Consider the following 55,560-nt stretch of genomic DNA (forward strand, 5'->3'; position numbering starts at 1 on the left):
GGGGGGGGGGGGGGGGGGGGGGGGGGGGGGGGGGGGGGGTGGGGGTGTGCGGGGGGGGGGGGGGGGGGGGGGGGGGGGCCCCCCCCCCCCCCCCCCTCTCCCGTACCCCGGGCCCCTGGCCTCCCGCTGCCCGTCCCTCCCGGTCCCTTCCCTGTTCCCGTCCCTCCCCGTCCCTTCCCTGTTCCTGTCCCGTCCCCTCGCGTCCCCTCCCGTGCGTCCCGGTGGGCGCGCGTCCCGGGAGTGTCCCGAGTGGGCGATGGGACCTACGCATTCGCCGGTCGGCATGGTCAGGATTCCGCTGGGCCGCAAACGGCAGCGGCCGGAACAGGCCCCTCGCGCACCACCCATCCGAACACAGGAGTCACGACATGCGTCGCATCCGCAGCACCACCCTCACCGCAGGCGCCCTCGCCCTCGCCGGTCTCGCCGCCACCTGCGTGGCGCTCGCCCCGGCGGCGTCCGCCTCGGCCCAGGCGTGCACGGTCACCACCCTCACCACCGGTGAGTACGAGTCGCAGGGCACCATCGTCACCAAGGCTTCCAGTGGCTGCGGTGACCTGAACCTGACCTACTCGTACAACGCCGGCAGCCGCACCTACGACCACTACGCCGGCCGTTACAAGAAGTCGTCCGGCTGGGTGACCGGCTCGAAGCGGTACGTCCAGGCGTCCGACGGCTACCACAGCGTCAACGACTCGACCTACTGGCTCATCACCGGCCTCTCCGCCGGCACCCAGTTCAGCGTCTCCAGCCTGCTCGACGGCGGCGACACGGTCCAGATCACCCACTGACCCGCTCCCCGGCGGATCGGCAGTACGCCGCGGGGCCACCGGCATGGTGCCCCGCGGCGCCCGGACAACCGAGAGGCACGAGACGCTGTGAAGAAGAGGCCGATCACCGCGGCGGTCTTGGGCGCCGTCATCGCGGCGGCCGCCCTGACGGGCTGCGGGGGCGCCGCGCCCGGCCTCTCCGCGGCGTCCCTCCCCACGGCGTCGGGCCCCGTACGGCCGCCGACGGTGGCGCGGGGCCTGCCGGCGGAGCGGGACCTGACGGCGATGGTGCTGCCCGCGACCGGTACGGACAGCAGGCTGACCCAGGGGCTCGACGGCTTCGCCCAACTGGTGGGCCACGTCCGGCTCCAGGAGTGCGCGGAGCGGGCGGGCGTGCGGCCCCCCGAGGTGCCGCCCCCCGCGTACATCGGCTGGTCCGACCTGCCCGACCTGGGCTTCATCGGGCGGCACGGCCTCACGATGAGCGTGCCCGCCCTGCCGTCGGCCTCCCCGAGCGGCCGGGCGGCGGGCCGGACGGACCGGGCCGCGCAGCAGCGCTGCGAGACGGAGGGCCGCGCCGCGGCCAAGGAGTTCAAGGACCTGTACTCGCCGCTCCAGTCGCTGTGGTGGCCGGAGGTCTCAGCGGTCCGGGACGACCCGCGGGCCCGCGAGGCCCTGCGGACCCTGCCCGGCTGCCTCACGCGGTACGGCGTCGAGGTCAAGGACGAGGACGGCTTCTTCGCCCTCGTCGACCGCACCGTCCAGGGCATCGAGGACGGGGCGGAGGCCGCCCGCGCCGACCGGGGCCTCGGGGCGGCCTACGCCGCCTGCATGGCCCCGGTGGAGGCTGTCCGGGAACCCCTGCGCACCGCCCGCCGCACCGCCTTCGAGGCGGCGCACCGCGACGAACTCCGCGCGCTGGAACGCGGCCTGCTGCCGCGCATCCGGGAACTGGAGCACCGGCACGGCCTGACCTTCGGGCACCCGGTCCCCTGAGCACCGTCACGAGGACGTCCACGGGAACGCGCCAGGCACACCCCGCGCACGTGACCCGCGACCCGCGCCCGTCCCCGCACCCCGCCCCCGTCCCCGTCCCCGTAACCCATCGCAACCGAGCCCGACATGATTCGACACGAGAGGGATCACACCATGCTCCGATCGTCCGGTCTGCGCAAGAAGAGCGCCCGGATCGCCCTGTTCCTCGCCCTGACCACGGCCCTGTTCGTCCAGACGGGCACCCCGGCCCAGGCGTTCGCGGGAGCGGCGTACCACCTGCAGAGCTCGGGCAACCGAGGCAGCGACGTCGTCGCCCTCCAGTACCTGCTGGGCGCGCACGGCCAGTCCGTGGCCGCCGACGGGGTCTTCGGCTCCGGCACGGCGACCGCAGTCAAGGCCTTCCAGAGCTCCCAGGGCCTGACGGCGGACGGCATCGTCGGCCCGAACACCTGGGGCAAGCTCGTCGCCACGGTGCGCCAGGGCGACAACGGATCGGCCGTGAAGGCCCTGCAGTACCTGCTCAACGCCAAGCGTTCGGCGGGCCTGACGGTCGACGGCGACTTCGGCCCGGCTACCGTCACCGCGGTGAAGACCTTCCAGAGCCACGCGGGCCTGTCCGCCGACGGAGTCGTCGGCCCCGACACCTGGCGCAACCTGGTCTGGCACTACGAGCTGGTGAACTTCACCAACATCTGCGACCAGAACCCGGACGGCAACGCGACCGCGAACTGGGCCACCGCCGCGGCCGTCGGCCAGCTGGAGGCCGCAGCCGCGTCGTTCGCCTCGACCGGCCAGGGCAAGGTGCCGATGGGCGACGCGGGCTTCGAGCACGGCGGCGACATCCCGGGCCACGCCAGCCACGAGGTCGGGCTCGACATCGACATCTGGCCGATCCGCACCGATTCTGCGCAGTGCTCGGCGGGCCGGATCACCTGGCAGTCCGGCACCTACGACCGGGCGGCGACCCGCCAGCTCGTGCAGGCGATCCGCGCGGCGGCCCCCGGGCACATCGACGTCATCTACTTCAACGACCCGACGCTGATCTCCGAGGGTCTGACCACGCAGTACCCGAACCACGACAACCACCTGCACGTCCGCTACCGCTGACGCGGGCCGGCGCAGCACGCGAAGGAGGGACAGGCGCAGACGCTGCCCGGCGCTGGTCGCCGCGGTCATCGCCGCGATGGTGGCCGTCCTGCTCGGGCCGAACACCGCCTCGGCCGCCACCTGGCCCGTCATCGCCAACGGCGACAGCGGGGCCCAGGTGACGACGATCCAGCACCTGCTCAACCACCGCGGGTACGCGACCGCGGCCGACGGCCGGTTCGGTCCCGCGACCGAGGCGAAGGTCTCGGCGTTCCAGAGCGCCAACGGGCTCACGGCCGACGGCTCGGTGGGCCCGCTGACCTGGCCCAAGCTGGTCGCCACGGTACAGAGCGGCAGCACCGGCAACGCGGCCGAAGCGGCCCAGACCCAGCCAGCAACTACAGCGACGTCGGCGAGCGCGAGGTCTGGCTCTCCACGGCCATGCTCAACGGCATGCTGAAGCTGGCCACGGAGCGGGGCTACACCTTCCTGGTCACCGAGATCGCGGGCGGCGACCACTCGTCGAACTCGAACCACTGCAAGGGCATCGCGTTCGACGCGGACAACATGTCCGTCAGCAACGCCACCTTCGTCAGCGCCTGCCGTGCGTACGGCGCGACGGAAGCCCTGGACGAGGGCAACCACGTCCACTGCGCCTGGCAGTAGCCCGAAAGCAAGAGAAGCGGGCGACGCCCACCCCGGGCGTCGGCCGCACCGCTCTACTCGCCGTCCGGCCCGTCGGCGTCCGACCGCCGCTTCAGGTCCTCGACCTCGGCGTCCAGTTCCCCGGCGCTCAGCCGCTCCACCGAGGCGCCGTGGCGGGCGGCGGGCTCGGGGTGGCGTTCGTGGAGGTGGAGGACGAGCATGGCGCCGCCGTCGGGGACCCGGGCGCGCAAGGTGATCAGCCCCTGCAGCGACGCCAAATGGTCAGATCTTGGACTTGAATGTGGTCTCGCCGTCCACGCCCGTAGCGGAGTCATCTCGCCCGGGCCGACTCCCGCCCTCGGCGAGTACCCCTCCGCCCAACCGCGTCGCTGAACGCCGACACCCCCCTGACCACTTCCACACCTGTGCCTGCCTGCGCACGGTCGAGCGTCGTCAATTTCACCATGCTGCGCATATGCAAAGCCTGCCTGCCCGATCTTGGACTGATCTATCGTCAGAAAAGTCAGCATGAACTCAGCATCAGTACCGCGCGGGGCCGCCCTTCCAGGTCATGAACAGCCAAGATCCACAACTCGTCTCACTGGCTCTGACCTGCAAAGACCCCGTTCAGCAGCTTGCCTGCCAATCTCACCAGGAGGTATCCGTGAGGATGTTGATCAACGTTCCGGAGACGGTCGTCGCGGACGCGCTGCGGGGGATGGCCGCCGCCCATCCCGAGCTGACCGTGGACGTGGAGCGGCGGATCGTCCTGCGGCGGGACGCGCCCGTGGCCGGGAAGGTCGCGCTGGTGTCCGGGGGCGGCTCCGGGCACGAGCCGTTGCACGGAGGGTTCGTGGGGCCGGGGATGCTCGCGGCGGCGTGCCCCGGGGAGGTCTTCACGTCGCCCGTGCCCGATCAGATGGTGCGGGCCGCGGCGGCCGTCGACAGCGGTGCCGGGGTGCTGTTCGTCGTCAAGAACTACACCGGCGACGTGCTCAACTTCGAGATGGCGGCGGAGCTCGCCGAGGACGAGGGCATCCAGGTCGCGAAGGTCCTGGTCGACGACGACGTGGCGGTGACGGACAGTCTGTACACGGCGGGCCGGCGCGGGACCGGGGGCACGCTGTTCGTGGAGAAGATCGCGGGGGCCGCCGCCGAGGAGGGCGCTCCGCTGGAGCGGGTGGAGGCGATCGCCCGCCGGGTCGACGAGCGCTCGCGGTCCTTCGGGGTCGCACTGAGCGCGTGCACCACCCCTGGCAAGGGCAGCCCCACCTTCGATCTCCCCGACGGCGAGCTAGAGTTGGGCGTCGGCATCCACGGCGAGCCGGGGCGTGAGCGGCGCCCCATGATGACCTCGCGGGAGATCGCGGACTACGCCGTCGACGCGGTCGTCGAGGACCTGCGACCGTCCGGGCCGGTGCTCGCGCTGGTCAACGGGATGGGCGGGACGCCGCTGCTCGAACTGTACGGATTCAACGCCGAGGTGCAGCGGGTACTGGCCGAGCGCCACATCCCGGTGGCCCGGACGCTCGTCGGGAACTACGTGACCTCGCTCGACATGGCCGGCTGCTCGGTGACCCTCTGCCAGGTGGACGAGGAGCTGCTGCGCCTGTGGGACGCGCCGGTGCAGACGCCCGCGCTCCGCTGGGGCCGGTGACGGGACGGGTGGGAGCGGGTAGGGCGAGGGAATGGGAGTGGGAGTGGGAGACGGTATGAGTGAGACGTTCGGTGCGGAGTTTCTGGTGCGGTGGCTGGAGGCCGTGGCCGGGGCCGTGGACCGTGAGGCCGATCGGCTCACCGAACTGGACTCGGCGATCGGCGACGCCGACCACGGTGTCAATCTGAAGCGCGGGTTCACGGCCGTGGCGGAGCTGCTGGCGAAGGAGCCGCCCGCGACGCCCGGCGCGGTGCTCGTCGCCGCCGGACGGCAGCTGATCTCCACGGTGGGCGGGGCCTCGGGGCCGCTGTACGGGACGCTGCTGCGCCGTACGGGCAAGGCGCTGGGCGAGGACGAGCGCGTCGGCAGGGAGCAGCTGGCGGAGGCGTTCGGCGTCGGTGTGGCCGCCGTGTCCCAGCTGGGCGGCGCGCAGGTGGGGGACAAGACGATGCTGGACGCGCTCGTCCCGGCCGTGGAGGGGCTGCGGAGCTCGTTCGCGGCGGCGCGCGCGGCGGCCGAGGAGGGCGCCCTCGCGACCGTACCCCTCCAGGCCCGCAAGGGGAGGGCCAGCTATCTCGGCGAGCGGTCGATCGGGCACCAGGATCCGGGGGCGACATCGTCGGCGCTGCTCTTCGCGGAGCTCGCCGGGACGGCCCGGTCGGAGGGGGCGGCATGAGCGCGGCGGCGGCGCCGGTCGGCATCGTGCTGGTCTCGCACAGCGCGGATGTGGCGGCCTCGGTGGCGGCACTGGCGCAGGGCCTCGCGGGCGGCGGCGCGACCACGCCGATCCAGCCGGCGGGCGGGCTCCCCGACGGCGGCCTGGGGACGAGCGCCGAGCTGATCTGCGAGGCGGCGAAGGCCGTCGACGGCGGCGCCGGGGTGGCGCTCCTGGTCGACCTGGGCAGCGCGGTCCTGACCGTGAAGGCGCTGCTCGACGAGGGCGACGAGCTGCCGGAGCGTGCCCGGCTGGTCGACGCGCCGTTCGTCGAGGGCGCGGTCGCGGCCCTGGTGACGGCGAGTGCGGGCGGGGATCTCGACGCGGTGGCCGCGGCGGCCTCGGAGGCGTACGCCTATCGCAAGCGGTGAGGGGGGTCTCGGCCGGGTCGACTTGATAGGCAAGTGAACAGTTGCCTATCCTGGGGTGGTGGCCGACGACCTTTTCAAAGCCCTGGCCGACCCCACCCGCCGCACGATCCTCGACGAGCTCGCGGAGAAGTCCGGACAGACACTGTTCGAGATCTGCTCGCGGCTGAGCATGAAGCATCAGCTCGGCATCTCGCGCCAGGGGGTCTCCCAGCACCTGACGGTGCTGGAGGCCGCCGGGCTCGTCGAGACCAGGCGGGAGGGCCGCTACAAGTTCCACGACCTGAACACGGCCCCCCTGCGGCACATCACCGAGCGGTGGCCCGTGCCCGACACCCCAGGACCGGAGAAGAGCACCCCATGAAGATCCATCTGACCAGCGTCTTCGTCGACGACCAGGCCAAGGCCGAGCGTTTCTACACCGAGATCCTCGGCTTCGTGAAGAAGCACGACGTCCCGCTGGGCGAGACGGACCGGTGGCTGACGGTCGTCTCGCCCGACGAGCCCGCCGGCACCGAACTCCTCCTGGAGCCCGCCGGCCACCCGGCCGTCAAGCCCTACCGCGACACGCTCGTCCAGGACGGCATCCCGCTGGCCCAGTTCGCGGTCGACGACGTGCGGGCGGAGTACGAGCGCCTGACCGGCCTCGGCGTCCGCTTCACCCAGGAGCCCCTGGAGATGGGCCCCGTCACCACCGCCGTCTTCGACGACACCTGCGGCAACCTCATCCAGATCGCGACGAAGCCGCAGTAGTCCCAGCGGCCGGCCCTCCCGGGCGTCACCCTCCTGGACGTCAGTCGAGGTCGGGGCCGGCGTCGAAGCTGGAGTCGAGGTCGGCGTCGAGGTCGGCGTCGAGGTCGGCGTCGAGCACGGCGTCGACCTCGATCTCGACGAGCCATTCGGGGTCGATGAAACGCGAGACCTCGACGAAGGTCGTGACCGGCCGCACCTCCGCGAACCGCTCGCCGTGGGCGCGCGCGGCCTCCTTCCAGCGGGTCACGTCGGTGAGCATGATCCGCGTCCGCACGACGTCCTCCGCCGACGCCCCCGCGGCCTTCAGCGCCGCCTCGGCGATATCCAGACACCTGACGGTCTGCCCGTACACGTCGCCGGGCGCGACGGTGGCCCCGTCGTCCCCGATGGGCGCCGTCCCCGCGACCGCCACGTGCGCGCCCTTGCGCACGGCCCGGGAGAACCCGATCTGCGGTTCGAGCGGTGAGCCGGAACTGACCGTCTGTCGGACATTCCCCATCGGTCCGTACCCCTTCGCGTTGTGATGCACCTGATCAACGCACTAGTGTCGCAGGGCCTTGGTGTACGGGAAACCGGTGAAGTACCGGTGCGGCCCTCGCCACTGTGATCGGGAGTTCCGGCTCCACACCCGAGGGAGACGCCCCCGGGCAAGCCACTGCACCGCTGCGGGCGACCGCCGCGGCGTGGGAAGGCGGAGTCGGGACGTATGACCGTCAGCCAGGAGACCGGCCAGGGTGCGTTGTCCATCCACGAGGTGCTGGAGAGGGTCTCCCGACCATGCATATAGCCGAGGGGTATCTGCCCCCCGCTCACGCCGCCGCCTGGGGCGTCGCGGCCGCTCCGTTCATCGTCCACGGGGTCCGCGCGCTCACCCGCGAGGTGCGGTCCAACCCCGAGTCCACCCTGCTGCTCGGCGCCGCCGGCGCCTTCACGTTCGTCCTGTCCGCGCTCAAGCTCCCTTCCGTGACGGGCAGTTGCTCGCATCCGACGGGTACGGGCCTGGGCGCGATCCTCTTCCGGCCGCCGATCATGGCGGTCCTCGGGACGATCACTCTGCTCTTCCAGGCCTTGCTGCTCGCCCACGGCGGGCTCACCACGCTGGGCGCCAACGCCTTCTCGATGGCGATCGTCGGGCCCTGGGCGGGGTACGGGACCTATCTGCTGGTGCGCCGGTTCGGCGCGCCGCTGATGGTCGCCGTCTTCTTCGGCGCGTTCGTCGCCGATCTGTCGACGTACTGCGTCACGAGCGTGCAGCTCGCGCTGGCCTTCCCCGACCAGGGCAGCGGCGTGCTGGGCGCCCTGGCCAAGTTCGGTTCCATCTTCGCCGTGACGCAGATTCCGCTCGCGGTGAGCGAGGGCCTGCTCACCGTGCTCGTGATGCGGCTGCTCACGCAGTCCAGCAAGGGCGAGTTGACCCGGCTGGGCGTGCTGGGCAGGCCCGGCGCCGAACGACCCGAGGAGGCGACCGCGCGATGAGCGTCACCATGAGCCGGAACACGAAGATCAACGCGCTGCTGCTGCTCGTCGTCGCCGCGCTCGCGGTGCTGCCGCTCGCGCTGGGGCTCGGCGACCACAAGGAGGAGCCGTTCACCGGGGCGGACGCGGAGGCGGAGACCGCGATCACGGAGCTCCAGCCGGAGTACGAACCGTGGTTCAGCCCCCTGTACGAACCGCCGTCCGGGGAGATCGAGTCGGCGCTGTTCGCCCTCCAGGCCGCGCTCGGCGCCGGTGTCCTCGCGTACTACTTCGGCGTACGGCGCGGTCGCCGGCAGGGCGAGGCCCGCGCCCTGGCGGCGCAGACCGAGGGAACGGCGGCACAGCCTGCGGAGGCAGGAGTGGAGGCGCGGCCCGGGGAGTCGGCAGCACCCGGGGAGGCGGCGGCGCCCGGGGAGGCTGCAGCCGTATCGGCGGCCGGCTCCGGCTCCGGCGCCGTCGAAGGCAAGGGCGCGTAGCCGCCCATGCTGCCGATCGACGCGGCGGCGCACAGCAGTCGCTGGCGCCGCCGCCATCCCGCCGAGAAGGCCCTGCTCGGCTTCGGGCTCACACTCTGCGCGGTGTGTCTGCCGCCGTGGCCGGGCGCGGTGCTCGTCGCGGCGGCCACGCTCGCGGTCCTGCTCGGACCGGCCGGCGTGGCGGGCCGCCAGCTGTGGCGGGCGTTCCGTGTGCCGCTCGGGTTCTGCGTCACGGGCGCGGTGCCGCTCCTCTTCGAGGTGGGTGGGGCGCGGGGGTTCGTCGCCCTCGCGCCCGGCGGGCCCGTCCACGCGGGCGAGCTGCTGCTGCGGACCGCTTCGGCCTCGCTGGGCGTGCTGCTCTTCGCGTTCACGACGCCCGTCTCCGACGTGCTCCCCCGGCTGGTCCGGGCAGGGGTGCCGGCTCCCGTGGTGGACGTGGCGCTCGTGATGTACCGGATCATCTTCCTGCTCCTCGACTCGCTGTCGAAGATCCGCCAGGCGCAGGCGGCCCGGCTCGGGCACACCACCCGGGCGGCGACCTGGCGCTCGCTCGCCGGGCTCGGCGCCACCTCGTTCGTGCGCGCCTTCGACCGGGCGCAGCGTCTGCAGTCGGGGCTCGCCGGACGCGGCTACGACGGGACCCTGCGGGTCCTGGTCCCCGCCGCCGCGGTGTCCCGCCGGTTCCTGGCGGCGGCGGCCGGCCTGCTCTGCGGACTCGTCGCCCTCACCCTCGTACTCGAAAGGTTCCTGCCGTGACGTCTCCGACGGCCCCGCCGACGACCCCTACGCCCCCCGTCGTGGAGTTGGTGAAGGCGGGTTTCGCCTACGAGGACGGGCCGCCGGTCCTGTCGGGTGTGGACTTCGCGGTGCCGGAGGGGCGGTCGATCGCGCTCCTCGGGCGCAACGGCAGCGGCAAGACGACGCTGCTGCGGCTGCTCAGCGGGGGGCTGCGGCGCGGGAGCGGGTCGCTGCTCCTGGACGGGGCGGAGGTGACGTACGACCGGAAGGGGCTGACCCGACTGCGGACGACCGTGCAGCTGGTGGTGCAGGACCCGGACGACCAGCTGTTCGCAGCCTCGGTCGGCCAGGACGTGTCCTTCGGGCCGATGAACCTGGGGCTGCCGGAGGAGGAGGTACGACTCCGGGTGCGCGAGGCACTGGAGGCGCTGGACATCGTTGCCCTGGAGGACCGGCCGACGCATCTGCTGTCGTACGGGCAGCGGAAGCGGGCGGCGATCGCGGGCGCCGTGGCGATGCGGCCGCGGGTGCTGATCATGGACGAGCCGACGGCCGGGCTCGATCCGCACGGTCAGGAGCGGCTCCTCGACGCCCTCGGGCGGCTGCGCGCGGCCGGTACGACGGTGGTGATGGCCACGCACGACGTGGACCTCGCGCTGCGCTGGGCGGACGAGGCCGCGGTGCTCTCCCCCGCCGGTCTGCGGACCGGTCCTGTCGCCGAGCTCCTCGGGGACGACGCCCTGCTCGACGCGGCGCGGCTGCGGCGGCCCTGGGGCACGTCCGTGGCCCGGCTGCTGCGCGCCCACGGGCTGCTCGCCCCGGGCACTCCCGAGCCCCGCACGCCGGAGGAGCTGGACGCCTGGGCGGCTGCCCCGTCGCTTGCTACTGAGTAGTAGACATCACGTCCCGATTCTTCTGCAACTAGTTGCACAACGGGGAGGGGTCCCCTAGAACTGAGGTCGACTGATCCTGCGCGAGGAGGCGCCCCCATGACCGCGACCCCCACCCCCACCCCGTACCCGCATCTGCTGAGCCCGCTCGACCTCGGGTTCACGACCCTGCCCAACCGGGTGATCATGGGGTCGATGCACGTCGGCCTGGAAGAGACGGAGCACGGCTTCGAGCGCATGGCCGCCTTCTACGCGGAGCGCGCCCGCGGCGGCGTCGGCCTCATCGTCACCGGCGGCATCGCGCCCAACGAGGCCGGCCGCCCCTGGGACGGCGGGGCCAAGCTCACCACCGCCGAGGAGGTCGCCGAGCACCGGCTGATCACCGACGCCGTGCACGGCGAGGGCGGCCGGATCGCGATGCAGATCCTGCACTTCGGCCGGTACGCGTACCACCCCGCCCTCGTCGCGCCCAGCGCGATCCAGGCGCCGATCAGCCCCTTCGTACCGAACGAGCTGACCGACGCCGAGGTCGAGCAGACCGTCGAGGACTACGCGCGCTGCGCCGAGCTCGCGAAGGAGGCGGGCTACGACGGCGTCGAGGTCATGGGCTCCGAGGGCTACCTCATCAACGAGTTCATCGCCGCTGCCACCAACCGGCGCACCGACCGGTGGGGCGGTTCGTACGAGAACCGCGTCCGCTTCCCGCTGGAGATCGTCCGCCGGATCCGCGAGCGGGTCGGCCCGGACTTCATCCTCGTCTACCGCCTCTCCATGCTGGACCTCGTCCCCGGCGGCTCCACCCTGGAGGAGGTCGTCCGGCTCGCCAAGGAGATCGAGGCGGCCGGCGCGACCATCATCAACACCGGCATCGGCTGGCACGAGGCGCGCATCCCCACCATCGCCACCTCCGTGCCGCGCGGCGCGTACACCTGGGTGACGAAGAAGCTCATGGGCGCGGTCTCCGTCCCGCTCGTCACCAGCAACCGCATCAACACCCCGGAGGTCGCCGAGGAGATCCTCGCCGACGGCCGGGCCGACCTGGTCTCGCTGGCCCGCCCCTTCCTCGCCGACCCCGCCTTCGTCGCGAAGGCCCAGGACGGCCGCGCCGACACGATCAACACCTGCATCGGCTGCAACCAGGCCTGCCTGGACCACACCTTCAACCTGAAGATCACCTCCTGCCTGGTCAATCCGCGCGCCTGCCACGAGACCGAGCTCGTCCTCTCCCCCACCCGCCGCGCCAAGCGCGTCGCGGTGGTCGGCGCGGGCCCCGCCGGGCTCGCCTGCGCGGTGTCGGCGGCCGAGCGCGGCCACGCCGTCACCCTCTTCGACGCCGCCGCCGAGATCGGCGGCCAGCTCAACATCGCCAAGCGCGTGCCGGGCAAGGAGGAGTTCGACGAGACCCTGCGCTACTTCCGCGTGCAGCTCGCCGAGCGCGGCGTCGAGGTCCGCCTCAACACCCGCGTCGCGGCGGGCGACCTCGACGGGTACGACGAGGTCGTCGTCGCCACCGGCGTCTCCCCGCGCACCCCCGCGATCGCGGGCGTGGACCACCCGAGCGTCGTCAGCTACCTGGACGTGCTGCGGGACGGCGCGCCGGTCGGCGAGCGGGTGGCGATCATCGGCGCGGGCGGCATCGGCTTCGACGTCGCCGAGTTCCTCACGGACGGCGGGGAGGGCGCGAGCCAGGACCCCGAGACGTACTTCCGCCAGTGGGGCGTGGACACGTCGTACGAGAACCGGGGCGGCCTGCGCGCCCCCGAGCGCACCGCGCCGCCGCGCCAGGTGCACCTGCTCCAGCGCAAGAGCACCAAGGTCGGCGCGGGCCTCGGCAAGACGACCGGGTGGATCCACCGCACCGAGCTCAAGCACCGGGGCGTCGCCATGGTGGCGGGCGTGTCGTACGAGCGGATCGACGACGAGGGCCTGCACGTCACGATCGACGGCGAGGCCCAGCTCCTGCCGGTCGACACGATCGTGCTCTGCGCCGGCCAGGACCCGCGGCGGGACCTGTACGAGGAGCTGGTCGCGGCGGGCCGTGCGGCGCACCTGATCGGCGGCGCGGACGTCGCCGCCGAGCTGGACGCCAAGCGGGCGATCGACCAGGGCACGCGGCTCGCCGCCGCGCTCTGACCACCGCGCCGGGTTGCAGCGCTGTGGTCTCCGCGCTCTGACCACAGCACTCTGGCCTGCGCTCGGTGACCACAGCGTTGTGGTCCGCGCTCGGTGACCACAGCGCTGTGACCACCGCTCCGTGATCATCGACTGCCGACCCGCGTGGCCGGCCGAATCTAGGATGCGAGCATGTCCCTCCCGCACGCGATCCTCACCGCGTTGCTCGAAAAGCCGTCCTCCGGCCTCGAACTGACGCGCCGCTTCGACAAGTCGATCGGCTACTTCTGGTCGGCCACGCACCAGCAGATCTACCGCGAGCTGGGCAGGCTGGAGGAGGCGGGGCACATCCGCGCCCTGCCCGCTCCGGTGCCCGCGCGCGGGCAGAAGAAGGAGTACGAGGTGCTGCCCGCGGGCCGGGCGGAGCTGGCCGACTGGGTCGCCAGGTCCGAGGACCCGAAGCCGATGCGGTCCGCGCTGCTGCTGCGGATGCGGGCCGCCGCGATCGTCGGGGCCGAGGGCCTCCGGGCCGAGCTGGAGCGCCATCTCGCCCTGCACCGGGAACAGTTGGCGGAGTACCTCGCGATCGAGGGGCGGGACTTCCCTGCGGAACGGCGCCGCACCGAGCCGGACCGGCTACGCCATCTCGTCCTGCGCGGCGGGGTGGACCTGGAGCGGTTCTGGGTGGAGTGGCTGACGGCGGCACTGGCGGAGCTGGGGCCGGAGGGCTGAGCCCGTCCCTCGACCGTCCGGGCCCCGCGCCCCGCTCCACCGTGGATACTGGTCAGTTGTCACTCCACGCAACGAAAGGGCGGGTATGGCCGACGACTTGGGGCACCGCGCTACACGTCACGCCGTGGTCATCGGGGGAAGTCTGGCCGGCCTTCTGGCCGCACGGGTCCTCGCGGAGCACGCGGAGAGAGTGACGGTCGTCGAACGCGACCGTATCCCGGAGGGCCCCGAGGCCCGGCCGGGCGTACCGCAGGGCCGGCACCTCCACGTCCTCATCGCGGGCGGGCAGCGCGCCCTGGACGAGCTCCTTCCGGGGTTCATGGCGGAGCTCGGGGAGCTCGGCGCGCCCCGGGTGGGCGCGCCCTCGGACATGGTCCAGTGGCAGGGTGGCCGCTGGTTCCGCCGGATGCCGGCGGCCACCCACTACTCGACGGGCCCGCGCCCGCAGCTGGAGTGGCTGGTGCGGCAGCGGGTGCTCGCCGACCCGCGCATCGAGCTGATCGAGGGCCACGAGACGGTTGGCCTGATAGGCGACTCGTCACGCGTACGCGGCATACGGCTGCGCGAGCGCGGCGCGGGCACCGAGAAGGAGCCCCGCGTCCTGGAGGCCGATCTGGTCGTGGACGCCTCCGGGCGGTCCACGAAGGCGGCGGACTGGCTGGCGGGCATCGGCGCCGAGGCCCCGCACGAGGAGACCCTCGACACGGGCCTCGCGTACAGCACGAGGGTGTACCGGTCGACGGCCGGCACCCCGGACACCGACGCCCTCGGCTACTTCATCGTGCCCAATCCCTCCCAGACGTACAGCGGTGTGATCCTTCCCCTCGGCGACGGGCGGCACCTGGTGACCCTGTCGGGGCTGCGCGGTGACGAACCGCCCACGGAGGAGGGGGCGTTCGAGGAGTACGCCAAACGGCTCCCGCACCCGGTGGTCAGCGACTGGCTGGCGGCGGCGGAGCCGGTGTCCCCGGTGTACGGCTTCCGGAAGACCGCCAACATCCGGCGCCGGTACGACCGTCCGGGGCGCCGCCCGGCCGGCTTCCTCGCCACCGGTGACGCCCTCTGCACCTTCAACCCCATCTACGGGCAGGGCATGGCGGTCGCCGCGCTGTCCGCCGTCGCCCTGCGCCGGGCGCTCGCCGACCCGAAGCGCACCGCGACCACGCGGCGGGTGCAGCGCGCGATGCTCGACGCCTCGCGGCAGGCCTGGGACATCTCGGCCGGCGCCGACAAGAAGATGCCGGGCGCCACCGGGGACGCGGCGCGCCCGGCACCGATGGACAAGGTGCTCGGCTGGTACCTGCACCGGGTGGAGGAGCGGGCCGCGGGCGACCCGGCGGTCGACACTCCCTTCCGCGGCGCAATCACCCTGGCCACCCCGCTGACGTCGCTCTTCGCCCCGGCCGTGGCGAAGGCCGTGCTCTTCGGGCCGGTGCACGCGACACCGGCCGAGCCGCCGCTGCGTCGGGACGCTTAGGAAGCGGCGGTTCCGGGCGGCGGGCCCGGAGAGAGGTTCCGGGCGGCGGTTCCGGGTACCGGACGGTTCAGGCGCCCGGGGCCGCTGTCACCATCCCGGCCGCGATGGCCGCGCCGAGCGCCGCGTAGTCGTCGGCGTTCTGGCCCGCGTAGGCGAGGGAGAAGTCGGCGACGGCGCGGTCGAAGACGTCCGAGCTGCCGAGGTAGCCCGCGATGGCCATCCGGTCGCCGGAGCGGGCGTGGGCGCGGGCCAGGGCCGTGCCGCAGAGCCGCGCGTAGTCCCTGAGGGTGGACGGGGACATGGTCTCCACCTCGGCCGAGCCCTTCATGTCGCGCAACTGGCGCCAGTAGAAGTGGCGTTGCTCGGGGCCGGTCATCCAGCCGAGGAAGATGTCGCTGGCGGCCTGGGTGAGGCGCTGCCCGCAGACGACGCGGCGGCCCTGGTGGGCGTAGGGCGTCGGCGGCAGGTAGGGCTCCAGGACGGAGCGTTCGGCCTCCTTGATCTGGAGGATGAGCGGGTCGCCGTCGTCGCGGCCTTCGAGCAGGATGATGAAGCAGCGGGTGCCGACGCTGCCGACCCCGACGACCTTGCGGGCCGCGTCGACGAAGCGGAACCGGTCGAGGAGGAGGCGCCGCTCCTCGGAGAGGGAGCTGCGGTAGTCACTGAAGATCTTGCCGAGGCTGACGCGGTCGACGTCCGTGGTCCGCACCAGGAGCGGCGGGTCCTCGATGATGTGCCGCGCACCGGACGCGTCGGTCTCGGTGAGCTTGGCGAGGGCCTGGAGGCTGGTGCGGCGGCGGGCCTTGGCGAGCCGGCCGGCGACGCGGGCGCGGTCGTCGCGGCGGACGAGGGGAAGCAGGTCGTCGGCGGCCACCCGCTGGTACCAGACGGCGAGTTCGCCGAGCTCCGCGAGGCGGCTCATGGTCGTGCGGTACGCCTCCGCGGCCACGAGCGCGGCCCGGTGGGCCTTGGGCTTCGTGCTGCCGTTCTGGAGGGCGGCGACGGCGACGCTGGCGGCGAGCCGCTTCACGTCCCACTCGAAGGGCCCGGGGAGCGTCTCGTCGAAGTCGTTCACGTCGAAGAGGAGCGTCCGTTCGGGTGAGGCGTACACCCCGAAGTTGAGCAGGTGGGCGTCGCCGCAGAGCTGGACGGTGAGACCCGTGTGGCGCTGGGCGCCGAGGTCGGCCGCCATGACCGCGGCGGCGCCGCGCAGGAAGGCGAAGGGGGAGACCGCCATGCGGCCGTAGCGGAGGGGGGCCAGGTCGGGCAGCCGGCCCTCGGACTGGCGCTCCAGGACGGTCAGCGGGTCGGGGCGCTGGGAGGAGGGGATCCAGCGGCCGTGGGAGGAGCGGGGAACGCCCTTGCGGGCCGCCCGGCCCTTCGCCGCGCGCTCCGAAGGTGTCGTCATCCGGCCTCACCCGCCTCTTCCGCCGTTGCGGCCCGGTGCCCGCCGCCTGGACCCCATTACAAGGCGCGGCGCGCGTTTCGGCCACTCTGGCGGGCCGCCCTAGCGAAATGGTTTAGACCAATGATAGGTATTGATCACCCATACGACCCATGCGGTCACGCTGTGCTGAGAGAGGGTTGATCATGGCCGAGCCCGATACCGAGGTGGCGGAAGTGCCGCTCTATCTCCGGGTCGCCGCCGCGCTGCGCGAGGATCTCGCCAACCGGCACATCTCCCCCGGGAGCCGGCTCCCTTCCGAACGGTGCCTGTCCCAGCGCTACCACGTCAACCGGCAGACCGTCCGCAGCGCCCTCCAGCTCCTGCGGGACGAGCGCCTCGTGGTCACCGACCGGCGCGGCACGTTCGCCGCGGCGGCGGCGGACGCCGACCCCGCCGCCCCCGTACTGACGGCCCGCCGGCCGACCTTCCCCGGCGGGCCGCGCGTGAGCGAGGCCCTGGTGCGGGCCTCGCTCGCCTGGGAGCCACCGCCCACACCGCTCACCTCCCGGCTGCTGCTCGCCCCCGGCGAGCCGACGCTCGTCCACCGCCATCTGGTGCTCGGGCCCCAGGGGGCCGCGCTCCAGCGGGCCGTGTCGTGGTTCTCCCGGCCGGCGCTCGCCGAGATTCCCCAACTCGCCCGCTACCGGCGGATCAAGGACAGCCATCACCAGCCCGACCTGCGGCTGCTGTACCACTGGATGCACCAGGCGGGGCTGCGGATCACCCATCGGGAGTCGATCGGTGTCCCGCCCGGTCCGGCCGCGACGACGGCCGCCGGCGGAGCGGCCCGGCTGGTCGTCCACCGGACGGTGAGCGACCAGCACGGACACGCTCTGGAGATCACGGACATCGACTTCTCGGCGCAATCGACCGCCTGGACCTACGAGTTCAGCGCCTGACCCGCTCCCTACGGAGTCGTGATCAGCGGCCTCGGCGGGGTCCGCATGCCGCTGCCGATGTGGAAGCTCGGGTGCGGGGGCTGGTTGTAGGCGGTGTTCTGCCAGGCCAGCCCCGTGCGGTACATGGTGTCGTGCAGCAGGGTCGTGATCCGGGTCCCCGTCTCGTACGGCGTCGAGTAGATCCGCAGCGCGGTGTTGTCGCTCGTGCGCCACACGACCTCCTCCCGCCAGTCGCCGAGGATGTCCCCGGAGAGCGCGGGCGTCGCCTTGGTGGTGTTGTTCGACGCCACCGAGGCGCCGGTGAGGAGCCGGGTCTCGCCGTCGGGGCCGTACTTGTCGATCCGGGTCCCGTCGAGGAGTTCCCGGGTGGTGTCGCCGTCCCACCAGCTCAGGAAGTTGGCGGAGGAGGGCTCGCGGCCCTTGGTGGCCCCTGCCTCGTCCCGTACCGACGTGTCGGACGAGGACCACACCTCTGCTCCGTCGTTCCCGGCCCAGATGTCGCCGGCGACCCCGCGGCCGTTGTCGCAGCAGGCCGCGAGCTGCCAGCGGACGGTGCCGTTCGCCGGGTCGATGTACAGCTCGGCCGGCTGGGAGGACGACTCGGAGACCTTGAAGTACTCCAGGCCCGGCGTGCCCGGGTCGAGGTCGCCGAGGTGCTGGGCGTCGCCGTGGCCCGTCCTCGTGGTCCACAGGCCGCTGCCGTCGTCGTCCACGGCCATGGCGCCGTAGACGATCTCGTCCTTGCCGTCACCGTCCACGTCGCCCACGGAGAGGCTGTGCGAGCCCTGGCCGTCGTACCCCTTCCCGGTGTTCGTGGAACTCGACGAGTCGAAGGTCCACCGGCGGGTGAAGGCGCCGTCGCGCCAGTCCCAGGCGGCGATCACGCTCCGCGTGTAGTAGCCGCGCGCCATGATCAGTGAGGGGCGGGCGCCGTCGAGGTACGCGGTGGCCGCGAGGAAGCGGTCGACGCGGTTGCCGTAGGCGTCGCCCCAGGACGAGACGGTGCCGCGTGCGGGGACGTAGGCGGTGGTGCCCAGGGCGGCGCCCGTCCGCCCGTCGAACATCGTCAGGTACTCGGCGCCCGCCAGGACGTACCCGCTGCTGTTGCGGTGGTCGGCCGAGGCGCTGCCGATCACCGTGCCGCGTCCGTCGACGGTCCCGTCGGCGGTCTTCATGGCCACCTCGGCCCTGCCGTCGCCGTCGTAGTCGTAGACCTGGAACTGGGTGTAGTGCGCGCCGGAGCGGATGTTGCGGCCGAGGTCGATCCGCCACAGCCGGGTGCCGTCGAGCGTGACGCCGTCCACGACGGTGTTGCCGGTGTATCCGGACTGCGAGTTGTCCTTGGCGTTCGTCGGCTGCCACTTGAGGACGAAGTCCAGGTCGCCGTCGCCGTCGAGGTCGCCGACGGAGGCGTCGTTGGCCTCGTAGGTGTACGCCACCCCGTCGGGGGTCGTGCCGCCGGCCGGCGGGGTGATCGGCACGTCCTTGTAGCCGGCGCGGAACTGCACGGCGTGCACGGAGTCCGCCTGCTCGACGCCGCCGACGACCGCGCGGACCGTGTAGTCGGCCGTGCTCGGCGCGCCGGAGTGGAAGAAGTTCGTGGACGCCGTGACGGGCGCGGGGTTCACCTTGGTGCCGGCCCGGTAGACGTTGAAGGCGACGGAGTCCGGGTCGGTGCCCAGCCAGCGCCAGCTGACGAGGTTCCCGGTGTCGGTGTGGACGCTCACCACGCCCCGGTCGAGCCGTTCGGCCTGCCGCGCAGTGGCGGCGGACGCGGTCCCGGTGGTCGCGGTGAGCGCGGCACAGGTCATGACGCCCGCCGCGAGCGCGGCGGTCAAGCGGTGGGCGGCGAGGGACGGTTGCCGGTACTGCACGAGTCCTCCTGCGGGGGGAAGAGAGCCGTTGCGTACCTACCGGTCGCCGCCGCGCCGGGATCGGTTGCCCGGACCGTACGACTCAGTCGGCGTCGCGCGGGTCGAAGGACTCGGTGTCGACGATCAGGCGCCGGGGGAAGGCGCGGGCGACCGACTCCCAGGGGGTGAACTTGAAGTTCGTGCTCTCGCGTTCGCCGTCGGCGGGCGCGGCCTCCCCGTCGTGGGTGACGAGGACGCCCCGGGGGAAGTTCCGGCCGAGCGGGACGTTGACCACGGTGCTGCCGTCGGAGTGCTGCACCCCGTCGGTGGCGGCGCCGTCGCCGATCGCGAACGAGCCGAGGTAGGAGTTGTCACCCTCACGGTCGTAGGCGGCGAAGGTGTTGTCGCCCTGGCTGGAGGCGAGGACATAGCCCGCGCCGTCGCCGGCGTGGTAGACGGTGACGCCCTCGGCGTCGGCGCTCAGGTGCTCGCCGCCGAAACCGGGGTCGTGGGCGGTGTCGAGGACGCACTCCTCCTCGGCGGTGTCGTACGTCCACGGGGTGCCGTACTCACGGACCCTGTCGAGGAGTTCGGGTGCCTCGAACCGGGCGTCGTCGAGCTCGACGCGCCAGAGGCCGACGGCCTCCTGGGCCGCGTACAGGACGTGCTCCTCCTGGTCGACGGCCATGCCCTCGACCTGCGGGCGCTCGCCGGGGTCGGCGCAGGGCCGCCAGGAGGTGCCGTCGGGGAGGGTGAAGGAGGCGGGCAGGTCGAGGGTGTCCTCGGTGCGGTAGCCGACCCGGCCGCCGCGGTCCTCCAGTTCGAGCAGGCGCAGGCTCGTCTCCTCGCGCCGCGAGACCACGACGTACGCCTCGTCGTCGTCGCTGTACGCGGCGAGACCGTACGCGGTGTGCTGCTCGTCCACCTCGGGCTCGCTGCCGGCGAAGACCGGCGCCACGTCGGCGGCGGTCACGTCGCGCAGCGGCGGGCGGCCCGCGGCGACGGCGGCGGCGTCGATGGCGTAGGCCCGGACGCGGTCGCGGCCCCGGTCGCTGACCAGGGCCAGGTCGGTCTTCCGGCCGGCGAGTTCGAAGCCGTAGACGATGTCGACGTTGTTGAACCGGCCGGGTGCGGCGTCCTCACCGGGGGCCTGCGGCGCGGCGATGTGCTGGAGCCGGCGGCCGTCGAGGCCGTAGACGTCGAGCCCGGCCTCCTTGAGCGTGCCGATCACGATGCTGCGGCCGGGACGCGTGGGGTCGACCCAGACGGCGGGGTCGTCGGCGTTCGCGTTGCCGCCCGCCTCGTCGTCGTACACGGCGGGCGTCTCGACGCGCGCGGTGACGGCGACCGGGACGGGCTGGGTGGTCGCGGAGGCCGCGGTGACCACCGCGAGGGCGGCGGCGGCGAGAGCGGTCAGAGCGGAAGCGCTCACAGTACTCCTCGGTAGCGTTGGCGGACGGGCGAGACGCTACGGACGGAGGGTGGAGCACCGGGGACGTCGGCGTGAACACCGGATGCACCGTGAACCCCCGGCGTGTGTGCGGGGGTTCACGGTGTCGAGGCGGATCCGGGGAGCGGCAGGGCGGCTAGACGATGCCCTCCGAGATGTCCGCCTCCTCGCGGGCGGTTCCGTACGCCGTCGGGGTGCCGTACGAGCGGCGGGCGACGTACCACCAGACGCTGGCCAGGACGAGGACGACGGCGAGCGCGATCACGGCGTAGTTCATGGAGTCGACCGTCACGGGGGACTTCTGCGGCAGGCAGAACAGGACGGTCACCACGGCCACCCACACGACGGCGGTCCAGCCGATCGGCTTGCTCCACCGGCCGAGGCTCCACGGTCCGGGGGTGAAGCGGTTCCCGGCGCGCAGGCGGAGGTAGATCGGGATGGCGTAGGCGGGCGTGATGCCGATGACGTTGATCGCGGTGACCGCGCCGTAGGCGGTGGCCGAGTACAGCGAGGGGACGGCGAGCAGCGCCGCCACGGCGACGGCGAGCCAGACGGCCGGGACCGGGGTCTGGGTGCGACCGCTGACCTTCCGCCAGATCGCCGAGCCGGGAAGGGCGTTGTCGCGACTGAAGGCGAAGACCATGCGGCTCGCGGCGGCGACCTCGGCGTTGCCGCAGAAGAGCTGCGCGACGATCACGACGAGCAGGAGGGCGGTGGCGCCGCCGGAGCCGAGGGCGTCCAGGAGGATCTGGGCGGGCGGGACTCCGGTGGCGCTGTTCTGCGTGGCGGCGTAGTCCTGGATGGCGAAGCTCAGTCCGGCGAGGAGCGCGAAGCCGGCGATCCAGGAGACCCAGATGGCCCGCACGATGCCCTTGGCGGCGGTGACCGAGGCGTTCGAGGTCTCCTCGGAGAGGTGGGCCGAGGCGTCGTAGCCCGAGAAGGTGTACTGGGCGAGGAGCAGGCCGATCGCGGCGACGTAGAAGGGGTTGGCCCAGCCGGTGTCGTTGACGAACTCGGTGAAGACGAAGTCGACGGACTGGTGGCGGTCGGGGACGAACGCGAGCGCGCCGACGATGAGCGCGACACCCGCGAGGTGCCACCAGACGCTGACCGAGTTGAGGACGCTGACCAGGCGGACGCCGAAGAGGTTGAGGGCGGCGTGCAGCAGCAGGATCGCGAGGAAGATGAGGAAGGTGGAGCCCGCCGTGGGTTCGAAGCCCCACTGGAGGTTGAGGAAGGCCCCGGTGAAGAGCGCGGCTCCGTAGTCGATGCCGGCGATGGCGCCGAGCAGACCGAGGAGGTTCAGCCAGCCGGTGTACCAGCCCCAGCGCCGTCCGCCGAGCCGGTCCGCCATGTAGTAGAGGGCGCCGGAGGTGGGGTAGGCGCTGGTCACCTCGGCGAGGGCGAGGCCGACGCAGAGGACGAAGAGGCCGACGCCCGCCCAGCCCCAGAGCATGACGGCGGGTCCGCCCGTGCCCATCCCGAAGCCGTAGAGGGTCATGCAGCCGGAGAGGACCGAGATGACGGAGAAGCTGATCGCGAAGTTGCCGAAGCCTCCCATGCGGCGGGCCAGGACCGGCTGGTAGCCGAGCTCTCTGAGCCGCGCCTCCTCGTCCTGGGCGGGGGGTGGCTTGCGTATCGCGTCGGACTGGGCCGTGGTGCGGGACATGGGTACCTCCGGGGACGGGCGGTGAGCGGGGGGAAGGAGCGGGGTCGTGCGTACGGGGGCGCCGCGGGCGGGGCGTCAACCGGTGAGACAGCGGGACCGGGCGCGCAGGAAGACGTCCTCCGCGTGGGCCCGGTCGTCCGGCCGGTCGGTGCGGTAGGCCCACGGCAGCGTCGCGTAGTACGGGCCGAGTGCCTTGAAGACCCGGGCCGCGTCGTCGAAGCGGAGGGCTCCGTAGAGGGCGTGCGCCAGGTAGTTGAGGTCGAGCAGGGAGGCCTCTTCGGTGGCACAGAAGAAGAACCAGGTGTCCAGGGCGCGCTCGGCGTCGCGGACGGCGTCCTCGGCGACCCAGTGCAGGTCGAGGGCGCGCTCGTGGCCGCGCTCGCGCCGGTAGCGCTCGACGCGCACGTAGAGCGGGAGGGCGTGCAGGGCGGAGCCGACGGGGGCGGACGTGGCGGCCCACTGGGCGTAGTTGACGGCCTCGGAGAGCGGTCCGGGGCTGCGGGCGTAGACGAACTGGAGCATGCGGTGGTGCGCTTCGCGGTTGTACGGGTCGCGTTTCTCCGCCTCGGCGAGCAGGCCCCAGGGGCCGGGGGCCAGCATGGGCGCCGGCGGGGAGAGCCGGTGCTCCGCCATGCGCTGGCGTCCGTCGAGGGCGGCGAGCGCGAGGAGGCCGACCCAGGGCACGGGGTCGGCGGGGGCCAGTTCGGCGGCCTCGCGGCAGCCGGTCCAGGCCTCCTGCCAGAGTTCGCGGGTGCGGGCGTGGCCGGCGCGGTGGGCGCGGACGGCCCGCTCCACGGCGACACGGCTGTGCATCACGGTGGCGGCGATGCTCCCGGGCTGTTCGGTGCGCCAGGTGTGGACGACGTCGGTGCCCGCGGCGACGGCGGCGAGCACCTGGGTGCGCCGGGTCCAGCCGTCCCAGCCCGACGTCTCGTCGAGCAGCCGGGCCATGGCCACCCAGCGGCCGGTGCGCAGGTCCTGGACGGCACCCCGCAGGGCGTGGTCGTGTCCCGCGGGGTGGTAGACGGGACGGAAGCCCTGAGCGGCCATCAGGGGGTGGGGCCTGGTGTGGGGCCTGGCGTGGATCCTGGTGTGGGCGACATGGTTCCTCGGTGGATGGAGGGGGGTGGTCAGTCCCCCGACGGCCTTCCTGCCGTTGATCGGCGATCACTATAGAGGGCACTGGACTCGACCAGTCCACTCTTCTGGGCGACAGTAACTATTAAGCCAGCGACTGAATTTGACTTGCTGTCAGGAAGGCAGGTTCGACCTGACGGTGTCGGCCGCCGATGCTTGACGCCGGGCCCGGACAGCGGCACCCTGACCCTTTTCGGTGATCGGACGATCACCCTCCGATCCTGCGACGGGAGCAGCGCAATGACGGGCGGCCCGGTACTCGCCGTCGACCAGGGCACCTCGGGCACGAAGGCGCTCGTCCTCTGCCCGGAGCGCGGGGTGATCGGCACGGGCACGGCCCCGGTCCGGCCCCGGTACCTCCCGGGCGGTCTGGTCGAGGTCGACCCGCGTGAGCTGTACGACTCCGTCGTCGCGGCCGGCCGGGCGGCACTGGCCGAGGCGGGCACCCCGGTCACGGCCGTGGGTCTCGCCAACCAGGGCGAGACCGTCCTCGCCTGGGACCCCGCCACCGGCGAGCCCCTCACGGACGCGCTCGTCTGGCAGGACCGCCGGGCCGCCTCCGTCTGCGACGGGCTCGACGACCACGCCGAGCAGCTGCGCCATCTCACCGGCCTGCCCGTGGACCCTTACTTCGCCGCACCCAAGATGGCCTGGATCCGCCGTCACGCCACCGGCGCCGGGGTGGTCACCACCAGCGACTCCTGGCTCGTCCACCGGCTGACGGGCGCTTTCGTCACCGACGCGGCGACCGCCGGACGCACCGGACTGCTGGATCTGGACACGGTCGCCTGGTCGGAGACGGCCCTCGACCTGTACGGCCTGGGCGGCGAGCGGCTGCCCCGGGTGGTGGACTGCGACACCCCGGTCGGCACGACGACGGCCTTCGGCCCGCCGCTGCCGCTGACCGGCCTCCTCGTCGACCAGCAGGCCGCCCTGCTCGCGCAGAGCGCGAGCGACCCGGCCGCCGCCAAGTGCACCTACGGCACGGGCGCCTTCCTCCTCGCGCAGACCGGGCCCGAGCCCCGGCGCGGCACCTCCGGCCTGGTGAGCTGTGTCGCCTGGCGGCTCGGCGGGCGCGTCGCCCACTGCCTGGACGGCCAGGTGTACACCGTCGCCTCGGCGGTCCGCTGGCTCACCGACCTGGGCGTCCTCGCCGGGGCGGAGGAGATCGACGCGGTCGGCGGCGGTGTGCCGGACACCGGCGGGGTCACCTTCGTGCCCGCGCTCGCCGGCCTCGCCGCGCCGTGGTGGCGGGGGGACGTGCGCGGCTCGCTCACCGGGCTCGGTCTGGACACCTCCCCCGGCCATCTGGTCCGCGCGCTGTGCGAGGGCATCGCCGCCCAGGTGGTGGAGCTCGCCGCGGCGGTCGCCTCCGACCGGGGCGCACCGCTGACCTCGCTGCGCGCGGACGGGGGCCTGACCCGGTCCGCGCTGCTCATGCAGACCCAGGCCGATCTGCTGCAACTGCCCGTCGAGGTCTCGTCGTTGCCCGATGCCACGGCCCTCGGGGTGGGCGCGGTGGCCCGGCTCGGCCGCCACCCGGGGCTCACGCTCCGCGAGGCGGTCCCGGAGTGGAAGCCCTCGGCCGTCTACGAGCCCCGCATCCCGGCCGACGAGGCCGCCGCACGGCTGGCCGCGTTCCGCGCGGAGGTGTCGGTACTCGTCGACCGCGGCAGCGGCCGCGGCGGGGCGGGGGGTGGCGGGCGTACAGGTCCGGGCGACGCCGCGAGCACCGGCCCGGGGGACGCCGGGAGCGCCGGCGCGGGGAATCCCGGAAATGCCGGCGCGGGCAGCGCCGGATGAGCGTCACGCGCACCGGCCCGCTGTCCTCGGAGCAGGAAGCCGAGTACGACGTCGTGGTCGTCGGGGCGGGGGTCGTGGGCTGCGCCATCGCCCGCGCCCTGGCCCGCCACCCGCTGCGGGTCGCGCTCGTGGAGGCCGCGAACGACGTCGGCGACGGTACGTCCAAGGCCAACACCGCCATCCTGCACACCGGTTTCGACGCCGTCCCGGGCACGCTCGAAGCCCGCCTCGTCCGCGAGGGGCACCGGCTGCTCGGCGCGTTCGCCGGCGAGGCGGGGATTCCCGTCGAGCCGCTCGGCGCGCTGCTCGTCGCCTGGGACGAGCAGCAGCTCGCCACGCTCCCCCGGCTCGCGGAGAAGGCCGAGCGCAACGGCCACCGCACCACCCGGATGCTGTCCGCCGAGGAACTCCGGTCCCGTGAGCCCCACTTGGGCCCGGGGGCGCTCGCCGCGCTCGCCGTTCCCGGCGAATCGGTGATCTGCCCGTGGACGACCACCCTCGCATACGCGACGCAGGCCGTCCGCTCCGGAGTCGACCTCCACCTCAACTGCCGGGTGGAGAAGGTGCGTACGGGCGATCCGTGGCACCGGCTCGTCACCGGGCGCGGGGTGCTGCGGACCCGGTACCTGGTGAACGCCTGCGGGCTCCACGCGGACGCCTTCGACGCACTGCTCGACCGCCACGACTTCGCCGTCACCCCCCGCCGGGGCCAGCTGCTCGTCTTCGACAAGTTCGCCCGTGACCTGGTCCGCCACATCCTGCTCCCGGTCCCCGGGCCGCTCGGCAAGGGCGTGCTCGTCTCGCCCACGGTGTACGGGAACGTCATGCTCGGACCCACCGCCGAGGACCTCGACGACAAGAGCGCCACCGGCACGACGGCGGAGGGGCTCGCCGGCCTCCGCGAGCAGGGCGGACGCATCCTTCCCGCGCTGCTCGACGAGGAGGTCACGGCAGTCTACGCGGGTCTGCGGGCCGCGACCGGGCAGGAGGACTACCGGTGCGCGGCCCATCCCGCGCTGCGATACGTCACGGTGGGCGGCATCCGCTCCACCGGGCTCACCGCCTCCCTCGCGCTCGCCGAGCACGTCCTCGGACTCCTCGCGGACTGCGGGCTCGCCCCCGGGCCCGAGCGTCCGCTCGCCCCCGTCCGCATGCCGAATCTCGGCGAGGCCTTCCCCCGCCCGTACCGCGACGCGCAACTCATCGCCAAGGACCCCGAGTTCGGCGCGGTCGTCTGCCACTGCGAGCGGGTGACGCGGGGCGAGATCCGGGCCGCGTACGCGTCGACGATCCCCCCGGCGGGCCCGGACGGACTGCGGCGCCGGACGCGCGCCCGGGGCGGGCGGTGCCAGGGCCACTTCTGCGGCGCGGAGGTACGGGCGCTGAGCGAGGAGTACGGGCGGGGGCGGGAGTCGCGGTGAAGGAGGGGCAGGTCAACGGAGGTTCGGCGCAGGGGGTTCCGGTGAGCCGGACGGTCGACGTGCTCGTCGTCGGCGCGGGGCCAGCCGGGCTCGCCGCCGCCGCGCGGCTCGCCGCGGCGGGCGCGGGACGCGTCGAGGTGCTGGAGCGGGAGCGCACGGCCGGCGGCGTACCGCGGCACTGCGGGCATCCCGGTTTCGGCGCGGACCACCGGGGGCGGCCGCTCGACGGCCCGGCGTACGCGCGCCGCACGGTCCGGGCGGCGCTGCGCGCCGGAGCCGTGGTCCGTACCGGGGTCTCCGCGACCGGCTGGGCCGGGCCGCTCACCCTCGACGTCACCGCGCCGACCGGGCTCGAACGGATCCGGGCGCGCGCCGTGGTCCTCGCGACGGGGGCCCGCGAGCGACCGCGCAGCGCCCGGCTCGTACCGGGCTCCCGGCCGTCCAGGGTTCTCACCACGGGCGAACTCCAGCAGACGGTGAGGCTGTTCGGGCCGCGCGACGGGGACGTGCGCGAGCGCGTCGGGCGGCGGGCGGTGGTCGTCGGCGGTGAGCCGGTGGCCCGGCACGCGGTACGGGCGCTGCGCGCGGCGGGCGTGGACGTGGCCGCGGTCGTCACCGAACTGCCGCGCGCGGCAGCCGGGTTCGGAGCCGTACCCGTCCTGACCCGGACGGCGGTGGCCGAGCTGCTCGGCCGGGGCCGGCTGACCGGGGTGGCGGTCCGGGGCCGGGACGGGCGGACGTCCGTGCTGCGCTGCGACACCGTGGTGTTCACCGGGGACTGGATCCCCGATCACGAGCTGGCCCGGGCGCGCGGTCTGGCACCGGCGCCGGGGACCCGCGGGCCCGTCACGGACGACGGGTACCGCACGGCCGAGCCGGGGGTCTTCGCGGTCGGCAACCTGCTGCGCGGGGTGGAGCCGGCGCCGGTGGCCGCCGCCGAGGGCCGGGCGGTCGCCGCCGCCGTCCTCGACCTGCTCGCCGGGGTGCCCCGGGCCGCCGCGGGAGTGCCGGTGCTGACGGAGGGGCCCCTGCGGTGGGTGACACCCGGTCTCCTCGGCCCGGCGTCCGTCCCCCTGCTCGTCCGACCGGACCGGCGTCTCGTACGACCGCTCCTGACCGTCGCCCAGGAGGGCGTCCCGCTCCGGCGGGAGCGGCTGCGCGGGGAGCTCGTGCCCTGGCGTTCGGTGCGGCTCGGGCCGGAGTGGACGAGCGGCGTGGACCTGGCGGGCGGACCGGTCGTGGTCGGCGCGGCGGAGTACCCCTGATCCGGAGGGGAACGGCATCGGCTCCCGCCACGCGCGATCCGCGCGGCGGGGGCCGATGCCGGTGGGGCCGATGCCGGTGGGGCCGATGCAAGTGGGGCCGATGCCGCCGAGGGCTGGGCCGCCGAGGACGGGGTCGGCGAGGGCGGGGTCGGCGAGGGCGGGGCCGGACTACGGGGCGTCCAGCTGCGCCTTGCTGTGGGCGTAGAGAACGCGCTCGCACACGAGGCCCAGGCACTTCGCCGACTCGCCGTCCTCAAGGGCCTCGGCGTTCACCGCAGGGCCGTAGTGCACGGAGACCGACCACAGGCGCTGCGCGCCGCGTTCGTAGTAGAGGTCCTCGGCGCCCGTGGCGGTCTTGATCGCGCTGCCGTTGGACACCAGCGCGCCGTTGCTCCACTTGTAGCGCCACAGGTTGCCCGGACTGTTGTGACCGGCGCTCTGGTTGACGTACAGCTTGTCGCCCATCGCGAGCGCGCCCTGGGCCCCGCCGTCCGTCATCGGCAGGTAGTTGGCCCAGCCCTCGGCCGCCACCTCGCCGGAACGGTTCTCCAGGCTCTTGACGGGGAACGAGGCGATGCGGCCGGGCGAGGGGTAGCCGCTCTCCGGACGGCAGTACTCGCCCATGATCAGCCGGTCCGGGGTCGTGCTGCGGTCGAGCGACAGGTAGGACGCCTTCGGGGCGCCCGTGCTCACGCACTTGAACGTACCCGTGGGGTTGGTCTGGTCGACCTTGAACTTCCAGGCGGCCACCTGCGGCATGACGTAGCGGTAGCCGAAGCTGTACCAGACGTTGTTGTCGCGGCCGACCTTCGTCTTGTCCTCGACGTTGGACGTGGTCTGCACCCCGTCGGTGTCCGCGCCCATCGCGTCACCGGCCTTGCCGTCCCCGTTGGGATCCAGGTCCATGATCTTCTCCATGTCGAAGATCCGGATGCCGTTGCGGGTGTCGGCGACGTAGAGGTAGTGGCCGTACCAGACCATGCCGCCCGCGTGCAGGCCGTTCTGCATCTCCTTGTCCGGGTTCGGGACCGTCGAGCCCTCGGAGGCGTGCACGCCGTCGAAGGAGATGTGGTCGGCACCGTTCTCGTACGCCCAGCCCAGCAGCACGTGCCGGTACTTCACCGTGCCGTCGGCGCGGCGCTGCACGAAGGAGACCCGCACGCCCTTCTGGCTGCAGGCGTCGTTCGCCTTCAACTCGTCGGCACTGCAGTCGCCGACCTCGTTCCCGTTGCTGTCGCGTCCCGGGTCCCAGTTGTCGTAGGACGCATAGAGCTGGATGTTCGTGTCGTTGCCGGTGCCGTACTGCTCGTTGTCCGCGGCGTCCGAGACGCCGGTCATGGCCTGCGGGATCCACTCGCGCGAGGTCGAGTCGTCGTTCTCCAGGCACCACTTGAGGGCCGGAGCCGGAGCCGTGCCGAACGGGTCACGGGCGCACGACGTCGTGTTCACGGTGCGGTTGGCGTCGGCGAGGAGCTTCGACACGCCCGACTTGGGCAGGACGCCGTCGAGGCGGGCGACGCGCTCGGCGGTCGTCCCGTTCATCGCGCCGGCCTGCAGGGTGAAGTCCGAGGGGTCGGCGGCCCCGCCGGGCCCGGTCCATCCCAGGGCACCCACGGGTGCCACGGCGCTCACCGTCGCCTGCGGTTCCTGAAGCCCCGACGGCGCGGCCGTCTCCCCGGCGTGGGCCGGGGCCGACAGACCGGTCAGAGCCAGCGTGACCGCGGTGGCGGCGGTCAGCCACGCCCGGGCCCTACGGGTCCGGGACGTGCGGGGGGATGTGTGGGGGGGACATGCGGTTCTGCCTCCGTTGTTGCTGCTGCGACAGCCGAATCGAACGAAGGCTTTCAGGACGCTCACGCGGAAGGCAAGCCGTTCGATGGGTCAACCACGTACACCTGAACGGGATGTGGGGTGTTGCACCGGAACCTCCGATTCCGGGTGTCGTTCCGTCAGACTTGGCCGTATGTCGGACAAGCGCAGTGCGGGTCTTCTGGTCTTCCGTCGGACGGCGGACAGCGGAGTCGAGGTCCTCATCGGCCACATGGGCGGGCCCTTCTGGGCCTCCCGGGAGCGGGAGGCCTGGTCGATTCCCAAGGGGGAGTACGAGCCGGACGAGCCACCCGAGGCGGCGGCGCGGCGGGAGTTCCTGGAGGAGCTGGGGCTGCCGGCCCCCGAGGGCACCTGGATCGACCTCGGGGAGGCGCGGCAGCGCAGCGGGAAGACCGTCACCGTCTGGGCGGTCGAGGGTGACCTCGACCCGGCGGCGGTGGTGCCGGGCACCTTCACCATGGAATGGCCGCCCCGGTCCGGTGTCCACGAGGAGTTCCCGGAGATCGACCGGGTCGGCTGGTTCGCCCCGGAGACGGCCGCTCCGCTGCTCGTCGCCGGCCAGCGGGTCTTCCTGGAACGGCTGGCGGAGCACCTCGGCACACAAGCCTGACCCCCCGTTGTCAGACCCGTGCGAGAGGGTGGTGAGCGCAGACTGTCGAGAGGGAGCCCGACATGACCACGATGACCGCCAACGAGCGCGCGGCGGCCCAGGCGTACCTGCGGCTGCTCGAGTCCACGCAGGCCGTGCTGACCGACCCGCAGCTCGCCCCGTACGCCGGGATGATGCTCACCCATCCGATGGCGGAGGCCGACGAGGCGCTTCGCGCGGCGGGCCTCTCGGGGAACGAGGACCGACTACTGCGCCTCGTCTCCTCGCTGCGGGCCTCCCCCGCGAACGCCTGGGGAAGGACCGGGTAGGGGTGTCCGTCAGGGGGTCGGGCGGACCGGGAGCGCCCGGACGCTGTTGCCGACGAAGCCGGAGTGGCGGGTCAGCTCGGCCTCCGGGACGGCCAGGTCCAGGTCGGGGAAGCGGGTGAAGAGCGCCTCCAGGGCGATCGCGGCCTCCATGCGGGCGAGCGGGGCGCCCAGGCAGTAGTGGGGGCCGTGGCCGAGAGAGAGGTGCTTCGCCGCCGAGGTGCGGGTGATGTCGAAGCGGTCGGCGTCCGGGCCGTGCGCCTTCGCGTCGCGACCCGCCGCCGAGTAGCCGGCGAGGACGGGGGTGCCCCGGGGGATGAGGGTGCCGTCGACCGTGAGGTCGCGGGTGGGGTAGCGGAACGGGAAGTAGCTGACCGGGCTGTCCCAGCGCAGGGTCTCCTCCACCACGTCCGCCCACGCGGCCCGGCCTTCGAGGACGAGGGCGAGCTGCTCGCGGTGGCCGCAGAGGGCCCGTACGGCGTTGGTGACGAGGTTCAGCGTGGTCTCGTGGCCCGCGACGATCATCAGGAGCAGGGTGCCGATCAGCTCGGGCTGGCTCAGCCGGTCGCCGCCCTCGTCCCGGGCGGCGATGAGGGCGCTGGTGAGGTCGTCGCCGGGTGCGCGGGCCTTGTCGCCGGCGATGGAGGCGAGGAGCTCCACGAGTTCGCGGTTGGCGGCGACGGCCTGTGCGGGCTCGGTGTCGGTGGCGACGACGAGGCTGGAGAGGTGGTGCAGCCGGTCCTGGTGGGCGGGGTCGACGCCGAAGAGTTCGCAGATGACCCCGAGGGGCAGCGGGAGCGCGTAGTGGCGGCGCAGGTCGGCGACGCCGCCGCCGGTCCCGGCCGCCTCGGCGAGTCCGTCGAGGAGCCCCGCCGTGACGGCCTCGACGCGCGGGCGGAGCTCCTCGACCCGGCGTGCGGTGAAGGCGCTGCTGACCAGGGCGCGCAAGCGGCGGTGGTCGGCGCCGTCCGCGGTGATCATGCCCGGCACGGTGGCGAAGGTGCGCAGGGGCCAGCCGTCGGGTATCCGGCCCTCGGCGAGGGCGGTGAAGTGCTGGGGGCCCTTGGCGACGTCGGGGTGGGAGAGGAAGTCACGGAGGGCGTCGTGGCCGAGCACGGCCATGCCCTCGATGTCGCCGGGCAGGACCACCGGGGTCACGGCGCCCTCGGCGAGGAGCCGGGCGTTGGCCGCGTGCGGGCAGCCGCCGGCCGGGTCCATGCGGTGCGGCGGCCGGCCGGGGGCGGCACTGTGCGGGGTGTTCACGGAAGGCACTCCTGACTGCGGAGGCGGGCCGGTGCGGCACGCGAGCGGTCAGATCCTACGGTCAACCCGACGGTGGTTGTACGGAGTTGTCCGGTGTACGGACGGCGGCGGCGCGGCCCGTCGCGGCCCTGCGGTCCGTCGCGGCCCCGCGGCCCGTCGCGGCGCCACGGCCCGTCGCGGCCCCGCGGCCGAGGAGTTCGGCCAGGCCCCGGCGGGTCGCGGCCACGATCACCCGGTCGGACGGGCCGAGGACGCGCTCAGGGGCGAGGCGCCAGTCCTGGCCCCGGGCCGCGGCCCCGGTGCCGTACCGGGTGCCGTACGCGGGGGCGGTCCGGTCGAGGGCGATGACCCGCCAGGCTCCCGGCGTGAAGGCCTCGGCGACCGTGCGGTCCTCCAGGAGCGGATGGTCCGCGACGTCGACGGCGGCGAAGAGCAGGACCCGGCGCTCGACGGGGACGGCACCGAGGACCTGGCGGCCCATCATGGCCCCGGCGAAGGCGGGCGCGGCGAGGTGGGAGACGCTGCGGCTGCGGGTGAGCGCCTCGGGGTGGGCGGTGCGCAGGGTGCGGTAGACGGCGGTGGCGAAGTCGTCGTCGTACAGGCGGAGCACGACCCGCAGGTCGGGGGCGACGGAGCGGGCGGAGAGCGCGGCCTCCAGGTTGGTGATGTCGACGCTGGTCAGGGCGAGGAGGGCGTGGGCCCGGTGGATGCGGGCGGCCTCCAGGACGCCTTCCTCCGTGACGTCGCCGATGACGGTGGGGACGCGCAGCCGCCGGGCGACGGCGACGCCGCGCGCCTCCGGGTCGGACTCGACGCACACGACGGGGATGTCCATCCGGCGGAGCCGGGCGAGGACCCGGGTGCCGACCTTGCCGAGGCCGAGGAGGACGACGTGGCCGGAGAGTCCGCGGGGCGGCCGGCGCAGTGTGGTCGCCGTGCGGAAGGTCCCGAGGCCTTCGAGGAGGGCGGCGACGATCACGGGCAGCAGGAGCAGTCCGACGAACCCGGCGAGGATCTGGAGGACCTGACGGCCGGTCGGCTCGCCGACGGCCGGGTCGCCGATGGCGAAGACGTCGAGGAGCGTCAGATAGGCGGCGTGCAGGGGGTGGTCGCCGGTGGTGAAGGTGGAGGCGAGGGCCAGGGCGAGGACGGCGGCGGCCGCCCCGCCGAGGGACCAGCGCAGGCGGCGGGAGAAGAGCGAGGCGACGGGCAGCCCGGAGGCGCCGAAGCGGCCGGCCGGGAGGGTCGGGGCGGCCGAGGTGACCGCTTCGAGGGTGACGGCGGCCCGGCCGGTGGCGGCGGCCACCGTACGGTCGTCCGGCAGGAGGCGCGGGCCCTCGTCGCCGCTGCGCTCGGAGCCCTCGCAGCCCGCCGGGTCGCCGGCCGTGGCGGACAGCAGCGCGAGCGTGCACCGGCCGGGGTCGGGGGCCTCGCCCGCGGGCGGCGTCCGCTCGACGGCGTGCAGCAGGAGTCCGCCCGCCTGGACGACCTTGCTGGTGCCCGCGACGGCCGCCGCGGTGAGCCCCGGGGCGGCGGTGTCGACATCGGAGAGGACGGTGGTGGCGGCGTCGAGCTTCTCGGGGTCGAGGCCCGGTTCGGCGACGGCCGCGGCCTGGTCGAGGAGGGTTTCGAGGTGCTGGCCGAGCTTGCGGTTGTAGAGCCGGATGACCAGGCGCAGCCGGGGGTTGAGGCGGCGGGCGGTGAGCGCGGCCCGGATGTTGGTCTCGTCGTCCTCGTGGACGAGGGCGAGCGCGGCGGCGCGCTCGACTCCGGCGTCCACCAGGGCCCGGTCGTCGGCCTCCGCGGCCTCGACGACCCGCAGCGTGCCGGTCGGCTCGGCGCCGTCCTGGTCGCCGCCGGCCGCGCCCGTGGTCCCGGCCGCGGTGGCGGTGGCGCCGCCGGTGGTGCGGGTGACGGCGGCGGTGACGCGTCCGAAGAGGGCGAGGGCCCTGCCGGTGCGGGCGGTGGGGGTGCGCGGGGCGTCGGGCCGTACCGGTACGAGGAGGGTGACCCGCTCTCCGTACACCCCGTGTAGTTCGCCCGCGAGGCGGTGGGCGAGGGCGTCGTCCCCGCAGACGATCATGTGGCCCGCGGGGGCGGTGCGGGGCTGCCGGTCGGTCCGGAACGCGGGCGCGCCGAAGGGCCCGCCGGCCGGGCTTCCCGGGGCCCGCGCGGGACCGGGCACCGGCCGGGTGGCCCCTTCGGCGGGCGGCAGGGCGGCAGGCGGCACTGCGGTGGGAGGCACGGCGCCGGGAGGCACGGCGGTGGGCGGCGCTCCGGCCTCCGGCGTTCCTGCGGGTGGGGCTCCTCCGGGTGGGGCGTCGGCGCTGCCGGCCGGAACGGCGTTGTTCTGGTTCGGGTGTGAGGGCACGTCACCAGGATGCCCTGTGGCTCGGACAGCGGATGCGGGTGGCCGTGCGGTCCCGTCCTCCCCCGGGCGGGCGCACGCCGTGCGGCCGTCCGCCGGAACCTCTACGCCGGTCGGCGCACTCCGTCCTGCGCGGGACGCACCTCCTCCCTACGGTGACTGAATGATCGTCACGTCAGCTGTCCGTCATGCTGCCGCCGGTACCGCGGCGCTGCTGTTCGTGCTGTCCGCTCCGGCGGCCACGGCCTCCCCCGCTCCTCCCCTCTCGCCCGGATCCTCCGTGGAGGAGCCGACTCCCCCCGCGCCCCGGTTCGTCGACCCGGCGCGGCTCCACCGCCAGGGCACGCAGGTGGAGCGGCTGCCGGGCGCGCCCTCCACGCCGGAGCTCTCCGCGCTCTCGTGGGTGGTCGCGGACGCGTCCTCGGGCGAGGTGCTCGCCGCGCGGAACGCCCACCGGAAGCTGCCGCCGGCCAGCACCCTCAAGGCGCTCTTCGCGCTCACGGCGCTCCCCCACCACGACCCCTCCGAGCAGCACACCGTGGCCGATTCCGAGCTGACCGGGATCGGGGCGGGCAGCAGCCTCGTCGGAGTCAAGGAGGGGTACACGTACAAGGTGTCGGACCTGTGGAACGGGGTCTTCCTCAGCTCGGGCAACGACGCCGTGCACGTCCTCGCCGCGATGAACGGCGGCTGGGACGGGATGTCCGGGCAGATGCAGGAGAAGGCCCGGTCCCTCGGCGCCCGGGACACCCATGTCGTCTCCCCCGACGGGTACGACGCGCCCGGGCAGGTGTCCTCCGCGTTCGACCTCGCGGTCTTCGGGCGGGCCGGGCTCCAGGACCCCGCGTTCACCCGGTACTGCTCCACGCCGTACGCGGACTTCCCCGCGGGTTCCTGGACGTACGGCATCGCCAACACCAACCGTCTCCTCACGGGCGCGGACGGCGTCGCCCGCTACCCGGGGCTCCTCGGGATCAAGAACGGCTACACGACGAACGCCGGCAACACGCTGATCTCCGCCGCGCGCCGGGGCGACCGGACGCTGGTCGTCTCGGTGATGAACCCGCAGGGCGGCGGCGGGCTCGCCGTCTACGAGGAGGCCCGCGAGCTGCTCGACTGGGGCTTCGAGGCCGCGGGGCGGGTGGAGCCGGTGGGCTCGCTGCTGCCGGGCCGGACGAAGGCCGCGGCCGAGGCGGGCACCCGGGCCGTGACGGCGGGACGGGACGGTGGCCGCGCGGAGGAGGCCGTCTCCGTGGCGGCCGGCGGAGCTCCGCGTGCCGGGGCCGAGGCGGCGTCCGCGTCCGCCGAGGACTCCTCGGGGGAGGGCCCGTCGGCCGGGCTTCCGCTGGCCCTGGTGGGCTCGGCCTGCGCGGCGGCGCTCGCGCTGTGGGCCTGGCGGCGCAGGACGGCCGGCCGGGCCGCCTGACGACGCCGGAGGGGGGTGGGCCGGGCGGCGGCCGGGCCCCCCCGGGGGGGGGCGGGGGGGCGCCGGCGGGCGGGGGGGCCCCCCTGCCGCCGGGGGGGGGGGGCCCCGGCCCCCCCGCCGCCCACCCCCTGGGACGGGACGTTCGGTCAGGCGCCCACGTAGGCGGCGAGGTGTTCGCCGGTGAGGGTGGAGCGGTCGGCGACGAGCTTCGCGGGCGGGCCCTCGAAGACGATGGTGCCGCCGTCGTGGCCGGCGCCGGGGCCGAGGTCGATGATCCAGTCGGCGTGGGCCATGACCGCCTGGTGGTGCTCGACGACGATGACCGACTTCCCGGAGTCGACGAGACGGTCGAGCAGGCCGAGGAGCTGCTCGACGTCGGCGAGGTGCAGACCGGTGGTCGGCTCGTCGAGGACGTAGATCCCGCCCTTGTCGCCCATGTGCGTGGCCAGCTTGAGCCGTTGCCGCTCGCCGCCGGACAGGGTCGTGAGCGGCTGACCGAGGCTGAGGTAGCCGAGGCCGACGTCGGCGAGCCGTTCGAGGATCTTGTGCGCGGCCGGCGTGCGCGCGTCGCCGTCGCCGAAGAACTCCTCGGCCTCGGTCACCGACATCGCGAGCACCTCGCTGATGTCCTTGCCGCCGAGGTGGTACTCCAGGACGGAGGCCTGGAACCGCCGGCCCTCGCACTCCTCGCAGGTGCTCGCGACCCCGGCCATCATCCCCAGGTCGGTGTAGATGACGCCCGCGCCGTTGCAGGTCGGGCAGGCGCCCTCGGAGTTGGCGCTGAACAGCGCCGGCTTCACGCCGTTGGCCTTGGCGAACGCCTTGCGGATCGGTTCGAGCAGCCCGGTGTACGTCGCGGGGTTGCTCCGGCGCGAGCCGCGGATGGCGCCCTGGTCGACGGAGACGACGTCCTCGCCGGGCGGGATCGAGCCGTGTACGAGCGAGCTCTTGCCGGAGCCGGCGACTCCGGTGACGACCGCGAGGACGCCGAGCGGGATGTCGACGTCGACGTCGCGGAGGTTGTGCGCCGACGCGCCGCGGATCTCCAGCGTGCCGGTGGGCGTCCGTACCGTCTCCTTGACGGAGGACCGGTCGTCGAAGTGCCGGCCGGTGATGGTGTCGCCCGCCCGCAGCCCGTCGACGGTGCCCTCGAAGCAGACGGTGCCACCGCCCGTACCGGCGCCGGGGCCGAGGTCGACGACGTGGTCGGCGATCGCGATGGTCTCCGGCTTGTGCTCCACGACCAGCACCGTGTTGCCCTTGTCGCGCAGGCGCAGCAGCAGGTCGTTCATCCGCTGGATGTCGTGGGGGTGCAGGCCGATCGTCGGCTCGTCGAAGACGTACGTGACGTCGGTCAGCGAGGAGCCGAGGTGCCGGATCATCTTGACGCGCTGCGCCTCGCCGCCCGACAGAGTGCCCGCGGGCCGGTCGAGCGAGAGGTAGCCGAGGCCGATCTCCACGAACGAGTCGAGGGTGTCCCCGAGGGCGGTGAGCAGCGGTGCCACCGAGGGCTCGTCGAGTCCGCGGACCCACTCGGCCAGGTCGCTGATCTGCATGGCGCAGGCGTCGGCGATGCTGACCTTCTTGATCTTCGAGGCCCGGGCCCCCTCGCTGAGACGGGTGCCGTCGCACTCGGGGCAGCTGGTGAAGGTGACCGCCCGGTCGACGAACGCCCGGATGTGCGGCTGCATGCCCTCCTTGTCCTTGGCCAGGAAGGACTTCTGGATCCGCGGGATCAGCCCCTCGTAGGTCATGTTGATGCCCGCGATCTTCATGCGGGTCGGCTCGTGGTGGAGGAAGGCGTGCAGTTCCTTCTTGGTGTACTTGCGGATCGGCTTGGCCGGGTCGACGAGGCCCGACTCGCTGTAGAGGCGGTAGTTCCAGCCGCCCGGGGTGTAGCCGGGGATGGTGAGCGCGCCCTCGTCGAGCGACTTGGAGTCGTCGTAGAGCTGGGTGAGGTCGATGTCGGAGACGGAGCCCCGGCCCTCGCAGCGCGGACACATGCCGCCGGTGCGCTCGAAGTCCGCCCGGACGGCCTTCTTGTCGCCTCGCTCGACGGTGATCGCTCCGCTCGCGCGGACCGAGGGGACGTTGAAGGCGTAGGCGCTGGGCGGGCCGATGTGGGGCTTCCCGAGGCGGCTGAAGAGGATGCGCAGCATCGCGTTGGCGTCGGTGGCGGTGCCGACGGTGGAGCGGGGGTCGGCGCCCATCCGCTGCTGGTCGACGATGATCGCGGTCGTCAGGCCTTCGAGGACGTCGACCTCCGGCCGCGCGAGGGTCGGCATGAAGCCCTGGACGAAGGCGCTGTACGTCTCGTTGATCAGTCGCTGGGACTCCGCGGCGATCGTGTCGAACACCAGGGAGCTCTTGCCCGAGCCGGAGACGCCCGTGAAGACCGTGAGCCGGCGCTTCGGGATCTCGATGCTGATGTCCTTGAGGTTGTTCTCGCGCGCGCCGAGCACGCGGATCGTGTCGTGGCTGTCGGCGGCGTGCTCCGTGACCTGCTGCTCTGCCGTGCTCTTCGCCGGCCCCTTCGCCGGCGCCTTCGCCGTCTTCTTCGCCGTCCTCGGGGTCTGGCTCATCGTTTCTCCTCCGTCGGACGGGCCGATTCGTGATCTTCGCGACTTTCGTGATCATCGCATCGGGTCGGCTCCGACGTCCGGGAAATCGCGATGTCCACGACGGCCACGCTAACCGGCGCCCGTGGGCCACGCTTCTCGATTCCTGACCGGACTCCGGTCAGCTCCCCGCCAGGCCCCCCAGGGCCTCCCGGGGTGCGGGCGGCCCCTGGGAGACGTACCGCTCGGCCGCGCGGACGGCCTCGTGGGCGGTCCGCTCTCCCATCAGGACGCAGAGGGTGTACGCCGTGTCCTCGAAGCGCCGGCGGACCGACAGGTCGCACGGCCTGGCGAGCACGGACCGCTCCTGGGTGCGGTAGCGCCGGAGCAACCGGTCGACCGTGTTCGTGTCGGGCAGCAGCATCGCGTCCTCCTGGCTCCTGACTCCCGAGTCGCTCCATCCTGCGCGTGGTCGACCACGCCCGCGACCCGCACGGGCACGCTGCGTGACGGGAGGGGTCCCGGAGTGCGCTTCCGCCGCCCATGGCGGAGGGTCGGAGACATGAACCCGAGCACGCAGCAGCGGGTGGTCGTCACCGGCGCCACCGGCAATGTCGGTACGAGCCTGGTGCGGGCGCTCGCCCGCGAGCCGCGGGTCGGCTCCGTCCTCGGGCTCGCCCGGCGCAGGCCCGGCCTGGAGCTGCCCGGCGTGGAGTGGGCCGAGGTCGACCTCTCGCGGGAGGGGGACGAGCCCCGGCTCGCGCAGTACGTCGCGGACGCGGACGCGGTCGTGCACCTGGCCTGGCGGTTCGGGCCGACGCACGATCCGGTGGAGACCTGGCGGACCAACGTCCTGGGCGCGGTGCGCGTCTTCGACGCGGTCGCGGCGGCGCGGGTGCCGGTGCTGGTGCACGCCTCCTCGGTGGGGGCGTACTCCCCCGGCCCGAAGGGCGGGGCCCCGGTGTCCGAGGCCTGGCCGACGCACGGCTGGCCCGGCGCCGCGTACACCCGCGAGAAGGCGTATCTGGAGCGGGTCCTCGACACGTTCGAGCGGGACCATCCGCTGACCCGGGTGGTCCGGATGCGCCCGGCCTTCCTCTTCAAGGAGGAGTCGGCGAGCGGGCAGCGGCGGATCTTCGCGGGCCGGTTCTTCCCCGGCCAGCTGATGCGGCCTGAACTGCTGCCACTGCTCCCGGAGTTCGAGGGACTGCGCTTCCAGGTCCTGCACACCGAGGACGCCGCGGACGCCTACCGGAGGGTGCTCCTCCGGGACGTCCGCGGCGCGTTCAACCTCGCCGCCGAGCCGGTGCTCGACGCCGCGGCCCTCGGCAGGCTGCTGCACGCCCGGCCGGTGAAGGTCCCGGCCGGTGCGGTGCGCGGGGCGCTGTCGGCGGCCTGGCGGCTGCGGCTCGCCCCGGCCTCCCCCGGGCTCTTCGACGCGCTGCGGCAGATGCCCCTGCTCGCCACCGAGCGGGCCCGGCGGGAGCTGGAGTGGGAGCCCGCGGCGACCTCGCTTGAGGCCGTGGAGGCCTTCCTGCGCGGGGTCCGCGCGGGCTCCGGCGACGACACCGCTCCCCTGGCGGGTCACCGCATCGGCTGACACCGCTCAGGGAAGCGACGTGGGCAGCGACAGGGGAGCGACGGGGCAGCGAAGACGGCGGCGCCCCGGCCGTCAGCCCGTGGTGCCGGACCAGTCGACGATCCGTATCCCGGCGCCCGCGGCCTCGTGGCCGCGACAGTGGGCGCGGTGCCGGCGCAGGACGGCGTCGATGTCGAGGTGGCGGGCGAACTCGGGGCGGGCAGCGAGGCGTTGGGCGTACGCCCAGAGCGCGGGGTGCGCGGCGACCCGCTCCATCGCGGCGGCGTCCAGGTGCCAGCGGTGGACGGTGTCGAGCTGGACGAGGGTGACCCAGACGTGGACGTCGGCGGCGGTCGGCCCGTCGCCGAGGACGTACGGGCGGCCGGTGAGGCGCCGTTCCAGGGAGCCGAGCGCCGCGAAGAGGACGCCGAGCGGGTCGTGGTGGGCGGCGTCGCCGTCGAGGCCGAGTTCGCCGGCGCGCTGGGCGGCCCGGTTGACGCTCCGCTCGCACAGGTCGGCGATGGCCTCGATCTCGCCCCGGTGCTCCTCGGGCAGCAGGTCGGGGCCGTCGCCCCGGAAGCGCAGGGCGAGGTCGCGCAGGATGTCGGGCACGTGGGTGCTGACGATGCGCCCGGTCCACCCGTCGCTCAGGACGGGCGCGGCGGCCGGTCCCCGGTACAGGTGGGCGCTGGCCTCGTACAGCGGGCGGAGCGCGGCGTATCCGCCGTCGGGTGTGTCGGGGGCCGCGGGGAGCACGGTGAGCGGAAGCGTGTCGTCGAGACCGAGCAGGCCGTGGGTGAGGGCGATCCTCAGACAGTCGGGGCCGGACGGCGCCAGGTGAAGGCGATAGCGGTGCGGTACGGCGTAGTGGCCGCTGCGCACGTCGCGGCCGATCCGGCCGCGGAAGGCGGGCACGGCGGAGGCCGGCAGGAGCGAGGAGGGAATGACGGACATGCTTCTCCCTGGTGGGTGCTCGGTGCTGGGTCGGGGCGGTGCGCGGCGGTGACGGTCGCGGTGACAGGTCGCGATGGCGCGAGGACGTCGGCCGGTGCGCAGGGCCCGGAGGCAGCAGAGGAACGGGAAGGAGGAGACGGACGGACGGCGGCGAGGTGCGCGTCCGGACCCGGAGCCGGGCCCGTGCCCGGCCTGGACCGGACCCGACCCGGGGCGCCGGAACGGCGCGGACCGGGCAGGTCAGGACAGGGCAGGACGGTCGGGGCGGACGGGCTCAGCGGACGCGGTGGACGCCCCGGCGGTGACGGCGACCCGCGGCGCTGCAGACCCGCATCAGATCGATGTGACGGCGGGACGTGAGGGGTACGGAGCACGGCAGGAGCACGGCGTGTGCGGGGTCCCGCCGGCCGGTGCGTCCCATGCTTCCCTACCCGTTCACTCGGTTTTTCCCTTTCATGAGTCTCCGACCGGTCACTCGTGGCGTCAAGGGTGCGGGAGGCACCGGCTCGGGACACCCCCGTGGGGCGCCCGAATCCGTCCGGGCCGGTACGGAATAATGCGCGCATGCGCATTTCAGCCAGGGCCGACTACGCGGTGCGGGCCGCCCTCCAGCTCGCCGCCGCCCAGGACACGGGGCCGCTGAAGGCCGAGGCGATCGCCGAAGTCCAGGGGATCTCGCACAAGTTCCTGGAGGGCATCCTCGGCGACATGCGCAAGGGCGGGCTCGTCCAGAGCCAGCGCGGCGGCAACGGCGGGTACTGGCTGGCCAGGCCGGCCGAGTCGATCTCGGTCGCGGAGGTCATCCGCTGCGTGGAGGGCCCGCTGGTCTCCGTGCGCGGGGAGCGGCCCCCGGACCTGGCGTACACGGGTCCCGCCGAGTCGCTGCTCCCGCTGTGGATCGCCCTCCGGGCGAGCGTGCGCGAGGTGCTCGGGGTCTCGCTCGCGGAGGTGGCGGCGGCCGAGCTGCCGGCGGGGATCACCGCGCTCGCGGACGACCCGGAGGCCTGGACCAACCCCTGACCGGGTGTCCGAAAATCTCCCACCCGGCCGATTCTCGACGAGGCCAACTCCGCACGACCTGCGCCGACGTGACGCCGTCCCGCCTATCAAGACGGACGTGTCCAGCCCTCGGACGCCCCTTGGGGGCGGGCGACCGCCTCTGCCACTATCCCTAGTATTCCAGTGGGGATACGAGGGATCGGGTGAGGTGACGTGAGTACGCCGAGGAAATCGGGCAGGAGAACCGCGATGCACATCGTCCCGGCACCGGCCGACCGGCCCGCGGACGACGAGATCTGGCCCCGCGTCACCCGCGAGCTCGCCGACGACCTCGCCGTCGACGCGCCCGCTCGGGACCGAGCGGGAAAGGCCCCCTTCGACGAAGTCGCCCGGCTCCAGGAGGCCGGACTGCCCGCCCTCCTCACGGCGCCCGGCGCGAACCGGCGGGGCGCCGACTGGCGGGCCGCGTCCGCCGTCGTCCGGGAGATCTCCGCCGCCGACAGCTCGGTCGGCGAACTCCTCGCCCACCACTACGTCCTGTCCTGGAGCAGCCGGTTCTTCGGCCCTCCGACGCAGGACGCGGCACCCGGCACCGCCCTCGACGCGCGGACGGCCGAGGAGCACTGGGTGCTCGGCGGCGGCGTCGAGCCGCCGCGCACCGAGACGGACCCCGGCCTCCGGCTCACCCCCACGACGAACGGCTGGATCCTCGACGGGCGCCGCGCGTTCGCCTCCGGCGTCGCCGTGGCCGACCGGCTGGTCGTCGGCGCCCGGCCGGGCGGGACCGGCGACTGGCTGATCGTCCTGGTGGACCCGGCGCATCCCGGCGTGTTCACCGACGCCGGTACGGACCGGGTCGGGCAGCGGGTCTCCGGCGCGGGCACCGTCACCTTCGACCACGTCCCGGTCCCGGCCGACCAGGTCCTCGGCGTGCTCCCGCACGACGAGCACGCCGTCAGCCCCTTCGCCACCCTCGCCCCGCTCGCCCTGCGGCTGCTCCTCGTCCAGGTCGGACTCGGCATCGCCGAGGGCGCGCTCGCCGAGGCCCGGGACATCAGCCGCGCCGGGCAGGCCGGACCGGTCCCGGCGCCCTCGCCGGACGGCAGGCCGGCACCGGCCGGCGCGCGTCCGCTCGGCACGGGCGACGACCCGTACCTGCTCCTCGCCTACGGGGAGCTGGCCACGGCCGCCCACGTCGCCTCCGCCGTGGTGGAGCGGGCGACGGACGCCCTGGCCCGCGGGCTGCTCGCCGAAGAGTCGCTGAGCCCCGAGGAGCGCGCCGACATAGCCGTCCTGGTCTCCGCGGCCGAGACGGTCACCGGCCGGGCCGCCGTCCGCATCACGACCCGCGTCCTCGAACTCGTCGACGGCGCCGAGGGCGCCGACGCCCAGTCGGGCGGGCCGGGATTCGACCGCTTCTGGCGCAACGCCCGGGCGCTCACCGCGCACACGCAGCCCTCCCACCGGCTCCGCGACATCGGCGACCACTACCTCAACGGCACCCACGCGCGGCTCACCCTGCCGGCCTGACGGCACGACAGAAGGGACGGAAGGTCCGGCATGTCGGGACGTCCGTCCCTCTCGCCGGGCTGCCGATGGGCCCAAGCTGGGAGCAGGAGGGCCCGGCCGCCCGGCGGGCCCGTCAGCTACCGACGGAGGCAGCCCGATGAGTCGTGAGATCGTCGCAGGAGTGGACGGTTCCCCGGAGAGTCTCGCCGCGGCCGACTGGGCCGCCCGCGAGGCCCTCCACCGGAGGCTCCCGCTGCGGCTCGCCCACGCGTGGCGCTGGGAACCCCTCGACATCCCGCTGGTCCAGGACCGGGCGGACCAGGAGCGGGTCGCCGAGGAGGTCCTGCGCACGGCCGAGGCGACGGTCGCGCGGCGCCACCCGGACATCGCCCTGACGGCCGAGGTGCTCCCCGACACGCCCGTCGCGGCGCTGCTCGGCACCGAGTCGCGGGCCGAGATGCTCGTCATCGGCTCGCGCGGTCACGGCGCCGTCGCCGGCTTCCTGCTCGGCTCGTACGGGCAGCAGATCATCGCCGCCGCGACCCGTCCCGTGGTGGCCGTCAGGTCCCGCGACGGCGAGCCCGCCGAGCCGCCGGTCGGCGAGGTCCTCGTCGGCCAGCACGGCAGTCCCGAGGACAGCGCCGCGGCCCTCGGCTTCGCCTTCGAGACCGCCGCCGCGCGCGGGGCGTCGGTGCGGGCCGTCCGCGCCTGGAGCCTGCCGCCGCTCTACGCGTACAGCCCGGCGTCGATGCGGCTCGCCGACGAGGCCGGCGGGCTCGTCCCGTACGAGGAGAAGGCGTTGCGCGAGGCCGTGGAGCCCTGGCGGGAGCGGTTCCCCGAGGTGCCGGTGACGGAGCACGTCGAACTGGGCAGCGCGGGGCAGGTGCTGCTCTCCTCCTCGGGCGCCGCCCAGCTGCTGGTGGTCGGGCGGCGGGCCGGGCGCGGCGCGGTCGGCCCGCGCATCGGCTCCGTGGCGCACGCGGCGCTCCATCTCGCGCCGTGCCCGGTGGCGGTGATCCCGCAGGGCTGAAAGGCTCTGACGTGCGTTGACGCGTCGGGTTGACGAAGGGTGTCGGGGCGGCCGGGGCCGGAAAGTGTTATCGCCGTCGCCCCGGTGGCTCTCCCAGCGCCGGACCGTCCGGCGACCTCGGCGAGAGAGCGGAGCTCCATGCGGCACCACGACCAACCCGGTCACCCCGAGAACCCTGAACACGTCGAGCACGTCGAGCACGTCGACCGCTTCGACCGCTTCGACCGCGAGGAGCGGCACGAGGAGCAGTACGAGGGGTGGCACGAGGAGCACGTCGTACGGCTCGATCGTCCCGTGCGGGACGGCGGACGGCACCGGAAGGGCCACGGGGCGCGGCGGCGCGCTCCTCGGCGGCCGGGCTTCCGCGCCGCCGTCACCGCCGCCGGGGCCGCGGCCGTCGTCCTGACCGTGGCGGCCGGGGTGTACGTGGCCTCCCCCGCCCCGGCCGCCGGTCCCTGGGTCGCCGCCGCGCCCTCCGCCGTCCCGGACGCCAAGGGGGCGTCGCCCACGGCGGACACGACGGTCCGGGAGGCCGCGGCCCCCTCCACGCCTCCGTCCGCCCCCTCGACCGCGCCCACGCCGGCCCGCCGCACGGCGGACACGACGGCGCCCCGGACCTCGCGCCCCGGGTCGGCCTCCACGCCGGAGACGAAGGCGGCCACCACGTCACCGCGGCCGGCGTCCCCCTCGGCGTCCCCGCAGGAGCGGCAGGCGCGGCCCAGGACCGAACAGGCACCGCAGCCGGGCGAAGCCACCGGAGCCGGAGCCGGTGCCGGATCGGGAGCCGGTGCGGGTGCCGGATCCGGCAGCGGTGCCGGTACCGATGCCGCCGGCGGGAAGGTCTCCGAGTACGTCCAGGAGGTCGTCGCCCTCGCCAACGCCGAGCGGGAGAAGGCAGGTTGCGGCCCGCTGCGTACGGAGAGCCATCTGCGCACCGCCGCCCAGGGGCACGCCGACGACATGTCCGCCCGCGACTACTACGAGCACGACAGTCCGGAGGGCCGGGACGCGGGCGACCGGATGACCGGCGCCGGCTACACGTGGCAGACGTGGGGCGAGAACATCCATCGCGGGCCGAAGACCCCGGCCCGGGCGATGGAGGACTGGATGGACAGCCCCGGACACCGCGAGAACATCCTCAACTGCTCCTTCAAGGACATCGGCGTCGGGGTGACCCTCACCGCCAACGGCCCTTGGTGGGTCCAGAACTTCGGCGCCAAGGGCTGACGCCCGGCCGACCGCGGTTCAGGAGGCGGGGGCCGCCAGCTTCTGCACCCAGATCGTGCCGCCGGGACCGGGCGCCGACGCCACACCGGTGTCCCGGTACCGGCAGTCCAGCATGTTCTCCTCGTGCATCGCCCCGTCGGTCCAGCCGTCGACGACGGCCGCCGGGTCCCCCGTCCCCTGGGCCAGGTTCTCGGCCCAGGCGCTCCAGTCGTACCCGGCCGCGGTGATCCGGGCGTCAGCGAACTCACCCTCGGGGCTGCTGTGGGCGAAGTAGCCGCGCGCGACCATGTCGCGGGCGTACCCCCGGGCCGCCGCGACCAGTCGCGGGTCGGTCCGCAGCGGGGCGCAACCCGCCGCCGCCCGGAGCCTGTTGACCTCCGTCGCCACCCGCTCCTCGGCGGTGGGCGCGGGGGGCGTGGTGCGGCGGGGTGCCGGGGTACGGGTCGTGGGGGCCGGGGCGGCGATGGTGGCGGCCCGGGTGGCGGAGGGCTTCGGGGTGGTGGGGGTCGCGGGCGCCGGGGGCGCGGCGCGGGGCCGGTCGGGTGCCACCCGTACCTCCGGCTGCCGCGGTACGAGCACGGCGAGCGCGCCGAGGACGGCGACGGTCACGGCGCCGGCGAGGCAGGCGCGCCGGATCGGCGTCCAGCGGCCGACGGGCTCGGCGGCGAAGGCTTCCGCGCCGCGCCGGGCGACGGCCGCCGCCGCCAGCGGCGGGACGAGACCGATGCCGACGAGCAGGCCCTCGACGGGGGCGAGGCCGCGGCTGCCGGTCGTCTGCCCCGTACAGGCGGCGCAGGTGCGCAGGTGGCGGGCGATCCGCTTGCGCCAGAGGGGCGAGGGGCGGCCGTCCCAGGCGGTGAGGGACTCCGCGAGTCCGGGGCAGGCCGGTTCGGCGTCGAGGGCGCGGACCACGGCCCGGCCGGTCTCCAGGCGTTCCTTCATCCGCTGGACGCGGACGGCGGCGTGCTGCGGGGAGACGGCGAGGCCCTCGGCGAGTTCGGCGCGGGTCAGCTCTCCGGCGGCCTCCAGCCACCACAGGGAGAGGAGCTCGCGGTCCTCGTCGTCGAGCCAGCGGGTGGCGCGGGCCACGTCGCGGCGCTGCCCGGAGAGGCGGAGCCGGAGGATGGTGAGTTCGGTGAAGTCGCCGGCCGGGTCGGCGAGGTCGGCGGCCCGGTCGAGGCCGGGCAGGGGCGCCTGGCGGTTCTCGTGCCAGCGGCGCCGTATCCCGTTCATGGCGATGGCGACGACCCAGGATCGGAAGCGGGCCGGATCACGGAGGCCGGGGAGGCCGTCGAGGGCGCGGACCATCGTCTCCTGGACGATGTCGTCGGTGTCGGCGTGGCCGTCGAGGGCGCGGCCGACGACGTTGTGGACGAGGGGCAGGTACGCGCGTACCAGTTCGTCCCTGGCGTGCGCGTCACCGGCCCGGGCCGCCTCCACCAGGGCGGTGGTGCGGCGCTCGTCGCTGTGCATGGGTCTGCTCCCTCATCCGTGGTCCGAGTCCCCCGTCTTTCGGAGACCCGTGGGAGCGGGAGGGATAACACTTCTTCGGTCCGCCCGGCCTGTGATCCGCCGGGCGGGATCTACAACGATGCGCCGGGAAGTGCCGGAACCGTGGCCCCGTGCCCTTCCCTGACTGCCTCCACGACCGCTTCGTGGAGATCGCGGCTCTCCTCCTCCGTCGCGCACGGAACGGGACTGCCCGACATGGTGAACCAGTCGGATGCGCCGCTGTACTGCACGGCCACGCGTGCCTCCCGCTCGGCCCAGGTCGTGTGCACGGTCAGATCGCCCGTGACGACTCCGGCCTCGTCGGTCAGCACCCCACCACGCCCGGTGTAGACACCGGCGGTCGTCCAAGATGCCCAGCTCATCCATCCAGGTTCACACCCGAACGGCGGATGCGCCACCGACGGGACCGCCCCGGCCGGAATCCTTCCGGCCGGGGCGGTCCATGTCGTCCGCCGGGGCGGACGCGCGCGGATCAGACGAGGGACGCGAGGGCCTCGTTCAGGGTGGCGGACGGGCGCATCACGGCCGCGGCCTTGGCCGGGTCGGGCTGGTAGTAGCCGCCGATCTCGGCCGGGGAGCCCTGGACGGCGACGAGCTCGTCGACGATCTTCTGCTCGTTCGCGGCCAGCGTCTCGGCGAGCGGGGCGAAGGCCTTGGCCAGCTCCGCGTCCTCGGTCTGGGCGGCCAGCTCCTGGGCCCAGTAGAGGCCGAGGTAGAAGTGGCTGCCGCGGTTGTCGATGCCGCCGAGGCGACGGGTCGGCGACTTGTCCTCGTTGAGGAAGGTGCCGGTGGCGCGGTCCAGCGTGTCGGCGAGGACCTGGGCGCGGTCGTTGCCCGTGGTCGTCGCGAGGTGCTCGAAGCTGGCGGCCAGGGCGAAGAACTCGCCGAGGCTGTCCCAGCGGAGGTAGTTCTCCTTGACGAGCTGCTGGACGTGCTTCGGGGCGGAGCCGCCGGCGCCGGTCTCGAAGAGGCCGCCGCCCGCCATCAGCGGGACGACCGACAGCATCTTGGCGCTGGTGCCCAGCTCCAGGATGGGGAAGAGGTCGGTCAGGTAGTCGCGGAGGACGTTGCCGGTGACCGAGATGGTGTCCTCGCCGCGGCGGATGCGCTCCAGGGAGAACGCGGTGGCCTCGACCGGGGACAGGATCTTGATGTCCAGGCCCTCGGTGTCGTGCTCCGGCAGGTACTGCTCGACCTTGGCGATCAGCTGCGCGTCGTGGGCGCGCGCGGCGTCCAGCCAGAAGACGGCCGGGGAGCCGGTGGCGCGGGCGCGGGTGACGGCGAGCTTGACCCAGTCCTGGATGGGCAGGTCCTTGGTCTGGCAGGCGCGGAACAGGTCGCCCTCGGCGACCTCCTGCTCCAGGACGACGTTGCCCGCGGAGTCGACGAGGCGGACGGTGCCGGCCTCGGCGATCTCGAAGGTCTTGTCGTGCGAGCCGTACTCCTCGGCCTTCTGCGCCATGAGGCCGACGTTCGGGACGGAGCCCATGGTCGACGGGTCGAAGGCGCCGTGGGCGCGGCAGTCGTCGAGGACGACCTGGTAGACGCCCGAGTAGCTGTGGTCCGGGAGGACCGCGAGGGTGTCGGCCTCCTGGCCGTCCGGGCCCCACATGTGACCCGAGGTGCGGATCATGGCCGGCATCGAGGCGTCGACGATGACGTCGGACGGCACGTGCAGGTTGGTGATGCCCTTGTCGGAGTCGACCATCGCCAGGGCGGGGCCCGCGGCGAGCTCGGCCTCGAAGGAGGCCTTGATCTCCGCGCCCTGCGGGAGGGACTCCAGGCCCTTCAGGACGCCGCCGAGGCCGTCGTTCGGGGTGAGACCGGCGGCGGCGAGCACCTCGCCGTACTTGGCGAAGGTCTCCGGGAAGAAGGCGCGGACGACGTGGCCGAAGACGATCGGGTCGGAGACCTTCATCATCGTGGCCTTGAGGTGCACGGAGAAGAGCACGCCCTCGGCCTTGGCGCGGGCGACCTGCTCGCTGAGGAAGGTGCGCAGCGCGGCGGCGCGCATGACGGCGGCGTCGACGACCTCGCCGGCGATGACCTTCAGCGGCTCGCGGAGCTCGGAGACGGTGCCGTCGGCGGCCGTGAACTCGAAGCGGAGGGTGTCGTCCTGCGCGATGACGGCGGACTTCTCCGTGGAGGCGAAGTCGTTGTCGCTCATGGTGGCGACGTTCGTCTTCGACTCGGAGGACCAGGCGCCCATGCGGTGCGGGTGGGCCTTGGCGTAGTTCTTGACCGAGGCCGGGGCACGGCGGTCGGAGTTGCCCTCGCGCAGGACCGGGTTGACGGCCGAACCCTTGATCTTGTCGTAGCGGGCGCGGACGTCCTTGTCCTGGTCCGTCTGCGGGTCGTCCGGGTAGTCCGGGAGGGCGTAGCCCTGCGCCTGGAGCTCGGCGATCGCGGCCTTCAGCTGCGGGATGGACGCCGAGACGTTCGGCAGCTTGATGATGTTGGCGCCGGGCGTCTTGGCGAGCGCGCCGAGCTCCGCGAGGGCGTCGGCGATGCGCTGGCCCTCCTCCAGGAACTCGGGGAAGACGGCGATGATGCGGCCCGCGAGGGAGATGTCCCGCGTCTCGACCGTGACGCCGGCCTGCGAGGCATACGCCTGGATCACGGGCAGGAACGAGTACGTCGCCAGGGCGGGCGCCTCGTCAGTGTGGGTGTAGATGATGGTCGAGTCAGTCACCAGGGTTCTCCAGCTCCACGTCTGCGTATGCGAGATTGCTCGACATCAAGATATCTCGTGATCGCGGTCCTCCGTAAAGGGCCCCACGAGCTCGCCGTCGGGCGGCGCTCCCGCGGCCTCCACGAAGGGGCCGCCGAGGCGGTACGGGGCGGCGGCCCCGTCCACGTCGACGCGGCGGAGCAGGGTGAGCAGGAGCAGTCCCGCGGCGGCGGTGACGCCCGCGGCGAGGGCCTGTCCGCAGCGGTGCGCGAGCCGGAGCTCGGCGGGGTCGTAGGGGGCGGTGGCGGGCAGGGCGAGGGTGTCGCCGAGGAGCCAGAGGCCGGCGCCGAGTCCCACGGCGGCGAGGGCGGCGAGCGGCACGGTCGCGAGGAGGACGCGTGGGAGGGGGGCGCGGGGGGCGGGGCGGACCTTGCCCCTGCGGGCGAGGAGGGTGGCGAGCCCGCAGAAGACGGCGAGGACGACGAGGGCGGCGGCGATGAGGTCGCCGGGGCGGTGGCCACCCGCCGCGACGGTGTAGGCACCGACGGCTCCGGCCCAGAGGGTGCCGGCGAGGACGGTGAGCCCGCGGTACCGGTACGGGACGAGGAAGGCGAGACCGAAGGCGGTGCCGAGGGCGAGGGTGGTCTGCCCGCTGGGGAAGCCGCTCTGGAGGACGGCTCCGCCGCTGTCGAGGAGGCGGGGGCGTGGCGCGTACCGCTGGAGGAGGCCCGTCAGCGCGAGGGACGTGACGAGGGCGCCGGCGACGGCGCCGGTGAGCGCGTACCGCTTGCGCAGGAGGCCGACGGCGAGCAGCAGGACGCAGCCGAGGACGAGGGAGAGCGTGGTGAGCCCGGCGAGCGAGGGGTGCTCCCGGAGCAGGGTGGCGGCGGCGGTGTCGGCGCGCCGGCCGGTGAGGGCGGCGTCGCCCCAGCGGCGGCCGGTCGCGGTGAGCACGAGGCCCGCGTAGACGACCGTGAGGAGGAGGACGGTCCCGAGGCAGGCACGCCGGGTCCGGGTGCGGACCCTGGTGCTGAAGGAGCCGGCGGCCTCGCCGGCGACGGCGGCGTACCACCAGGTGCCACCGGTCTCCAGCGGCCTCGGGGAGCCGCCGGCGCGGAGCCTGTCGTAGGAAGCCATGCCCCGATTCGAACCCATGCGCGGCGGATCCGCCCGCTGGCTGCACCCGAACGACACGCCGAAGGACCTGGTGGGCGGCGGTGGGGATTCCTCCCGGGTCCTCCCGGCTCCCCTCGTCTCCTCCTGGCCCCTCCCGACCCCTCCCGGCACCTCCCGGTCCTTCCTGGGAGGGGTGGGATCAAGCCACGGCGAGCGGGCGGGGGGCCGTGCGGTCGTGGCGGCGCGTTCCGTACAGCGTGAAGGCCGTGTTCACGAGGGCCACGTGACTGAGCGCCTGCGGCGTGTTGCCGAGCTGGCGGCCGGCCACCGGGTCCCACTCCTCGGAGAGCAGCCCGACGTCGTTGCGGATGGCGAGGACCCGCTCGAAGACGGCCCTGGCCTCGGCGGGGCGGCCGGTCGCGGCGAGGGCGTCGGCGTACCAGAACGTGCAGGCGACGAAGGACCCTTCGGTGCCGCCGAGTTCGTCGAGGGAGTGGGTCCCGCCGTCGCGGACGTCGCCGTACCGGCGCAGGAAGCCGTGGTCGTCGAGGCGGGCCATCGCCGCCACGGTGCCGAGGACCCGGGGGTCGTCGGCGGGGAGGAAGCCGAGCCGGGGGATCAACAGGGCGGTGGCGTCGACCTCGTGGCTGCCGTAGTACTGCGTGAACGACTGCTGTTCCTCGCTCCAGCCGAGGGCGCAGATCTCCGCGTGGAGCTCCCGGCGCAGGGCCTGCCAGCGGCGTACGGAGCCGCGCAGGCCGGCGACACGGGCGAGGCGGACGGCTCGGTCGGCGGCGACCCAGGCCATGACCTTGGAGTGGACGAAGTGGCGGCGCGGGCCGCGGACTTCCCAGATGCCCTCGTCGGGTTCCTGCCAGCGCTTGCCGACGTACTCCAGGAGGGCGGCCACCAGGGCCCAGGCGGGCGGGTCGAGCGCGACCCCGGCCCGGACGGCCGAGTAGACGGTGTTGAGCACCTCGCCGTAGATGTCGAGCTGGAACTGGTCGACGGCCGCGTTGCCGAATCTGACGGGGCGTGAGTTCTCGTAGCCGGGAAGCCAGTCGGCGTACGTCTCGGGGAGCCTGCGCTGCCCTTCGACCCCGTAGAGCGGCTGGAGGTCGGCGGGGTCGCCCGCGACGGCCCGGAGCAGCCAGTCCTTCCAGGCCAGGGCCTCCCGGCGGTATCCGCCGCGCAGCAGGCAGGAGAGCGTGAAGGTGGAGTCGCGCAACCAGCAGAAGCGGTAGTCCCAGTTGCGTTCTCCGCCGATGCTCTCGGGGAGGGAGGCGGTGGCGGCCGCGGCGACTCCGCCGGTGGGGGCGTAGGTGAGGGCCTTGAGGGTGAGGAGGGAGCGGAGGACGGCCTCCCGGGCCGGCCCTTCGTAACGGAGCCCGGCCGCCCAGTCGTTCCAGAAGGCGAGGGTGCGCAGGAGGGTGGCGTCGATCTCGCCGGGTGAGGCGGTGGGGGGCGCGGACACGTGCGAGGGGCGCCAGCCGAGGACGAACGCGACACTGCTCCCGGCGGTGACGGTGAACTCGACGGTCGTGCGGTCCAGGGTGACGACGGGTTCGGCGCCGGGGCCGCAGGAGAGGTAGGCGGCGTCGGGTCCGGCGACGGAGGCGACGGTCCGCCGGTCCACCGCGCGGGTCCAGGGGACGATGCTGCCGTGGTGGAAGCGGAGCCTCAACTCGCCCCGCATGGCGACCCGTCCGGAGATTCCCTCGACCACGCGGACGATCCTGGGCGCGCCCTCGCGCGGATGGCCCGGGGAGCGCGGGGGCATGAAGTCGGTGACCCGTACGGTGCCGTCGAGGGATTCCCAGAAGGTGTCCAGGACGAGCGTGGCGCCCCGGTAACTCCTGCGTGTGCAGTGGGCGCCGCCGGCCGGGGCGAGGATCCACCGGCCGTGACCGGGGTCGCCCAGGAGCGCCGCGAGACAGGCGGGCGAGTCGAAGCGCGGCGCGCACCACCAGTCAATGGACCCGTCGGTCCCAATGAGCGCTGCCGTCTCCAGGTCTCCGACGAGGGCGTAGTCCTCAATTCGCCCTGCCATGCACGGATTGTATGCCGTCCTGGAATCTCGCGCAGAGAGGGAACCGCATTCTTTCGCGGCGCTCCGCATATTCCTGTCGTTTTCTTGACGCTTCGCGCTCCGCGCAGGATTCTGAAATGCACGGGTCCGCCGCGCGGAAGGCCACAGGCCGTACCCATGAGCAGTGACGCGCACCCCCGCCGCCGGTCGACCGACCGGGCACCCGGCTCCGTCACGCGCACGGTGAGCCTCGTCCTGACGGTCCGCCCCGACGGGACGGACCCTGGGCCCGCGCTCGACCTGCTGCTCGACCAGGTGCCGGAGGTCGTGCGGGACGTGGTCCTGATCGGCGGACCGACCGCCGCGAGGCCCGTGCGGGACGGCATGACCGTCCGGACACTCGGGGCCTGGGACTTCACCCGGGGCGACATTCCGCACGCGGGACTGCGCGCGGCGACGGGTGACCTGATCGTGCTGATGAACGCCGACGGAAGCATGTCGCCGCACGAGATCCCGCACTACCTGCATTACCTGGAGAGCGGATTCGATTTCGTCAAGGGATCCCGATTCATCGCGGGCGGGGACGTCGCCGACTATCCGCTCGCACGACGTCTGGGCCACCGCACGCTGCTGCGCGTCGCGCGCCGGCTGTACGGCCAGCAGCTGACCGATCTCTGGTACGGATTCTGCGCGTTCCGGCGCGGTTTCGTCGACCTGCTCGACCTGCGCGAGGACGGTGTCGAGCTGGGCGCGGAGCTCGTGACGCACGCCCTGCACTACGGGCTCCGCGTCGCCGAGGTGCCCAGTCGTGAGCTGCCTCGCCGCCACGGTCCATCACACCCGCGCACGGTCCGTGACGGCGCCCGCATCCTCGGCACGCTCCTCGACGAGCGGCCGCACAACGCCCTCTCGCGGTTCGCCCACGGCCGTTCCCGGCACTCCACCGGTTGACGGATCGCACCCGAGGGGCTAAGGGTGGAAACAGCACCATTTTAGGCCAGACCAGATCAGACCCGATCAGAACAGATCAGGTAAGAGCAGACCCTCGGCAGGGTCGGTTGCCGGAAGAGGCTCGTCGTGACCTCACTCCATTTCAACCGCGCGCCGGCGGCACCCGCTCCGCATCCTCTGCGGCGGGTGACCGACTGGCCCTTCGCCGAGGCCCGGCGCCGTCCGGCCCGCCGCACCCCGCACCTCCCGACCGCGCACCCGGCACGCCGGGTCTCCGACCGGCTCCGCGCCACCGCGCCGCCGCCCCTCAGCAGGGCGTGCAGGCCCCGGGGCGCCGCCCGTCGCCGCCGCGCCCGTACGGTCAGGACGCACGCCCCGCACCGCGACGGCTCCGGCGGCCCAGCCGGATCCGACGGTCCCTCGGGATCCGACGGCCCCCACCGGCCGGACGGCTCTGACGGCTCTGACGGATCCGACGGCCCGGCAGCCCCGGCGTGCCGCGGGCGCAGCGGGTGCCACGAGCGCCGCACGCGCCTCGGGCGCCGCCCCGGCCGACGTACCGCCCCCGCACTGATCGCCGTCCCCCGCCCTTCCGCGCGACCCCCGCGCCGCGCCTTCCCCCGAGGAGGCGAGGCGTGATGGCGACCCCGCGCACCCACGAACCTCTCCCCCGCCGGCTCGTCCGCCCGCCGGTGGAACTGGAACTGCTCATCCCCGCCTTCAACGAACAGCGCCGGCTGCCGTCCACGGTCGCCGCGACCGTCGACTACCTGAGCGAACGGTCCTGGTCCTCGGCGGTCGTCGTCGTCGACAACAACAGCGCCGACGGCACCCTCGACGTCCTCGCCCGCTTCGCCGACTCCCCCGTCCCCGTCCATGCGATCGGCTGCAGCGACCAGGGCAAGGGCGCGGCCGTGCGGCGCGGCATCGAGACCTCGTCGGCCCGGTTCATCGGCTTCGCCGACGCCGACAACGCCACGCCGGTGGACACCCTGGACCGGGTCATGCGGCTGCTGCGGGCCGGGCACGGCGCCGTGATCGCCTCGCGCCACATGCCCGGCGCCCACCTCGACGTGGAGCAGTCGGCACTGCGACGCGGCGGCGGCCTGCTGTTCCGGTCGCTGGCGCACCTGTCGCTGCCCGGCGTCGCCGACACGCAGTGCGGATTCAAGTTCTTCCCCGGCCCGCTCGCCCGCGCGATCGCGCCCCGGTGCCGCATCGACGGCTTCGCCTTCGACGTCGAGCTCCTCGCCCAGGTCGTGCGCGCCGGGCGGGACGTCGTCGAGGTCCCCGTCGTCTGGCACGACGTACCCGGCTCGACGTTCTCGGCACGGCGCGACGGGCTTCGCTCGATGGCCGACCTCCTGCGCATCTCTCTGGCCCGGTGATTCCCGTGACCGCTCCGACCCCCCTGACCGCCCCGGTTCCCGTGACCGCGCTCGACCGGCTCGCCCGCGCCGACCTCGCCTTCCTCAACTGGCGGGACCCCGGGCACCCCGACGCCGGCGGGGCCGAGGCGTACTGCTGGGAGATCGCCCGGCGGTTCGCCGCGGCCGGCGCTCACATCACCCTCGTCTCGTCGCGGTACCCCGGCTCGCGCGCCCTGGAGTACCGCGACGGGATCCGCGTCGTGCGGGCCGGCGGGACGTTCGGCGTGTACGCGTCGGCCGCGGCGCACCTGCTGCGGAACCGTCACGCGTACGACGCCGTCGTCGACTTCCAGAACGGCATCCCGTTCTTCTCGCCACTGTTCACGCCCCGCTGGACCGCGGACATCTGCGTCATCCA

Annotated in this window: 50 protein-coding genes and 1 riboswitch (1 of these 51 only partly in view); of the genes, 32 read left to right on the top strand and 18 right to left on the bottom strand. The window is 73.8% G+C overall.

Annotated elements, in window-relative coordinates:
* Positions 1–368 precede the first annotated feature (368 nt).
* The 5 genes from ACFC0G_RS16015 (at position 369) to ACFC0G_RS16035 (ending at position 3,518) form a co-directional block, all read left to right on the top strand.
* The gene (locus tag ACFC0G_RS16015) at positions 369–791 is read left to right on the top strand and encodes a hypothetical protein (RefSeq protein WP_376403366.1); all 423 of its coding nucleotides are present in this window, start codon (positions 369–371) and stop codon (positions 789–791) included.
* A gap of 87 nt (positions 792–878) precedes the next feature.
* Positions 879–1,766 carry a hypothetical protein gene (locus ACFC0G_RS16020; RefSeq protein WP_376403369.1) on the top strand — a complete coding sequence of 296 codons (888 nt, stop codon included), beginning with the start codon at positions 879–881 and terminating at the stop codon, positions 1,764–1,766.
* A 153-nt stretch (positions 1,767–1,919) separates the two neighbouring features.
* Positions 1,920–2,873, top strand: coding sequence for a penicillin-insensitive murein endopeptidase (locus ACFC0G_RS16025; RefSeq protein ID WP_376403372.1), 954 nt, complete (start codon positions 1,920–1,922; stop codon positions 2,871–2,873).
* Between the two features lie 76 nt (positions 2,874–2,949).
* Entirely contained in the window at positions 2,950–3,312 is a 363-nt protein-coding gene (locus ACFC0G_RS16030) for a peptidoglycan-binding protein (protein ID WP_376403375.1), read from the top strand.
* Complete coding sequence (locus tag ACFC0G_RS16035) at positions 3,306–3,518, top strand: hypothetical protein (RefSeq protein ID WP_376403378.1); 213 nt, start codon at positions 3,306–3,308, stop codon at positions 3,516–3,518. Before ACFC0G_RS16030 ends, ACFC0G_RS16035 begins: the two co-directional genes overlap by 7 nt.
* Positions 3,519–3,571: 53 nt before the next feature.
* Here ACFC0G_RS16035 and ACFC0G_RS16040 read toward each other — a convergent pair whose 3' ends face one another.
* A complete protein-coding gene (locus ACFC0G_RS16040) occupies positions 3,572–3,775 on the bottom strand; it encodes a hypothetical protein (protein ID WP_376403380.1) in 204 nt (67 codons plus the stop codon).
* A gap of 386 nt (positions 3,776–4,161) precedes the next feature.
* On the opposite strand from ACFC0G_RS16040, the gene dhaK reads away from it, so the two are divergent.
* The 5 genes from dhaK to ACFC0G_RS16065 are packed head-to-tail and all read left to right on the top strand — an operon-like array spanning position 4,162 to position 6,990.
* Positions 4,162–5,154, top strand: a complete 993-nt coding sequence (gene dhaK / locus ACFC0G_RS16045; protein ID WP_376403383.1) for a dihydroxyacetone kinase subunit DhaK — start codon at positions 4,162–4,164, stop codon at positions 5,152–5,154.
* 55 nt (positions 5,155–5,209) lie between these two features.
* Entirely contained in the window at positions 5,210–5,830 is a 621-nt protein-coding gene (gene dhaL, locus ACFC0G_RS16050; RefSeq protein ID WP_376403386.1) for a dihydroxyacetone kinase subunit DhaL, read from the top strand.
* Positions 5,827–6,240 (top strand): PTS-dependent dihydroxyacetone kinase phosphotransferase subunit DhaM, encoded by a 414-nt coding sequence (locus tag ACFC0G_RS16055; protein WP_376403389.1) that lies wholly within the window; start codon positions 5,827–5,829, stop codon positions 6,238–6,240. Before dhaL ends, ACFC0G_RS16055 begins: the two co-directional genes overlap by 4 nt.
* A gap of 58 nt (positions 6,241–6,298) precedes the next feature.
* Entirely contained in the window at positions 6,299–6,601 is a 303-nt protein-coding gene (locus tag ACFC0G_RS16060; RefSeq protein WP_376403392.1) for an ArsR/SmtB family transcription factor, read from the top strand.
* Complete coding sequence (locus tag ACFC0G_RS16065; protein WP_376403395.1) at positions 6,598–6,990, top strand: VOC family protein; 393 nt, start codon at positions 6,598–6,600, stop codon at positions 6,988–6,990. Before ACFC0G_RS16060 ends, ACFC0G_RS16065 begins: the two co-directional genes overlap by 4 nt.
* Before the next feature lie 40 nt (positions 6,991–7,030).
* Here the strand turns inward: ACFC0G_RS16065 and ACFC0G_RS16070 are convergent, their stop codons facing one another.
* Positions 7,031–7,489: a RidA family protein gene (locus tag ACFC0G_RS16070; protein WP_376403397.1), complete on the bottom strand. Its 459-nt coding sequence runs from the start codon at positions 7,487–7,489 to the stop codon at positions 7,031–7,033.
* 42 nt (positions 7,490–7,531) lie between these two features.
* Positions 7,532–7,739, top strand: a riboswitch (cobalamin riboswitch).
* 28 nt (positions 7,740–7,767) lie between these two features.
* Here ACFC0G_RS16070 and ACFC0G_RS16075 point away from each other — a divergent pair.
* The 7 genes from ACFC0G_RS16075 (at position 7,768) to ACFC0G_RS16105 (ending at position 14,891) form a co-directional block, all read left to right on the top strand.
* On the top strand, positions 7,768–8,466 hold the full coding sequence (locus ACFC0G_RS16075; protein ID WP_376403400.1) for an energy-coupling factor ABC transporter permease: 699 nt from the start codon (positions 7,768–7,770) through the stop codon (positions 8,464–8,466).
* Between the two features lie 8 nt (positions 8,467–8,474).
* Positions 8,475–8,942 carry an energy-coupling factor ABC transporter substrate-binding protein gene (locus ACFC0G_RS16080; protein ID WP_376403918.1) on the top strand — a complete coding sequence of 156 codons (468 nt, stop codon included), beginning with the start codon at positions 8,475–8,477 and terminating at the stop codon, positions 8,940–8,942.
* A gap of 6 nt (positions 8,943–8,948) precedes the next feature.
* Positions 8,949–9,698, top strand: coding sequence for a cobalt ECF transporter T component CbiQ (gene cbiQ / locus ACFC0G_RS16085; protein WP_376403403.1), 750 nt, complete (start codon positions 8,949–8,951; stop codon positions 9,696–9,698).
* On the top strand, positions 9,695–10,573 hold the full coding sequence (locus ACFC0G_RS16090; RefSeq protein ID WP_376403406.1) for an ATP-binding cassette domain-containing protein: 879 nt from the start codon (positions 9,695–9,697) through the stop codon (positions 10,571–10,573). The genes cbiQ and ACFC0G_RS16090 overlap by 4 nt, the downstream gene beginning before the upstream one ends.
* Before the next feature lie 96 nt (positions 10,574–10,669).
* Positions 10,670–12,703, top strand: coding sequence for an FAD-dependent oxidoreductase (locus ACFC0G_RS16095; protein WP_376403410.1), 2,034 nt, complete (start codon positions 10,670–10,672; stop codon positions 12,701–12,703).
* A gap of 171 nt (positions 12,704–12,874) precedes the next feature.
* Positions 12,875–13,414 carry a PadR family transcriptional regulator gene (locus ACFC0G_RS16100; protein WP_376403413.1) on the top strand — a complete coding sequence of 180 codons (540 nt, stop codon included), beginning with the start codon at positions 12,875–12,877 and terminating at the stop codon, positions 13,412–13,414.
* Positions 13,415–13,499: 85 nt separating this feature from the next.
* On the top strand, positions 13,500–14,891 hold the full coding sequence (locus ACFC0G_RS16105) for an FAD-dependent oxidoreductase (RefSeq protein WP_376403416.1): 1,392 nt from the start codon (positions 13,500–13,502) through the stop codon (positions 14,889–14,891).
* Between the two features lie 67 nt (positions 14,892–14,958).
* Here ACFC0G_RS16105 and ACFC0G_RS16110 read toward each other — a convergent pair whose 3' ends face one another.
* Complete coding sequence (locus ACFC0G_RS16110) at positions 14,959–16,299, bottom strand: DUF2252 domain-containing protein (protein WP_376403419.1); 1,341 nt, start codon at positions 16,297–16,299, stop codon at positions 14,959–14,961.
* 182 nt (positions 16,300–16,481) lie between these two features.
* On the opposite strand from ACFC0G_RS16110, the gene ACFC0G_RS16115 reads away from it, so the two are divergent.
* On the top strand, positions 16,482–17,237 hold the full coding sequence (locus ACFC0G_RS16115; protein ID WP_376403422.1) for a GntR family transcriptional regulator: 756 nt from the start codon (positions 16,482–16,484) through the stop codon (positions 17,235–17,237).
* A gap of 8 nt (positions 17,238–17,245) precedes the next feature.
* Here the strand turns inward: ACFC0G_RS16115 and ACFC0G_RS16120 are convergent, their stop codons facing one another.
* From ACFC0G_RS16120 to ACFC0G_RS16135, 4 genes are all read right to left on the bottom strand, one after another.
* Positions 17,246–19,048 (bottom strand): rhamnogalacturonan lyase, encoded by a 1,803-nt coding sequence (locus tag ACFC0G_RS16120; RefSeq protein ID WP_376403920.1) that lies wholly within the window; start codon positions 19,046–19,048, stop codon positions 17,246–17,248.
* Between the two features lie 145 nt (positions 19,049–19,193).
* On the bottom strand, positions 19,194–20,522 hold the full coding sequence (locus tag ACFC0G_RS16125) for a phytase (protein ID WP_376403425.1): 1,329 nt from the start codon (positions 20,520–20,522) through the stop codon (positions 19,194–19,196).
* Positions 20,523–20,676: 154 nt separating this feature from the next.
* Positions 20,677–22,209: an amino acid permease gene (locus ACFC0G_RS16130; protein WP_376403428.1), complete on the bottom strand. Its 1,533-nt coding sequence runs from the start codon at positions 22,207–22,209 to the stop codon at positions 20,677–20,679.
* 75 nt (positions 22,210–22,284) lie between these two features.
* Positions 22,285–23,259 carry a hypothetical protein gene (locus tag ACFC0G_RS16135; protein ID WP_376403431.1) on the bottom strand — a complete coding sequence of 325 codons (975 nt, stop codon included), beginning with the start codon at positions 23,257–23,259 and terminating at the stop codon, positions 22,285–22,287.
* Between the two features lie 327 nt (positions 23,260–23,586).
* Between ACFC0G_RS16135 and ACFC0G_RS16140 the strand changes: the two genes are divergently transcribed.
* Genes ACFC0G_RS16140 through ACFC0G_RS16150 form a run of 3 tightly spaced genes read left to right on the top strand, consistent with a single transcriptional unit; the run spans position 23,587 to position 27,835 of the window.
* Complete coding sequence (locus ACFC0G_RS16140; RefSeq protein WP_376403434.1) at positions 23,587–25,149, top strand: FGGY family carbohydrate kinase; 1,563 nt, start codon at positions 23,587–23,589, stop codon at positions 25,147–25,149.
* Positions 25,146–26,570 carry an FAD-dependent oxidoreductase gene (locus ACFC0G_RS16145; protein WP_376403437.1) on the top strand — a complete coding sequence of 475 codons (1,425 nt, stop codon included), beginning with the start codon at positions 25,146–25,148 and terminating at the stop codon, positions 26,568–26,570. Before ACFC0G_RS16140 ends, ACFC0G_RS16145 begins: the two co-directional genes overlap by 4 nt.
* A 41-nt stretch (positions 26,571–26,611) precedes the next feature.
* Positions 26,612–27,835: an FAD-dependent oxidoreductase gene (locus ACFC0G_RS16150; RefSeq protein WP_376403440.1), complete on the top strand. Its 1,224-nt coding sequence runs from the start codon at positions 26,612–26,614 to the stop codon at positions 27,833–27,835.
* 168 nt (positions 27,836–28,003) lie between these two features.
* On the opposite strand, the gene ACFC0G_RS16155 is transcribed toward ACFC0G_RS16150, so the two are convergent.
* Positions 28,004–29,458 (bottom strand): hypothetical protein, encoded by a 1,455-nt coding sequence (locus tag ACFC0G_RS16155; protein ID WP_376403443.1) that lies wholly within the window; start codon positions 29,456–29,458, stop codon positions 28,004–28,006.
* A 340-nt stretch (positions 29,459–29,798) separates the two neighbouring features.
* Here ACFC0G_RS16155 and ACFC0G_RS16160 point away from each other — a divergent pair, with 340 nt between their 5' ends.
* Both ACFC0G_RS16160 and ACFC0G_RS16165 read left to right on the top strand, forming a co-directional pair.
* Positions 29,799–30,275, top strand: a complete 477-nt coding sequence (locus ACFC0G_RS16160) for an NUDIX domain-containing protein (RefSeq protein WP_376403446.1) — start codon at positions 29,799–29,801, stop codon at positions 30,273–30,275.
* Between the two features lie 62 nt (positions 30,276–30,337).
* A complete protein-coding gene (locus tag ACFC0G_RS16165; RefSeq protein ID WP_376403449.1) occupies positions 30,338–30,583 on the top strand; it encodes a hypothetical protein in 246 nt (81 codons plus the stop codon).
* Between the two features lie 9 nt (positions 30,584–30,592).
* On the opposite strand, the gene ACFC0G_RS16170 is transcribed toward ACFC0G_RS16165, so the two are convergent.
* Together ACFC0G_RS16170 and ACFC0G_RS16175 are read right to left on the bottom strand one after the other, a co-directional pair.
* Positions 30,593–31,798 (bottom strand): cytochrome P450, encoded by a 1,206-nt coding sequence (locus tag ACFC0G_RS16170; protein WP_376403922.1) that lies wholly within the window; start codon positions 31,796–31,798, stop codon positions 30,593–30,595.
* Positions 31,799–31,904: 106 nt separating this feature from the next.
* Positions 31,905–33,926, bottom strand: coding sequence for an NAD-binding protein (locus tag ACFC0G_RS16175; RefSeq protein ID WP_376403924.1), 2,022 nt, complete (start codon positions 33,924–33,926; stop codon positions 31,905–31,907).
* A gap of 448 nt (positions 33,927–34,374) precedes the next feature.
* Here ACFC0G_RS16175 and ACFC0G_RS16180 point away from each other — a divergent pair, with 448 nt between their 5' ends.
* A complete protein-coding gene (locus ACFC0G_RS16180; protein WP_376403452.1) occupies positions 34,375–35,637 on the top strand; it encodes a D-alanyl-D-alanine carboxypeptidase family protein in 1,263 nt (420 codons plus the stop codon).
* 146 nt (positions 35,638–35,783) lie between these two features.
* Here the strand turns inward: ACFC0G_RS16180 and ACFC0G_RS16185 are convergent, their stop codons facing one another.
* Together ACFC0G_RS16185 and ACFC0G_RS16190 are read right to left on the bottom strand one after the other, a co-directional pair.
* On the bottom strand, positions 35,784–38,219 hold the full coding sequence (locus tag ACFC0G_RS16185; RefSeq protein WP_376403455.1) for an ATP-binding cassette domain-containing protein: 2,436 nt from the start codon (positions 38,217–38,219) through the stop codon (positions 35,784–35,786).
* Between the two features lie 157 nt (positions 38,220–38,376).
* Positions 38,377–38,619, bottom strand: a complete 243-nt coding sequence (locus tag ACFC0G_RS16190; RefSeq protein ID WP_376403458.1) for a DUF5133 domain-containing protein — start codon at positions 38,617–38,619, stop codon at positions 38,377–38,379.
* A gap of 138 nt (positions 38,620–38,757) precedes the next feature.
* On the opposite strand from ACFC0G_RS16190, the gene ACFC0G_RS16195 reads away from it, so the two are divergent.
* Positions 38,758–39,795, top strand: coding sequence for an NAD-dependent epimerase/dehydratase family protein (locus ACFC0G_RS16195; RefSeq protein WP_376403460.1), 1,038 nt, complete (start codon positions 38,758–38,760; stop codon positions 39,793–39,795).
* Positions 39,796–39,867: 72 nt separating this feature from the next.
* Here ACFC0G_RS16195 and ACFC0G_RS16200 read toward each other — a convergent pair whose 3' ends face one another.
* The gene (locus ACFC0G_RS16200) at positions 39,868–40,728 is read right to left on the bottom strand and encodes a glutathione S-transferase C-terminal domain-containing protein (RefSeq protein WP_376403463.1); all 861 of its coding nucleotides are present in this window, start codon (positions 40,726–40,728) and stop codon (positions 39,868–39,870) included.
* Positions 40,729–41,292: 564 nt separating this feature from the next.
* On the opposite strand from ACFC0G_RS16200, the gene ACFC0G_RS16205 reads away from it, so the two are divergent.
* The 4 genes from ACFC0G_RS16205 (at position 41,293) to ACFC0G_RS16220 (ending at position 45,493) form a co-directional block, all read left to right on the top strand.
* Positions 41,293–41,748, top strand: coding sequence for an RrF2 family transcriptional regulator (locus tag ACFC0G_RS16205; RefSeq protein WP_376403466.1), 456 nt, complete (start codon positions 41,293–41,295; stop codon positions 41,746–41,748).
* A 228-nt stretch (positions 41,749–41,976) separates the two neighbouring features.
* On the top strand, positions 41,977–43,257 hold the full coding sequence (locus ACFC0G_RS16210) for an acyl-CoA dehydrogenase (RefSeq protein ID WP_376403469.1): 1,281 nt from the start codon (positions 41,977–41,979) through the stop codon (positions 43,255–43,257).
* A 136-nt stretch (positions 43,258–43,393) separates the two neighbouring features.
* A complete protein-coding gene (locus tag ACFC0G_RS16215; RefSeq protein ID WP_376403472.1) occupies positions 43,394–44,266 on the top strand; it encodes a universal stress protein in 873 nt (290 codons plus the stop codon).
* 138 nt (positions 44,267–44,404) lie between these two features.
* Positions 44,405–45,493, top strand: coding sequence for a CAP domain-containing protein (locus ACFC0G_RS16220; RefSeq protein ID WP_376403475.1), 1,089 nt, complete (start codon positions 44,405–44,407; stop codon positions 45,491–45,493).
* A gap of 18 nt (positions 45,494–45,511) precedes the next feature.
* Here the strand turns inward: ACFC0G_RS16220 and ACFC0G_RS16225 are convergent, their stop codons facing one another.
* From ACFC0G_RS16225 to ACFC0G_RS16245, 5 genes are all read right to left on the bottom strand, one after another.
* Positions 45,512–46,966: a sigma-70 family RNA polymerase sigma factor gene (locus tag ACFC0G_RS16225; RefSeq protein WP_376403478.1), complete on the bottom strand. Its 1,455-nt coding sequence runs from the start codon at positions 46,964–46,966 to the stop codon at positions 45,512–45,514.
* Between the two features lie 110 nt (positions 46,967–47,076).
* A complete protein-coding gene (locus ACFC0G_RS16230; protein WP_376403481.1) occupies positions 47,077–47,367 on the bottom strand; it encodes a hypothetical protein in 291 nt (96 codons plus the stop codon).
* Between the two features lie 110 nt (positions 47,368–47,477).
* The gene (locus tag ACFC0G_RS16235) at positions 47,478–49,697 is read right to left on the bottom strand and encodes an NADP-dependent isocitrate dehydrogenase (RefSeq protein WP_376403484.1); all 2,220 of its coding nucleotides are present in this window, start codon (positions 49,695–49,697) and stop codon (positions 47,478–47,480) included.
* A 45-nt stretch (positions 49,698–49,742) separates the two neighbouring features.
* Positions 49,743–50,813 carry a phosphatase PAP2 family protein gene (locus ACFC0G_RS16240; protein WP_376403487.1) on the bottom strand — a complete coding sequence of 357 codons (1,071 nt, stop codon included), beginning with the start codon at positions 50,811–50,813 and terminating at the stop codon, positions 49,743–49,745.
* A gap of 178 nt (positions 50,814–50,991) precedes the next feature.
* Positions 50,992–52,842 (bottom strand): glycoside hydrolase family 15 protein, encoded by a 1,851-nt coding sequence (locus tag ACFC0G_RS16245; protein ID WP_376403490.1) that lies wholly within the window; start codon positions 52,840–52,842, stop codon positions 50,992–50,994.
* Between the two features lie 156 nt (positions 52,843–52,998).
* On the opposite strand from ACFC0G_RS16245, the gene ACFC0G_RS16250 reads away from it, so the two are divergent.
* The 3 genes from ACFC0G_RS16250 to ACFC0G_RS16260 form a co-directional block, all read left to right on the top strand.
* Positions 52,999–53,772 carry a glycosyltransferase family 2 protein gene (locus ACFC0G_RS16250; RefSeq protein WP_376403493.1) on the top strand — a complete coding sequence of 258 codons (774 nt, stop codon included), beginning with the start codon at positions 52,999–53,001 and terminating at the stop codon, positions 53,770–53,772.
* 638 nt (positions 53,773–54,410) lie between these two features.
* Positions 54,411–55,160, top strand: a complete 750-nt coding sequence (locus ACFC0G_RS16255) for a glycosyltransferase (protein ID WP_376403926.1) — start codon at positions 54,411–54,413, stop codon at positions 55,158–55,160.
* A gap of 5 nt (positions 55,161–55,165) precedes the next feature.
* Positions 55,166–55,560 carry the 5' end (the start) of a glycosyltransferase family 4 protein gene (locus tag ACFC0G_RS16260; RefSeq protein WP_376403496.1) on the top strand. It continues 1,213 nt past the right edge of the window, so only the first 395 of its 1,608 coding nucleotides appear in the window; its start codon is at positions 55,166–55,168; its stop codon lies beyond the right edge, outside the window.

Source organism: Streptomyces sp. NPDC056169 (assembly GCF_042268445.1).
Classification (GTDB): domain Bacteria; phylum Actinomycetota; class Actinomycetes; order Streptomycetales; family Streptomycetaceae; genus Streptomyces.

Coding starts and splice junctions, on each gene's coding strand:
- ACFC0G_RS16210 (WP_376403469.1), top strand. CDS start 41,977: ATGCACATCGTCCCGGCACCGGCCGACCGGCCCGCGGACGACGAGATC.
- cbiQ (WP_376403403.1), top strand. CDS start 8,949: ATGCTGCCGATCGACGCGGCGGCGCACAGCAGTCGCTGGCGCCGCCGC.
- ACFC0G_RS16145 (WP_376403437.1), top strand. CDS start 25,146: ATGAGCGTCACGCGCACCGGCCCGCTGTCCTCGGAGCAGGAAGCCGAG.
- ACFC0G_RS16255 (WP_376403926.1), top strand. CDS start 54,411: ATGGCGACCCCGCGCACCCACGAACCTCTCCCCCGCCGGCTCGTCCGC.
- ACFC0G_RS16015 (WP_376403366.1), top strand. CDS start 369: ATGCGTCGCATCCGCAGCACCACCCTCACCGCAGGCGCCCTCGCCCTC.
- ACFC0G_RS16105 (WP_376403416.1), top strand. CDS start 13,500: ATGGCCGACGACTTGGGGCACCGCGCTACACGTCACGCCGTGGTCATC.
- ACFC0G_RS16025 (WP_376403372.1), top strand. CDS start 1,920: ATGCTCCGATCGTCCGGTCTGCGCAAGAAGAGCGCCCGGATCGCCCTG.
- ACFC0G_RS16185 (WP_376403455.1), bottom strand. CDS start 38,219: ATGAGCCAGACCCCGAGGACGGCGAAGAAGACGGCGAAGGCGCCGGCG.
- ACFC0G_RS16160 (WP_376403446.1), top strand. CDS start 29,799: ATGTCGGACAAGCGCAGTGCGGGTCTTCTGGTCTTCCGTCGGACGGCG.
- ACFC0G_RS16240 (WP_376403487.1), bottom strand. CDS start 50,813: ATGGCTTCCTACGACAGGCTCCGCGCCGGCGGCTCCCCGAGGCCGCTG.
- ACFC0G_RS16180 (WP_376403452.1), top strand. CDS start 34,375: ATGATCGTCACGTCAGCTGTCCGTCATGCTGCCGCCGGTACCGCGGCG.
- ACFC0G_RS16225 (WP_376403478.1), bottom strand. CDS start 46,966: ATGCACAGCGACGAGCGCCGCACCACCGCCCTGGTGGAGGCGGCCCGG.
- ACFC0G_RS16135 (WP_376403431.1), bottom strand. CDS start 23,259: ATGGCCGCTCAGGGCTTCCGTCCCGTCTACCACCCCGCGGGACACGAC.
- ACFC0G_RS16140 (WP_376403434.1), top strand. CDS start 23,587: ATGACGGGCGGCCCGGTACTCGCCGTCGACCAGGGCACCTCGGGCACG.
- ACFC0G_RS16230 (WP_376403481.1), bottom strand. CDS start 47,367: ATGAGCTGGGCATCTTGGACGACCGCCGGTGTCTACACCGGGCGTGGT.
- ACFC0G_RS16110 (WP_376403419.1), bottom strand. CDS start 16,299: ATGACGACACCTTCGGAGCGCGCGGCGAAGGGCCGGGCGGCCCGCAAG.
- ACFC0G_RS16115 (WP_376403422.1), top strand. CDS start 16,482: ATGGCCGAGCCCGATACCGAGGTGGCGGAAGTGCCGCTCTATCTCCGG.
- ACFC0G_RS16170 (WP_376403922.1), bottom strand. CDS start 31,798: ATGGACCCGGCCGGCGGCTGCCCGCACGCGGCCAACGCCCGGCTCCTC.
- ACFC0G_RS16220 (WP_376403475.1), top strand. CDS start 44,405: ATGCGGCACCACGACCAACCCGGTCACCCCGAGAACCCTGAACACGTC.
- dhaL (WP_376403386.1), top strand. CDS start 5,210: ATGAGTGAGACGTTCGGTGCGGAGTTTCTGGTGCGGTGGCTGGAGGCC.
- ACFC0G_RS16030 (WP_376403375.1), top strand. CDS start 2,950: ATGGTGGCCGTCCTGCTCGGGCCGAACACCGCCTCGGCCGCCACCTGG.
- ACFC0G_RS16245 (WP_376403490.1), bottom strand. CDS start 52,842: ATGGCAGGGCGAATTGAGGACTACGCCCTCGTCGGAGACCTGGAGACG.
- ACFC0G_RS16195 (WP_376403460.1), top strand. CDS start 38,758: ATGAACCCGAGCACGCAGCAGCGGGTGGTCGTCACCGGCGCCACCGGC.
- ACFC0G_RS16175 (WP_376403924.1), bottom strand. CDS start 33,926: ATGATCGTCTGCGGGGACGACGCCCTCGCCCACCGCCTCGCGGGCGAA.
- ACFC0G_RS16065 (WP_376403395.1), top strand. CDS start 6,598: ATGAAGATCCATCTGACCAGCGTCTTCGTCGACGACCAGGCCAAGGCC.
- ACFC0G_RS16075 (WP_376403400.1), top strand. CDS start 7,768: ATGCATATAGCCGAGGGGTATCTGCCCCCCGCTCACGCCGCCGCCTGG.
- ACFC0G_RS16035 (WP_376403378.1), top strand. CDS start 3,306: ATGCTGAAGCTGGCCACGGAGCGGGGCTACACCTTCCTGGTCACCGAG.
- ACFC0G_RS16200 (WP_376403463.1), bottom strand. CDS start 40,728: ATGTCCGTCATTCCCTCCTCGCTCCTGCCGGCCTCCGCCGTGCCCGCC.
- ACFC0G_RS16215 (WP_376403472.1), top strand. CDS start 43,394: ATGAGTCGTGAGATCGTCGCAGGAGTGGACGGTTCCCCGGAGAGTCTC.
- ACFC0G_RS16205 (WP_376403466.1), top strand. CDS start 41,293: ATGCGCATTTCAGCCAGGGCCGACTACGCGGTGCGGGCCGCCCTCCAG.
- ACFC0G_RS16130 (WP_376403428.1), bottom strand. CDS start 22,209: ATGTCCCGCACCACGGCCCAGTCCGACGCGATACGCAAGCCACCCCCC.
- ACFC0G_RS16095 (WP_376403410.1), top strand. CDS start 10,670: ATGACCGCGACCCCCACCCCCACCCCGTACCCGCATCTGCTGAGCCCG.
- ACFC0G_RS16165 (WP_376403449.1), top strand. CDS start 30,338: ATGACCACGATGACCGCCAACGAGCGCGCGGCGGCCCAGGCGTACCTG.
- ACFC0G_RS16055 (WP_376403389.1), top strand. CDS start 5,827: ATGAGCGCGGCGGCGGCGCCGGTCGGCATCGTGCTGGTCTCGCACAGC.
- ACFC0G_RS16250 (WP_376403493.1), top strand. CDS start 52,999: ATGAGCAGTGACGCGCACCCCCGCCGCCGGTCGACCGACCGGGCACCC.
- ACFC0G_RS16100 (WP_376403413.1), top strand. CDS start 12,875: ATGTCCCTCCCGCACGCGATCCTCACCGCGTTGCTCGAAAAGCCGTCC.
- ACFC0G_RS16190 (WP_376403458.1), bottom strand. CDS start 38,619: ATGCTGCTGCCCGACACGAACACGGTCGACCGGTTGCTCCGGCGCTAC.
- ACFC0G_RS16120 (WP_376403920.1), bottom strand. CDS start 19,048: ATGACCTGTGCCGCGCTCACCGCGACCACCGGGACCGCGTCCGCCGCC.
- ACFC0G_RS16070 (WP_376403397.1), bottom strand. CDS start 7,489: ATGGGGAATGTCCGACAGACGGTCAGTTCCGGCTCACCGCTCGAACCG.
- ACFC0G_RS16080 (WP_376403918.1), top strand. CDS start 8,475: ATGAGCCGGAACACGAAGATCAACGCGCTGCTGCTGCTCGTCGTCGCC.